General features: G+C 37.8%; 50 protein-coding genes (2 of these 50 cut by a window edge). 41 read left to right on the forward strand and 9 right to left on the reverse strand.

The window, feature by feature from the left end; genetic code table 11:
- The 11 genes from murA to ACSKT4_RS13200 all read left to right on the forward strand — a co-directional run.
- Nucleotides 1-857: the 3' portion of a UDP-N-acetylglucosamine 1-carboxyvinyltransferase gene (gene murA / locus ACSKT4_RS13150; RefSeq protein ID WP_186868338.1), read on the forward strand. It extends 454 nt beyond the left edge of the window; only the last 857 of its 1,311 coding nucleotides appear in the window; the start codon falls outside the window, past its left edge; it ends in the stop codon at nucleotides 855-857.
- 333 nt (nucleotides 858-1,190) lie between these two features.
- Entirely contained in the window at nucleotides 1,191-2,015 is an 825-nt protein-coding gene (locus ACSKT4_RS13155; protein WP_186868339.1) for a M55 family metallopeptidase, read from the forward strand.
- 21 nt (nucleotides 2,016-2,036) lie between these two features.
- The gene (locus ACSKT4_RS13160) at nucleotides 2,037-2,840 is read left to right on the forward strand and encodes a serine hydrolase (protein WP_465823622.1); all 804 of its coding nucleotides are present in this window, start codon (nucleotides 2,037-2,039) and stop codon (nucleotides 2,838-2,840) included.
- A 101-nt stretch (nucleotides 2,841-2,941) separates the two neighbouring features.
- Entirely contained in the window at nucleotides 2,942-3,874 is a 933-nt protein-coding gene (locus ACSKT4_RS13165) for an ABC transporter permease subunit (RefSeq protein ID WP_186868341.1), read from the forward strand.
- 1 nt (nucleotide 3,875) lies between these two features.
- The gene (locus tag ACSKT4_RS13170; RefSeq protein ID WP_186868342.1) at nucleotides 3,876-4,826 is read left to right on the forward strand and encodes an ABC transporter permease; all 951 of its coding nucleotides are present in this window, start codon (nucleotides 3,876-3,878) and stop codon (nucleotides 4,824-4,826) included.
- A gap of 8 nt (nucleotides 4,827-4,834) precedes the next feature.
- Nucleotides 4,835-5,836 (forward strand): ABC transporter ATP-binding protein, encoded by a 1,002-nt coding sequence (locus tag ACSKT4_RS13175; RefSeq protein ID WP_465823553.1) that lies wholly within the window; start codon nucleotides 4,835-4,837, stop codon nucleotides 5,834-5,836.
- 19 nt (nucleotides 5,837-5,855) lie between these two features.
- Nucleotides 5,856-7,511 (forward strand): peptide ABC transporter substrate-binding protein, encoded by a 1,656-nt coding sequence (locus ACSKT4_RS13180; protein WP_465823554.1) that lies wholly within the window; start codon nucleotides 5,856-5,858, stop codon nucleotides 7,509-7,511.
- Nucleotides 7,512-7,754: 243 nt separating this feature from the next.
- On the forward strand, nucleotides 7,755-8,675 hold the full coding sequence (locus ACSKT4_RS13185) for a S66 peptidase family protein (protein ID WP_465823555.1): 921 nt from the start codon (nucleotides 7,755-7,757) through the stop codon (nucleotides 8,673-8,675).
- Nucleotides 8,675-9,772 carry a dipeptide epimerase gene (locus ACSKT4_RS13190; protein WP_465823556.1) on the forward strand — a complete coding sequence of 366 codons (1,098 nt, stop codon included), beginning with the start codon at nucleotides 8,675-8,677 and terminating at the stop codon, nucleotides 9,770-9,772. The genes ACSKT4_RS13185 and ACSKT4_RS13190 overlap by 1 nt, the downstream gene beginning before the upstream one ends.
- A 29-nt stretch (nucleotides 9,773-9,801) precedes the next feature.
- Complete coding sequence (locus tag ACSKT4_RS13195) at nucleotides 9,802-10,749, forward strand: C40 family peptidase (RefSeq protein ID WP_465823557.1); 948 nt, start codon at nucleotides 9,802-9,804, stop codon at nucleotides 10,747-10,749.
- 3 nt (nucleotides 10,750-10,752) lie between these two features.
- Nucleotides 10,753-11,763, forward strand: coding sequence for an ABC transporter ATP-binding protein (locus tag ACSKT4_RS13200; protein WP_222618947.1), 1,011 nt, complete (start codon nucleotides 10,753-10,755; stop codon nucleotides 11,761-11,763).
- A 178-nt stretch (nucleotides 11,764-11,941) separates the two neighbouring features.
- Here ACSKT4_RS13200 and ACSKT4_RS13205 read toward each other — a convergent pair whose 3' ends face one another.
- On the reverse strand, nucleotides 11,942-13,516 hold the full coding sequence (locus ACSKT4_RS13205) for an alpha/beta fold hydrolase (RefSeq protein ID WP_465823558.1): 1,575 nt from the start codon (nucleotides 13,514-13,516) through the stop codon (nucleotides 11,942-11,944).
- Nucleotides 13,517-14,435: 919 nt separating this feature from the next.
- Here ACSKT4_RS13205 and spoIID point away from each other — a divergent pair.
- The 4 genes from spoIID (at nucleotide 14,436) to spoIIID (ending at nucleotide 19,567) form a co-directional block, all read left to right on the forward strand.
- On the forward strand, nucleotides 14,436-15,581 hold the full coding sequence (spoIID, locus tag ACSKT4_RS13210; RefSeq protein ID WP_465823559.1) for a stage II sporulation protein D: 1,146 nt from the start codon (nucleotides 14,436-14,438) through the stop codon (nucleotides 15,579-15,581).
- Between the two features lie 358 nt (nucleotides 15,582-15,939).
- Nucleotides 15,940-16,791: a peptidoglycan DD-metalloendopeptidase family protein gene (locus tag ACSKT4_RS13215; RefSeq protein WP_465823560.1), complete on the forward strand. Its 852-nt coding sequence runs from the start codon at nucleotides 15,940-15,942 to the stop codon at nucleotides 16,789-16,791.
- A gap of 774 nt (nucleotides 16,792-17,565) precedes the next feature.
- Nucleotides 17,566-18,597, forward strand: a complete 1,032-nt coding sequence (locus tag ACSKT4_RS13220; RefSeq protein ID WP_186868351.1) for an AimR family lysis-lysogeny pheromone receptor — start codon at nucleotides 17,566-17,568, stop codon at nucleotides 18,595-18,597.
- A gap of 703 nt (nucleotides 18,598-19,300) precedes the next feature.
- Complete coding sequence (gene spoIIID, locus ACSKT4_RS13225) at nucleotides 19,301-19,567, forward strand: sporulation transcriptional regulator SpoIIID (RefSeq protein ID WP_186868352.1); 267 nt, start codon at nucleotides 19,301-19,303, stop codon at nucleotides 19,565-19,567.
- A gap of 448 nt (nucleotides 19,568-20,015) precedes the next feature.
- Here the strand turns inward: spoIIID and ACSKT4_RS13230 are convergent, their stop codons facing one another.
- Nucleotides 20,016-20,321, reverse strand: coding sequence for a hypothetical protein (locus tag ACSKT4_RS13230; protein ID WP_186868353.1), 306 nt, complete (start codon nucleotides 20,319-20,321; stop codon nucleotides 20,016-20,018).
- Between the two features lie 126 nt (nucleotides 20,322-20,447).
- Between ACSKT4_RS13230 and mreB the strand changes: the two genes are divergently transcribed.
- From mreB to ACSKT4_RS13265, 7 genes are all read left to right on the forward strand, one after another.
- Entirely contained in the window at nucleotides 20,448-21,449 is a 1,002-nt protein-coding gene (mreB, locus tag ACSKT4_RS13235) for a rod shape-determining protein (protein ID WP_186868354.1), read from the forward strand.
- A 145-nt stretch (nucleotides 21,450-21,594) separates the two neighbouring features.
- Entirely contained in the window at nucleotides 21,595-22,398 is an 804-nt protein-coding gene (locus ACSKT4_RS13240) for a flagellar hook-basal body protein (protein ID WP_186868355.1), read from the forward strand.
- 26 nt (nucleotides 22,399-22,424) lie between these two features.
- Nucleotides 22,425-23,249, forward strand: coding sequence for a flagellar hook-basal body protein (locus tag ACSKT4_RS13245; protein ID WP_211741137.1), 825 nt, complete (start codon nucleotides 22,425-22,427; stop codon nucleotides 23,247-23,249).
- A gap of 83 nt (nucleotides 23,250-23,332) precedes the next feature.
- Nucleotides 23,333-23,809 carry a DNA-directed RNA polymerase subunit beta gene (locus ACSKT4_RS13250; protein ID WP_211741138.1) on the forward strand — a complete coding sequence of 159 codons (477 nt, stop codon included), beginning with the start codon at nucleotides 23,333-23,335 and terminating at the stop codon, nucleotides 23,807-23,809.
- Nucleotides 23,810-23,921: 112 nt separating this feature from the next.
- Complete coding sequence (locus tag ACSKT4_RS13255; protein WP_211741139.1) at nucleotides 23,922-24,440, forward strand: P-loop nucleotide/nucleoside kinase family protein; 519 nt, start codon at nucleotides 23,922-23,924, stop codon at nucleotides 24,438-24,440.
- Nucleotides 24,441-24,505: 65 nt separating this feature from the next.
- A complete protein-coding gene (gene fabZ / locus ACSKT4_RS13260; RefSeq protein ID WP_186868359.1) occupies nucleotides 24,506-24,925 on the forward strand; it encodes a 3-hydroxyacyl-ACP dehydratase FabZ in 420 nt (139 codons plus the stop codon).
- Nucleotides 24,926-25,106: 181 nt separating this feature from the next.
- Entirely contained in the window at nucleotides 25,107-25,427 is a 321-nt protein-coding gene (locus tag ACSKT4_RS13265) for a hypothetical protein (protein WP_186868360.1), read from the forward strand.
- Nucleotides 25,428-25,475: 48 nt separating this feature from the next.
- Here ACSKT4_RS13265 and ACSKT4_RS13270 read toward each other — a convergent pair whose 3' ends face one another.
- Nucleotides 25,476-25,664: a YjfB family protein gene (locus ACSKT4_RS13270; protein WP_186868361.1), complete on the reverse strand. Its 189-nt coding sequence runs from the start codon at nucleotides 25,662-25,664 to the stop codon at nucleotides 25,476-25,478.
- A gap of 578 nt (nucleotides 25,665-26,242) precedes the next feature.
- On the opposite strand from ACSKT4_RS13270, the gene ACSKT4_RS13275 reads away from it, so the two are divergent.
- From ACSKT4_RS13275 to ACSKT4_RS13295, 5 genes are read left to right on the forward strand one after another with little or no spacing between them, the layout of a single operon-like run.
- Complete coding sequence (locus ACSKT4_RS13275; protein WP_465823561.1) at nucleotides 26,243-27,898, forward strand: AAA family ATPase; 1,656 nt, start codon at nucleotides 26,243-26,245, stop codon at nucleotides 27,896-27,898.
- 21 nt (nucleotides 27,899-27,919) lie between these two features.
- Nucleotides 27,920-28,381 carry a hypothetical protein gene (locus tag ACSKT4_RS13280; protein ID WP_186868363.1) on the forward strand — a complete coding sequence of 154 codons (462 nt, stop codon included), beginning with the start codon at nucleotides 27,920-27,922 and terminating at the stop codon, nucleotides 28,379-28,381.
- Nucleotides 28,374-28,589, forward strand: a complete 216-nt coding sequence (locus ACSKT4_RS13285; protein WP_186868364.1) for a DUF2997 domain-containing protein — start codon at nucleotides 28,374-28,376, stop codon at nucleotides 28,587-28,589. The genes ACSKT4_RS13280 and ACSKT4_RS13285 overlap by 8 nt, the downstream gene beginning before the upstream one ends.
- A 6-nt stretch (nucleotides 28,590-28,595) precedes the next feature.
- Nucleotides 28,596-29,354 carry a helix-hairpin-helix domain-containing protein gene (locus ACSKT4_RS13290; RefSeq protein WP_186868365.1) on the forward strand — a complete coding sequence of 253 codons (759 nt, stop codon included), beginning with the start codon at nucleotides 28,596-28,598 and terminating at the stop codon, nucleotides 29,352-29,354.
- On the forward strand, nucleotides 29,354-29,956 hold the full coding sequence (locus ACSKT4_RS13295; RefSeq protein WP_465823562.1) for a 4Fe-4S single cluster domain-containing protein: 603 nt from the start codon (nucleotides 29,354-29,356) through the stop codon (nucleotides 29,954-29,956). Before ACSKT4_RS13290 ends, ACSKT4_RS13295 begins: the two co-directional genes overlap by 1 nt.
- Before the next feature lie 436 nt (nucleotides 29,957-30,392).
- On the opposite strand, the gene ACSKT4_RS13300 is transcribed toward ACSKT4_RS13295, so the two are convergent.
- The 3 genes from ACSKT4_RS13300 to ACSKT4_RS13310 form a co-directional block, all read right to left on the reverse strand.
- The gene (locus tag ACSKT4_RS13300; RefSeq protein WP_465823563.1) at nucleotides 30,393-30,866 is read right to left on the reverse strand and encodes a threonine/serine exporter family protein; all 474 of its coding nucleotides are present in this window, start codon (nucleotides 30,864-30,866) and stop codon (nucleotides 30,393-30,395) included.
- Nucleotides 30,867-30,980: 114 nt separating this feature from the next.
- Nucleotides 30,981-31,724, reverse strand: a complete 744-nt coding sequence (locus tag ACSKT4_RS13305; protein WP_246521272.1) for a threonine/serine exporter family protein — start codon at nucleotides 31,722-31,724, stop codon at nucleotides 30,981-30,983.
- Nucleotides 31,725-31,910: 186 nt separating this feature from the next.
- Nucleotides 31,911-32,324: a hypothetical protein gene (locus ACSKT4_RS13310; protein WP_465823564.1), complete on the reverse strand. Its 414-nt coding sequence runs from the start codon at nucleotides 32,322-32,324 to the stop codon at nucleotides 31,911-31,913.
- A gap of 383 nt (nucleotides 32,325-32,707) precedes the next feature.
- On the opposite strand from ACSKT4_RS13310, the gene ACSKT4_RS13315 reads away from it, so the two are divergent.
- The 4 genes from ACSKT4_RS13315 (at nucleotide 32,708) to ACSKT4_RS13330 (ending at nucleotide 39,295) form a co-directional block, all read left to right on the forward strand.
- Nucleotides 32,708-35,788: a S8 family serine peptidase gene (locus ACSKT4_RS13315; protein WP_465823565.1), complete on the forward strand. Its 3,081-nt coding sequence runs from the start codon at nucleotides 32,708-32,710 to the stop codon at nucleotides 35,786-35,788.
- A gap of 333 nt (nucleotides 35,789-36,121) precedes the next feature.
- On the forward strand, nucleotides 36,122-36,820 hold the full coding sequence (locus ACSKT4_RS13320; RefSeq protein ID WP_465823566.1) for a glycerophosphodiester phosphodiesterase: 699 nt from the start codon (nucleotides 36,122-36,124) through the stop codon (nucleotides 36,818-36,820).
- A 284-nt stretch (nucleotides 36,821-37,104) separates the two neighbouring features.
- Nucleotides 37,105-38,187, forward strand: a complete 1,083-nt coding sequence (locus ACSKT4_RS13325) for a glycosyltransferase family 4 protein (RefSeq protein ID WP_186868371.1) — start codon at nucleotides 37,105-37,107, stop codon at nucleotides 38,185-38,187.
- 385 nt (nucleotides 38,188-38,572) lie between these two features.
- Nucleotides 38,573-39,295 (forward strand): GntR family transcriptional regulator, encoded by a 723-nt coding sequence (locus tag ACSKT4_RS13330; RefSeq protein WP_186868372.1) that lies wholly within the window; start codon nucleotides 38,573-38,575, stop codon nucleotides 39,293-39,295.
- A gap of 36 nt (nucleotides 39,296-39,331) precedes the next feature.
- Here the strand turns inward: ACSKT4_RS13330 and ACSKT4_RS13335 are convergent, their stop codons facing one another.
- Together ACSKT4_RS13335 and ACSKT4_RS13340 are read right to left on the reverse strand one after the other, a co-directional pair.
- Complete coding sequence (locus tag ACSKT4_RS13335) at nucleotides 39,332-40,978, reverse strand: amidohydrolase (protein WP_465823567.1); 1,647 nt, start codon at nucleotides 40,976-40,978, stop codon at nucleotides 39,332-39,334.
- 26 nt (nucleotides 40,979-41,004) lie between these two features.
- Nucleotides 41,005-42,453 (reverse strand): sodium:solute symporter family protein, encoded by a 1,449-nt coding sequence (locus ACSKT4_RS13340; protein WP_186868374.1) that lies wholly within the window; start codon nucleotides 42,451-42,453, stop codon nucleotides 41,005-41,007.
- 196 nt (nucleotides 42,454-42,649) lie between these two features.
- Here ACSKT4_RS13340 and ACSKT4_RS13345 point away from each other — a divergent pair, with 196 nt between their 5' ends.
- On the forward strand, nucleotides 42,650-44,080 hold the full coding sequence (locus tag ACSKT4_RS13345) for an APC family permease (RefSeq protein WP_186868375.1): 1,431 nt from the start codon (nucleotides 42,650-42,652) through the stop codon (nucleotides 44,078-44,080).
- A gap of 374 nt (nucleotides 44,081-44,454) precedes the next feature.
- Here the strand turns inward: ACSKT4_RS13345 and ACSKT4_RS13350 are convergent, their stop codons facing one another.
- On the reverse strand, nucleotides 44,455-45,768 hold the full coding sequence (locus tag ACSKT4_RS13350) for a nucleotide sugar dehydrogenase (protein ID WP_186868376.1): 1,314 nt from the start codon (nucleotides 45,766-45,768) through the stop codon (nucleotides 44,455-44,457).
- A gap of 184 nt (nucleotides 45,769-45,952) precedes the next feature.
- On the opposite strand from ACSKT4_RS13350, the gene galU reads away from it, so the two are divergent.
- The 9 genes from galU to ACSKT4_RS13395 form a co-directional block, all read left to right on the forward strand.
- The gene (galU, locus tag ACSKT4_RS13355; RefSeq protein ID WP_465823568.1) at nucleotides 45,953-46,846 is read left to right on the forward strand and encodes a UTP--glucose-1-phosphate uridylyltransferase GalU; all 894 of its coding nucleotides are present in this window, start codon (nucleotides 45,953-45,955) and stop codon (nucleotides 46,844-46,846) included.
- Between the two features lie 225 nt (nucleotides 46,847-47,071).
- The gene (locus ACSKT4_RS13360; protein WP_186868378.1) at nucleotides 47,072-48,214 is read left to right on the forward strand and encodes a glycosyltransferase; all 1,143 of its coding nucleotides are present in this window, start codon (nucleotides 47,072-47,074) and stop codon (nucleotides 48,212-48,214) included.
- A gap of 4 nt (nucleotides 48,215-48,218) precedes the next feature.
- Entirely contained in the window at nucleotides 48,219-49,346 is a 1,128-nt protein-coding gene (locus tag ACSKT4_RS13365) for a glycosyltransferase (RefSeq protein ID WP_465823569.1), read from the forward strand.
- Between the two features lie 4 nt (nucleotides 49,347-49,350).
- Entirely contained in the window at nucleotides 49,351-50,148 is a 798-nt protein-coding gene (locus ACSKT4_RS13370; protein ID WP_465823570.1) for a glycosyltransferase family 2 protein, read from the forward strand.
- A 37-nt stretch (nucleotides 50,149-50,185) separates the two neighbouring features.
- The gene (locus ACSKT4_RS13375; protein WP_186868381.1) at nucleotides 50,186-50,962 is read left to right on the forward strand and encodes an ABC transporter permease; all 777 of its coding nucleotides are present in this window, start codon (nucleotides 50,186-50,188) and stop codon (nucleotides 50,960-50,962) included.
- A 53-nt stretch (nucleotides 50,963-51,015) separates the two neighbouring features.
- Nucleotides 51,016-52,557, forward strand: coding sequence for an ABC transporter ATP-binding protein (locus tag ACSKT4_RS13380; RefSeq protein WP_186868484.1), 1,542 nt, complete (start codon nucleotides 51,016-51,018; stop codon nucleotides 52,555-52,557).
- 25 nt (nucleotides 52,558-52,582) lie between these two features.
- Nucleotides 52,583-54,499: a glycosyltransferase gene (locus ACSKT4_RS13385; RefSeq protein ID WP_343458001.1), complete on the forward strand. Its 1,917-nt coding sequence runs from the start codon at nucleotides 52,583-52,585 to the stop codon at nucleotides 54,497-54,499.
- A 1-nt stretch (nucleotide 54,500) separates the two neighbouring features.
- Nucleotides 54,501-56,657 carry a glycosyltransferase family 2 protein gene (locus tag ACSKT4_RS13390; RefSeq protein WP_465823571.1) on the forward strand — a complete coding sequence of 719 codons (2,157 nt, stop codon included), beginning with the start codon at nucleotides 54,501-54,503 and terminating at the stop codon, nucleotides 56,655-56,657.
- Nucleotides 56,650-57,671, forward strand: partial view of an ATP-grasp fold amidoligase family protein gene (locus tag ACSKT4_RS13395; RefSeq protein WP_465823572.1) — the 5' portion only. Its footprint extends 421 nt past the window's final position; the window shows 1,022 of its 1,443 coding nt (coding positions 1-1,022); its start codon is at nucleotides 56,650-56,652; its stop codon lies off the right edge, out of view. Before ACSKT4_RS13390 ends, ACSKT4_RS13395 begins: the two co-directional genes overlap by 8 nt.

Here is a 57,671-nt window from a genome sequence, read left to right on the forward strand (position 1 = left end):
GGTTACAAGGTGCTAAGATATATCTTGATGTACCTAGTGTAGGTGCTACCGAAAATATTATGATGGCAGCGACATTAGCGGAAGGAAGAACCTTCATTGAAAACGCTGCAAAAGAACCAGAAATTGTTGATTTGGCTAATTTCTTAAATAAGATGGGTGCGCGAGTTGTTGGTGCAGGTACGGAAACCATTCGAATCGATGGCGTAGAGAAATTACATGGCACGGTTCATTCTATTATACCAGACCGTATTGAAGCGGGTACATTCATGATTGCAGCAGCAATTACTGGTGGAAATGTATTAATTGAAAATGCCGTTAGTGAGCATTTAAGACCGTTGATTTCTAAACTAGAGGAAATGGGTGTAACCATCTTTGAAGAAGAGAATGGCATCCGTGTTATCGGTCCAGATGTATTAAAAGCAACAGATATTAAAACGTTACCACATCCTGGTTTCCCAACAGATATGCAATCACAAATGATGGCGTTAATGCTTTGTGCCCATGGTACAAGTGTGATTACAGAAACTGTATTTGAAAATCGTTTCATGCATGTGGAAGAATTCCGCCGCATGAATGCGAAAATGAAAATTGAGGGACGTAATGTTATTATCGACGGACCATCAGAACTTCAAGGTGCAGAAGTAGCTGCAACCGATCTTCGTGCAGCAGCTGCATTAATTCTTGCTGGACTTCGTGCAAATGGTTTAACAAGAGTTACAGAACTGAAGCATTTAGATCGTGGATATGTAAACTTTGCTGGGAAATTAGCAAACCTTGGAGCAGATATTGAACGTGTGGATGAAAACGGAGATATCGTAAAACCATACGAAATTAATTATGTAGCAGAGTTATCTTAATAAAATACAAGAGATTAATAGAGTGGAGCACTTTGACTTTGTGCTTCACTTTTTTATTTCTTTACCCCCCTACTAAAACCAATATATTCCATTAATTGAAATAATGATAAATATTATAAATTATCTTGCAATTTAATGATAAAAAAGGTAAAATATTATCATATTAACCTAACTTACTTAAGGGAAAATGTCGAGTTTTGTCACTACTACATGATGACTTCTCCTCCCAAAGCTCGTTATTTTCCTATTGTTATTTGACACTACTCCATTATCCAATCATCTATATCAAATCCAATCATATAATTTAATAAAAACATCTAAAGGGGACTTAGTATGAAACTTTATCTATCAGTAGATATGGAAGGTATTACAGGTTTACCAGATTACACATTTGTTAGCGCTTCCATGCATAATTATGAACGTGCTCGCAAAATCATGACCGATGAAACGAATTATGTGGTCGATGCTGCATTTCAATCTGGATGCGCCGAAGTGCTAGTTAATGATAGTCATATGAAAATGAATAATATATTAATTGATCAGCTTCATCCAGAAGCAGAGTTGATTACAGGTGGAATTAAGACCTATTCCATGGTGCATGGTTTGGATGATAGTTTTAGTGGGGCAATGTTTATTGGCTACCATACAAGAGCAGGTATGCCAGGGGTAATGTCACACTCGATGATACATATGGTACGGAATTTCTATATTAACGATACGCAGCTTGGAGAAATTGGAATGAATGCGATGGTTGCAGGATACCATGGTGTACCGGTGCTTTTGGTGTCAGGGGATGATGAAACGGCAAAAGAAGCAGAAGAACTAATTCCTAATATAACGACAGCGGTTGTGAAGGAAGCGGTTTCCAGATCTGCTACGAAGAGCCTCACACCGAAAAAAGCAGGGGAACTATTACAAGGAAAGGTTAAACAAGCAATTGAAAATCGTCATCAAGTTAAACCATTACTTCCGCCGGACAATCCAGTCCTAAAAATAGAATTTGTCAATTATGGTGCCGCAGAATTGGCGCATATGATGCCGGGAACGGAAATTATTCCTGGAACCACAATCGTAACATATCAGGCTAAAGATATTTTGGAAGCTTATCGAGCTCTACTCGTCATGATTGAGCTTGCTTACTATACACAATATGCATAATAGGGGCGAACAGTATTGAAAGTGCTTACGGATCGAATACGTGAAATTACAGTACAAGCTGGAGGCAAATGGGGGATATCATTATTCGACTTAGATCGGAATGAGTCATGGGGGATAAATGAGCAGGAACATTTTTATTCTGCGAGTGTGATTAAAGTACCAATCATGATCGCTGCTTTTGCTCGAAGCCAACAAGGCGAGATTAAGCTTGGTGATCAAATGGAGTTAAAACGGGAAGATATTGTTGGTGGTAGTGGTGTATTACAGTACTTGACCCCTGGGACTAAATTTAGCATCTATGATTTAATCACTCTGATGATCATCCAGAGTGATAATACGGCAACGAATATCCTGATTGACTTATTAGGTACGAAGTATATCCAGGAAACGATGGAAGCTATCGGGTTAGAGAAGAGTAAGTTTTATCATAAGATGATGACGATGGAAGTAGATCGTGAAGGTAGAAATACGATAACAGCACAAGAAATGACAGATATGTTGAGAAAGCTAGTAACAGGAAAGATTATTTCCGTTTATGCTTGTGAGCACATGATAGAAATTATGAAGAAACAACAAATTCGAGATTCGTTACCAGTAAAAATACCAAAAGCAGACGATACGGTGATTGGTGCTTTACCAGAATGGGAGCTCGCTAATAAAACAGGCAATGTATTGGGAATTCGTCATGATATAGGCATTTTTTATGTGGAGAAGCGTACATTTATTGCTTCCATATTAACGAGTGGCTTGGATGAGCTAGAGTCACCAGAACTGATTGGCAGAGTTGGTCTGGAAATCTATCACTATCTTAAACAAGAAAATTAGGATTATCTCATAAAGAGAGTCAAGTTATCATAGCTTATTTTTAGAAGCTTATCTACATTATCTGCGCTTATTTGAGCGTATCGATACAGGAGTTGGAGGCAGTGCTGAAATATATTTTAAAGCGATTATTCATCATGGTCATAACACTTTGGATCATTATAACCTTAACATTCATCCTAATGATCTCAGTCCCTGGGTCCCCCTTTAACAGTGAAGGGAATTCCAATGAGATTGTCCAACAAAACTTAGAGAGACATTACAATCTTGATAAGCCATATCATATACAATATCTTCTCTACTTGAAGTCAATTGTAACATTAGACTTTGGTCCATCAATTAAACAACCGAATCAGACGGTAAATGATTTATTAGGAAGAGGGTTTCCGATATCTGCTGAATTAGGGATTGTTACCATTATTGTTGCGGTTATTTCTGGAATTATATTAGGAATTCTTGCTGCACTACGACATAATGGTGTCATTGATTATTTAGCGATGGGGATTGCAGTACTTGGAATATCAGTACCAAACTTTATATTAGCAACGCTACTCATTCAACAATTAGCGGTTAATTTGGAATGGTTTCCTGTTGCGACTTGGAAAAGCCCAATGCATATGGTCCTTCCCGTAATAGCACTTGCGACAGGGCCAATGGCAATCATTGCCAGGTTAACTAGATCAACAATGCTCGAGGTCCTGACACAGGATTATATAAAAATGGCACGTGCAAAAGGATTACCACCATGGAAAATTATCTTCAAGCACGCACTTCGTAATGCGTTGATGCCGGTTATTACGATAATGGGAACCTTAGTCGCAGGTATTATGACTGGATCCTTTGTTATCGAGCAAATTTTTGCAATACCAGGGATGGGTAAATACTTTGTAGAGAGTATCAATCACCGAGATTTTCCTGTCATTATGGGAACGACAGTATTTTATAGTGCCTTTTTAATTATTATGCTATTCCTAGTAGATATCGCTTATGGAATATTAGATCCAAGAATTAAAGTTAGCAAGAAGGAAGGGGAATAATATGAAGGCAAATCAAAATCCCCAATTCTCAAGAGATAATGTACCAGATGAATGGTTTACATGGCGGGAAAAGAACAAGAGTGAACAAGAAATTGTGGCAAGGCCATCACTTTCCTATTGGCAGGATGCATGGCGAAGATTGAAGAAGAACTATTTAGCGATGGCGGGTTTAGTATTTTTAATTCTATTAATCCTGATGGCTATTTTCGGACCGATTCTCTCACCATATGATGCCAATACACAAGTATTATCCAAACAATATCAGCCACCTTCTCTAGAGCATTGGTTTGGAACAGATGGTGCTGGTAGAGATGTATTTACTCGAACATGGCATGGAGCGAGAATTTCCCTTTTTGTCGGGTTTATGGCGGCACTTATTGACGTTACTATCGGTATTATCTGGGGAGGAATATCCGGCTATAAGGGTGGACGTACAGATAATTTCATGATGCGTATTATTGAGATTTTATATGGGATTCCATATTTACTAGTTGTTATTTTGTTACTAGTGGTGTTAGGCCCAAGTTTATCAACCATTATTATCGCCTTGACCGTCACGGGATGGGTCGGCATGGCGAGGATTGTCCGGGGACAGGTCATGCAGATTAAAAACTATGAATACGTCCTTGCTTCCAAATCATTTGGGACGAAAACACCTCGGATTATCCGAAAGAACTTATTACCGAATTCGATGGGCCCAATTATTGTGCAAATGACCTTAACTGTACCATCGGCAATTTTTGCAGAGGCATTCTTAAGCTTTATTGGACTAGGTATTTCGTCACCAAACGCGAGCTGGGGTGTGATGGCCAATGATTCACTTGGTGCCATACTATCTGGTAATTGGTGGACATTATTCTTCCCAGCATTTTTTATATCCTTTACGATGTTTGCCTTTAACGTTCTAGGGGATGGATTACAGGATGCGCTGGATCCGAAATTAAGGAAGTAGGTGTAGTGATGGAAAAAATTCTAGAAGTAAAAAACTTACATGTTACCTTCACAACCTATGGAGGTACCGTTCAAGCGGTAAGAGGTGTGGACTTCCATTTAAATAAAGGCGAAACATTAGCAATCGTTGGAGAGTCTGGTTGTGGGAAAAGCGTTACATCCAATGCGATAATGCGACTTATTCCCAATCCTCCCGGTAAAATTACGGCTGGAGAAATCAAATTCAAAGGGAAAGATTTAACTAAAATTTCGGAGAAACAAATGCGTACTGTTCGCGGTGTAGATATTTCTATGATATTCCAGGACCCAATGACGGCGCTGAATCCTACTTTAACGATAGGGACGCAGCTTACAGAAGGTTTGAAGCAACATCGGAAACTATCCGATAACGAAGCCAAAAAACGCGCTCTGGAGATGATGGAACTAGTTGGTATACCTAATCCAGTGGAGCGAATGAAACAGTATCCACACCAATTTAGTGGTGGAATGAGACAACGCATTGTCATTGCGATAGCGCTAATATGTGAGCCTGAACTATTAATTGCAGATGAACCAACAACCGCTCTGGATGTAACGATTCAGGCCCAGATTTTAGAGTTATTTGAAAAGATTCAAGAGGTTACAGGTGTCTCAATTATCCTGATTACACATGATTTAGGGGTCGTTGCCAAAATTGCTGACCGCATTGCTGTGATGTATGCAGGGAAGATTATCGAAACAGGGACAAAACGGGATATTTTCTATACCCCTGAGCATCCGTACACGAAAGGCTTATTAAACTCCGTGCCTCGCTTGGATATGAAAGGGAAACTAAAGCCAATCGATGGGACACCACCAGATTTATTCTCACCTCCAAAAGGATGTCCGTTTACTGCAAGATGTCCTTTTGCGATGGAGGTGTGTAATAAAGTTTACCCGGAATCTACTACCATTAGTGATTCACACACTGTGGATTGCTGGTTGCAGGATGAACGGGCAAAAAAATTACTGGCCAATATGGTCACAAACTAATGAATAAGGGGGATAAAAGATGAAGAAGTTTCTGTTTCTATTGTTTGCAGTATTAACAGTAGTGGTGTTAGCTGCATGTACTGCCAACGACGATACCGATGGAGAAGATCCTACAGAAAATGTTGATGAGCCAGATGGGGATGATAATGGTGAAACAGCAGATGCAGATGGCAAAGTACTTTACCTGAATAACGGCACAGAGCCAACTTCATTAGATCCATCTATTGGATTTGATGCTGTATCATGGGATCCACTGAATAACTTGATGGAGGGTCTTACAAGACTAGATAACGACCATAGAGCAGGTCCGGGAACCGCAGAAACTTGGGACATCTCAGACGATGGTCTAACGTACACATTCCATTTGCGTGAAGATGCTAAATGGTCGAATGGCGACCCTGTGGTAGCGGAGGATTTTGTATATGCCTGGAAGTATATGCTTGATCCAGAAACAGGTTCTCCTGCAGCATTCTTAGGTTATTTTATCGAAGGGGCTGAAGCCTATAACAGTGGGGAAGGGTCTGCTGATGATGTAAAGGTCACAGCAAAAGATGAGAAGACATTGGAGGTTGTGTTAGCGCAACCAACCGGTTTCTTCCTTGATGTATTAACAAACCCTGCATTCTTCCCGATTAACCATCAAGTAGCACAAGATAATCCTAAATGGCATGCAGAAGCAGATACATTTGTTGGGAATGGACCATTTAAATTGGAGTCTTGGAAGCATGATGAGGAAATGGTGTTCGCCAAGAATGAACATTATTGGGATGCGGATGTCGTGAAGTTAGATAAAGTTCATTTTGCTATGATTAACGATTCCAATACCCAATATCAAATGTTCCAAAGTGGGGACTTAGATACAGCGAGTATTCCACCAGAGCTTTCAGACCAATTAATTGATGGAGATAATGTATTTATCGGTCCATATGGTGGTTTAGAATTCTATCGTTTTAACCTAACAATGGAACCATTCCAAAATAAGAAGATACGCCAAGCGTTTGCCTATGCGGTTAACCGTGAGGACATCGCCCAGTACGTTGTGAAAAACGGAGTAGAACCAGCATTTGGATTCATTAATCCTGGTTATACTAGTCCAACAGGAGAAGATTTCCGTGATGTAAATGGTGATCTTGTGCCGTTTGATCCAGAACGTGCCAAACAGTTACTAGAAGAAGGTATGGCGGAAGAAGGCTATGACGAGCTTCCGGAAATTACGTTAACTTACAGTACTAGTGATACGAACAAAGCGGTAGCGGAAGCATTACAGTCGATGTTCCAGGAACACTTAGATGTGAAAGTGGAATTAACTAATCAGGAATGGAATGTATTCGCTGAAGCCCAACAAGCATTAGAACTACAATTCTCACGTAGTTCATTTATCAATGACTACAATGACCCGGTTAACTTCTTAGAGAGCTTTATCACGGATTCTTACATGAACCGTACTGGTTTCTCTAGTGAAGAATATGACGCCTTAATCGCTAAAGGTAAATCCGCAACCGATGAAGAAGAGCGTTGGGAGGCTTTATACGAAGCGGAAAAAATGCTAGCAGATGAAATGATGGCATTCCCGATTCGTTACTACAATACTGTAGTACTAGAAGCAGATGGTGTCGAAGGAATCCTACGCCACCCTGTTGGATACTTTGATTTGAAGTATGCGGATAAGAAATAAGCAAAAGGAATTATGTCTGTAGTTGATGTAGGCAGAAGTAGGAAGGCTTTAATCGAAGCATTGCATATAGGAGAAGGTTTCTCAAGGGATCTTTCGTGTCTTCTGTTTGCATGATTGGTGCTCTACTATGTATACAATTTGAATCTCTCGGAAGTAAACTTTTTTAACGAAGGATTGGCTCACTGATAGTGGTGAGCTACTCCTTTTTCATTCATTATCTACATACAGAAAGAAGGTATTCAGATGCTACTTCCTAAAAAGTTACGTAAAGGTGATACCATTGGTGTAATTGCCCCTGCAAGCCCTCCAGATATGAAACGCCTCCAACAAGCTATTCCTTTTTTCACGAATTTAGGTCTAAACGTGAAGCTAGGGAAATATATCAATCAAACATATGGTTATTTAGCCGGAACCGATGAACAGCGCCTTGCAGATCTGCATGATATGATTGCCGATAAAGAAGTTAGAGCCATTATCTTTGCGCGCGGTGGTTATGGAACCGGGAGAATAGCTGCCTCGATTGATTACGAGTTAATAAAAGACAATCCCAAAATCATTTGGGGTTATAGTGATATTACCTATTTACATACTGCGATTAGGCAAAAGACCGGACTTGTTACCTTTCACGGACCGATGCCCGCCTCTGATATAGCAGACCCGAGTTTTGATGAAATATCTAGCAACTCCTTTTGCCAATTATTTAATCCAATAACACTTGTTTATGACGAGCGTATAGCGCCACTCGATGTTCTAGTAGAAGGAGTAGGTACAGGGGAATTAGTAGGCGGGAATCTTTCCCTTATTACCAGTACACTTGGAACGGAATTTGAAATAGAAACAGATGGAAAAATCCTTTGTTTAGAAGATATAGGGGAGCTCCCATACCGAATCGATTCTATGCTAAATCAATTGAAGCTAGCGGGGAAACTTGATCAGGTATCGGGAATTGTTGTTGGGGACTTTGCCAATGCCGACCCTAATGATAAGCCTTCCTTATCATTAGAAGAAGTATTCGAGTATTATTTTAGTGACTTACATTGTCCGGTAATGACAGGCTTTAAAATTGGGCATTGCTTCCCGCACTTCGCTGTTCCACTAGGTAGAGAAGCGACTTTGAATACCGTAAATAAAACCTTAACCATATGTCCGGGGGTTCAAGAATAATGAATATACAGCAAATAGAAACGTTTAGCGCTGCCATTCCTTTGAAGAAGGCTTTTAAAACCGCACTCAGAACCGTGACAGTGGCTGAAACCATTGTAGTAAAGGTTATCTGTGACAATGGAATAATTGGCTATGGGGAGGCACCACCAACCCATGTTATTACAGGTGATACATTAGCTAGTATTAATTATACGCTTACTAACGTTATTTCCCCTGCTTTAATCGGGATGTCCTGCATAGAGCGAGAATTACTTTTTGAAAAGTTGAATCATGTAATCGTTGGGAACACAAGTGCAAAAGCAGCAGTGGATATGGCGATTTATGACTGTATTGCACAACAAGCCAATATGAGCCTTGGACAATTTTTAGGAGGCTATCAAACGAATATCGCAACGGATTATACCGTTAGTGTTAACAGTCCGGAAGAAATGGCGCAGGATGCAGAAGCGTATGTGAAGGATGGTTTTTCTGTCCTGAAGGTAAAAGTAGGAAAAGATGTAATCGAGAAAGACATCCAACGTATTCAAGCGATTCGTAAACGTGTAGGGTCGGATATTACGATACGGTTAGATGCTAACCAAGGTTGGAATCCAAAAGAAGCAGTTCGAGCAATTCAAAAGATGGAAGAGCTTGGATTAGGGATTGAATTTATTGAGCAGCCGGTAAAAGCTCATGACCTACAAGGGTTAAAATATGTCACCGATAATACCCAGATTCCAATTATGGCAGATGAAAGTGTCTTTTCTGCAAGAGATGCAAAGGCAGTCCTAGAGCTAGGAGCGGCCGATTTAATCAATATAAAACTAATGAAATCTGGCGGCATACAGGAGGCCATTAAAATAGCGAAACTAGCAGATATCTATGGGGTAAAGTGTATGGTTGGTAGTATGATTGAAACGAAAATTGGCATTACAGCTGCAGCACATTTCGCCGCTAGTCAGCCTAATGTACACTATTATGATTTTGACGCCCCATTAATGCTAGCGGCTGACCTAATCCAAGGTGGTATTACATACAGTAATAGCGCTATCTCATTAGGGGAGGAAAGCGGATTAGGAATCAAAGGATTAAATAAGGAGTACCTAGTAGAACACTAAATCATCATTTGGAAAGGGGATATTGATGTATGTTTAAGCAAGATTTTCCATTACCAGATTCATTCCATGTTGCCACAGTTCAGGTGGCAACTGTTTGGACGAATCCCGAATCTACAAGAGAAATAGACCAACTGGGAATTGATAATCCCACTAATATAGAAAAATGGTTAGCGACTCTAACTAACAAGGAAAAAGTGGCCTTATGTAATGATAATTGCGTACAGACCCAGTTGCTATATGGAGAAATCGCTGTTATTACAGAAATAGAGGGAAAATGGGCAAAGGTTACGATCCCAAGCCAGCCCTCGAAAAAGGATGTGAACGGGTATCCGGGATGGGTGCCGTTGAAGCAGTTGCAGCCAGTATCTAAAGACTCCTGGATTCGACCAGAAACCGCCGCAATTCGGAAAAAGCATGCTTGGTTAGAGAATGAATCGGGAGAAAAGCTACTTAAATTGAGTTATATGACGTGCTTACCAGTGGTACGGGTTATGGGTGACCGGGTTGAGGTTATGACACCAGTTGGTTCGAGATTTTTACCGAAGCAGGTAGTCGAAATCTTCCCTACGGATAAAGGTGGTCCTAAAGGGAATGGAGATAGCGTGATAGAAGCAGCTGAAGCGTATGTAGGCTTACATTACCTCTGGGGTGGTATGAGTTCGTTTGGCTATGATTGCTCTGGGTTTGCCTATAATATGCATAAGGCTAATGGTTATCAGATTAGTAGAGATGCATCCGATCAAGCTGCATTTGGCAAAGAAGTTCCTTTTGACCAACTACTCCCTGGTGACTTATTATTTTTTGCTTATGAAGAAGGAAAAGGAAGTATTCATCATGTCGGATTTTATTATGGGGGTGGAAAGATGATTCACTCGCCAATGACTGGAAGAGGAATCGAGATTATTAGTTTGAAAAATACAAAATACGAGAAAGAGCTCTGTATAGCGAGACGATATTGGGAATCGGCAGGTGTGTAGAAAATGGTGGAAGAAAAGATATTAGAAGTTAAACAGTTAAAAAAGTATTTTGACCTGGGGAAGAACCAGGTTTTAAAGGCGGTTAATGATGTCACCTTTCATGTGAACAAAGGGGAAACCTTTGGACTGGTAGGGGAATCTGGTTGTGGAAAGTCAACGATTGGGCGCACGATTATCGGCCTTTATAACCGGACAGAAGGAGAGGTTCTGTTTAAAGGACAGAATGTGCATGAATTAGATGAGAAGAAGATGTTCCAACTACGTCAAAAAATGCAAATGATTTTCCAGGACCCGTATGCATCATTAAACCCACGCTCTACCGTTCGAGAGGTTATTGCGGAGCCAATGGAGGTTCATAAGCTATATAAAACAAAACAAGAACAAACGGAGAGAGTTTATCAATTGCTAGAAGAGGTAGGATTAAACCGTGACCATGCAAACCGCTATCCACATGAATTCAGTGGTGGACAGCGGCAGCGGATTGGTATTGCCCGTGCGTTAGCACTTAACCCCGATTTCATTATAGCGGATGAACCAATCTCGGCACTGGATGTATCGGTTCAAGCACAAGTAGTCAATCTATTAAAGGAACTACAAGAGGAAAAAGGGCTCACGTTCTTATTTATTGCTCATGACTTATCGATGGTAAAGCAAATTTCAGATCGGATTGGTGTTATGTATTTAGGGAATATGGTAGAGTTAACGGCTAGTGAGCATCTCTATGAAAATCCTCTTCATCCTTATACTCAAGCCCTACTTTCCGCTATCCCAATTCCAGACCCGGATATTGAAGAGTCAAGGGAACGAATTATCCTACAAGGGGAATTGCCAAGTCCAATCAATCCACCAAGTGGCTGTGTATTCCGAACTCGCTGTCCATTAGCGATGGATATTTGCGGAAAGGAAAAACCAGAATGGCAAGAGGTAGAGGAGAATCATTATGTAGCTTGTCATTTATATCATGAAAAAGAGAAAAAAGGCCAGATTCGTGAACCAATCGTGAATGTAAGGTAAGCGGTTTGTCAGGAGGGAGCTTTATATTGTAAGTAGATTTTACTTAGAAAGTTTCAATGTCCTGCCTGGCTGGCAAGAGATAAGGGTACATAAATCATTTTGTACCCTTACTATCTATGCCTTCTTATTCAACTCTTTTAAAGTACCAAGGAATTTCCTATCTTTTTATATCCTTTCCTCAAAGGTGATCGAATTGCTGCATTCTCTGCCGCCATTTCAATGCTTTATCTAAGTTTCCATTTTCCTCGTAGATGTCAATTAAACATTGATAGAGTTCCATGTCCGGAGAAAATTGTAACGCTTTTTTTAACTGGTGAATTGCCGAATCATAGTCCTTTTGCTTTTGGTAATGCTGAGCATTCCAGAGAACAAGTTCGATGATGTCTTCTTCTAGTTGCGTATGCCATGCTAGTAGCCAATCGGTGGCTTGGGTATCCTCTATAAGATTTATGGGGAGGGATTGAACTAGCTGGTCAATAAGCTGTTGCCGAATACTTGGTATGCGTTCTTTCATTGCTTCGCGTATTTGTTCCAATAAAGTAGTTACATCGCAATGGATGTCTCCTTGTAGATATACATGGCTACCGTCAATGACTAAAAAGGAGTACTCACTATCGGGAATGGTTAAAAGTTTTCGCAAATGAGATAAATATACTCGTAGATTAGCTCTTGCTTGTTGAATCGGCATATTCGGCCACAAAGCTTCACAAATATTCTCCCTTGTTGTGGAGCGATTAAGTAACAGATAAAGCAGTAATTGTTTTGCAAATCGTTTATTCCATCCGACTTCACTAGGTTTACCTTGAATCGTAACACGAAAATATCCTAGCATTTTAACTTGCAGCTGCTTGTGAGCATGGAGCTTATGAAGCCATTCGTTTTGAATTTGATTGACATACTCAAGCATAGATTCCCCTAAGTCTCGGATGAAAGAATCTTTTATAGTGGGTGTATCATGCTGCTCTGTGACAAAGTCATCGATAATCTGAGCAATCAATTTTGGTTGCTCCAAAACGATGAAGCTTGCAGCATTTGGAATGATTAAATGATGGCAATGTGGAATATGCACGGTATGTAATTTTAAATAATGAAACGGAAATAGCATCTCCTTTGCACCGGATAATATTAGCACAGGGCAGGAAATTTGTTTGATAGGAGTAATCGGATCAGCACTTACACTTAGATCCATCGCTTTAACATATAATTCAAATTCAATTCCTTTAGCATATTCTCGCAGTCGTTTAAGTTCTGAGTGTCCCTTTGGTAATGTGGTGGCCATAGCTTCAAGGTAATCAAAGGGAATCTCCTTTTGATTAGCTGATAATTCCCTGCGATGAGTACGGATACTTTCAATCATATGTGGAGGATGGCATGGCATTGCCATCAACATAACCGTCTTTACCATAGTAGGGAATTGAGCAGCATAGCCTGCGCTAATCAGTGCACCTAATTGCCAGCCTACAAGGTGGACAGACTTTAGGGCTAAGGCGTCTATTAAATCACGTAGGTCCATAATGAAATGCTGAATTGTCAGCTCGTTTATGGGAATATCATTTTCGCTCTTCCCATACCCTCTTAAATCGTAACGTAAAATGGGATAGCTACAGTCTAAAGTCTTGAGGAGTGAATCATAGGCACGCAAATCGACTGCGTTTGAGTGGACAAAGATGAGCGTGTCGTTGGTGCTAGGGTTCGAGGAGGGATTATGCAGCTGATAATGAACGTTCCTACCGTTTATCCTTTTGAATGGCATCCGAATGCCTCCTTTCCCTTATGTTTAATCGGACGTATATGGTTGTGTTTATGTCTAACATTACCGTTAGATAAAATCCTGTAATAGAAGTATATGAAACTACCTTGCTAATATAGGACAAGTTTTAAATGAGAGCTGCAAATTTTATCCAGTTTACCTTGTGTCATGGGAAACAGGATAGGTTAATCTGAGGTGTGGAAAATAATGGGGAAGTATGCTTATACATGTTTCAGTATATAGGAAAAGAAGTATTTTGAGTATTGAGAAGTAACGTGGAACAAGATAATGCTGTTTGTTGTGGTGTACTTACGGCGGGTGAAGAGCCTGTGTTAGGTAAGAATGGGATCAAATGGGGGGTGGTGAGCTCGTATGAGGTTAGGGTGCGCCCAAACGGTGGGGAGATAGGCCGGTCTCCGGTTAGGATGGACCCGAAATTGGAATGCATGCGCCCAAGTGAGAGGGACATGAGCCCGAACATGGAGCACATGCCCGAGGGGGAGAAGGACGGACCCGAAATTGGAGTACATGCGCCCAAGTAAGAGTGAGATGGACCCGAACGTGAAGCAGATGAGCCCTTCCCAGGTTAAGATGGGTCCAAACGCCCGAGAGATGAGCCCTTCCTAGGATAAGATGCGCCCAAACGGCCGAGAAATGAGCCCACCCCCAGGTCGAGATGCCCCCAGACGGCCGAGAAATGAGCCCACCCTCAGGTCGAGATGCCCCCAGACCCCCAAGAGAAGATCCCATCTGCAAGTCCAGATGCCCCTAATCCCGGGAAACCCCCCCACCCCTGGTTAGTTGTCCTATTAAATCTTTCAACAATAGATTTTTAATTTCTAGTTCTATTATTTTCACGAACTGTATAAGTTTAATAGTAGGATTACTAGATATGAAAAAGTCTAAAGAGGAGGATGCCCTATTGAAAAATCGTAAAAATTCTATGAAACAAATCCAGAAATTAAAAAAGAAAAAAGCTGCATCAAAGTATCACTCTCTTCAAAGACGGTTGTCGACCGTATCAAATATGAAGCCCCTCCCCATGAATAGAGGGAGCTTAAAATGGAAATATCCGGCTGTATTTCTGTTTACTATATCGTTTCTCATTCTGGCTGTTCCGACATTAGTTGTCCTTCCATTTATCTCGAGTACAGAGGTACTGTCACAATCTATTGAACATAAGCAAACACCGGAACAGGAAGAAGTGTTGGTAGATGATTCGGCTGTAGAAGTTGCAGTAATGCGAGCTCAAAGTGAGGTAGTAGAAAATGTACCGCTAGAGACATATGTAATGGGGGTTGTGGCGTCTGAAATGCCAATTGAATTTGAAACAGAAGCCTTAAAGGCTCAGGCCCTAGCAGCAAGAACCTATATTGTCAATAAAATGATGTACCAAACAGAGGAAGCGGCTTCCAATGTCACGGATACGATTCAAGATCAGGTTTATAATGATGATGCTGAGTTACGTGCGAAATGGGGCAAGAACTATCAGAAGAATATGGAGAAAATATCCGAAGCGGTTATGGCTACAAAGGGGAAAATTATTACGTATAAGAATAAGCCTATCGACCCGCAGTTCTTTTCGACAAGTAATGGGTATACCGAGAATTCGGAGGATTACTATGTGAACGAAATTCCATACTTACGGAGTGTACCAAGCCCATGGGATGAAGCATCACCATACTATTTAGACCAAGAAGTATATTCCTTGGAGCAAGTGGAAGAGGCACTCGGAATTGATTTACCAGCGGAAAAAAAGCTAACTATTGATGTAACTAGAACAGAAAGTAATCGCGTTGATGAATTAAACCTTGCAGGTAATGCCTTTTCAGGTCGTGAAGTACGAGAAAAGCTTCAATTACGCTCAAGCGATTTTACAATCGAACAAAAAAATGACTACCTGATTTTTACGACGAAAGGAAATGGCCACGGAGTTGGAATGAGCCAATACGGTGCGAATGGAATGGCTAAAGAAGGAAAGACATATGAAGATATCGTAAAGTATTACTACAAGGATGTAGAATTAAGCAATCTAGATGATACAGTACCAGCATTGGTTATGCAGTGAAACGAATTTAATACAATGAGAATTGCCTCCGGATCATTAGTTCTGGAGGTTTTTTGTGCTAGGGACTTTGTCCTTCAGTGTTAAAACATTAACTAGTCTGGTGGATGGTTCCAATAATAATGGGCGAAAGACTAGATCACTTGAAGTCAACTTTCCCCTAAGCTAGTATTACCGCTCACCTATACCTTCTTATCTAATAAATTCCGCTATTAAACCCTCATAACCCCATCCTTTCTACCGCATAAATGTCTTAATATCCCCAAAAGGAAAAGAAAAATGCATGTAAATATAAAAAAAGTGTTAGAGAATGTATAGTTTTTTCCTTTTCTGTTCAGAATGGTTGTTGAGGTGATGTTAGATGAAAGAGGAAAACAAAGCGCCAAAAAAAGGTTGGCAAAGTATTTTCCGTAAAAAATGGTTTTTCCCTGCAGTATACTTAACGATTGCTGCAATTTTACTAGCAGTAGTAGTTTGGTATCAAAATATGGACAATCAATTACCAGAGGCTGGGGATGACCAAGAGTTAAGTGACAATTATAATCCGAATCCACATGAGGATGCACAGCCTGTAATGGAAAATCAAGAAGTTATTAAGATGCCTGTTGCCGATCAGGAACAAGCAGAAATCGTAACGAAATTCTTTGATTACAATGCATCCCAAGAAGATCAAGAAAGTGCACTGATCCTTCATAACAACCGCTATTACCAAAGCACAGGTGTTGACATCGTTTATCCGGACGGTGAAGCATTTGATGTATTGGCAGCACTTAGTGGATCTGTTATGGAAGTGAAGGAAGATCCATTACTAGGAAATGTTGTCATTCTATCACATGACAATGACGTGACAACTTATTATGCTAGTCTTGGAGAAGTTGGTGTGAAAGCAGGGGATGAAATCAAACAGGGTGATGTAATTGGTACTGCTGGTGAGAACATTTTCGGTCAAAACCATGGTACCCATGTACATTTTGAAATTAGAAAAGATGATCAAGTATTTAACCCTGAAGCATTCTTCAACCAACCTGTAAGTAAGCTGGATGAAGGCAAATCGGAGGATGTTTCCGAGGAGCAAAATACTTCTAGTACGTCATCTGAAGAAGTAGATTCTGAAAATGTGGATGAGGAACAACCAGCAGAAAACGATAACGAAAATGATAACGAAGATTCACCGGAAGATACTCCTGATTCATCTTCTGACTCAGAGGAGTAATGAAGAGAAATCCTAGCAATTTACCAAGCTAGGATTTCTTTTTCTGTTTAGAAGATAAGAAGTATAACAGTCTTTCAGGCTGGATAAGTAAAAGTGAATGTGGGCTGGGACACAATTAAAAGAAGTAAATGTAAAACGGAATGATGCAAAATACTAGGTCCAGAAATAAAGGTAAATATAAATCTGGAGGATAGTGCACATGCCCAGATACCTTGGGCCAACTAATAATGATCCGTAACGAGCTTCTTCGGTGCAAGACCGCACGGAGGATTACCCCTGTAATAGCATGGCATGAGCAGCCGCTAGGAGCAAAGTAGGCACTGCGAGGGTCTTTACTAACAGAAGTCACCCCCGAACTGGAAGTAAGTGCAAGTATATTTCTGGAGCGGGGGCTTAGTTCATCATTTAGTTTTTTCTTTAAAATAATCCTTTGTCTAACCTTCCTAGTTATCCGCTAAAGTTACATTAGTCTAACTAGTGAAATTTTCCTATAAATGCAAATTTAACACGATTGCAAAATAACGATGCAATATTATGTAATATTCCTATATAAAAAGTCCCTATCTATCTCCAAAATATCCGATAAATTACCATTTCTCCTGAAAAATATGTCGAACGATTACGACCCTTTTTCACTTGAATGTATGGTAATATGAAGTAGTGAAAAAATACTAGATTTAATATATTGCATAAACACCAACCTACAAGAAATGTACTAATTCATAGATAAAATGTGATATATCGTACAAGTTTGAAAGGGTGGAATAACCAAAAATGAGCTTCGGAAACCTAAATCTCCTAGCAGATAACATAGCGTCAATGGTAGAAAGTCCAGAATTAACAATTGGACAAGTTATCTTATTACTTTCCCAAGAACATGAAGAACAAAAAGTGTTAGAATTAACTAGAAAATTTTGCTTACAATCGTCCTCCAAAGAGATCCAGAAAAAAGGAATGGAGTTTCTATATATTAATGGATATTTTGAAGATCTAAAAATATTAATCGCCAAAAACTCACTATCCAATGATGCCTCCAACCAAACCTGGGCGCAAGTATATCAAATTATGCTAGAACGTCGAATGAATGAGTCTTCCAGTATGGGAAAAATGAGAGCTAGGTTGAAGGATATCAAAACGACAGATGCTGAATTAAGATGCTTAATAGAAATTACCATTATAGATACATATTTTTACCAAATGGATTTTGGGAAGATTGGTAACTTCTTAGAAAAGCAATATGAACTGTTTGAACCAATTCAAGATAATTTCATGCTTTCCTGCTTAAACTTGAGACTATATCAAAAACTATTTTTCTATTATTGGAAGCGAAATGAATTAATAATTGCAAGGAAATATGCGTTTCGTGCATTAAACCAGACAAATAGTTCCCCAACTAAAGTAGGCCTTCATATGAATTTAGGTTTATCTTACACATTTGATACGTACTACCAAGGTATGTACCATATGAAGGAAGCATTGAAAATAGCTAAGCAAAATAATCTCACGGGCTATGTCCGTCAAATAGAGAATTTTTCCATTCCATTTTTAGCTGCACATTTTCGAAAGCCTAATGGCATTACCACCGACGATATAAGTGAACAAGCACATTTAGAAATTGCTAAAGGAAATAATGAGAAGGCAATTACGTTATTAGAGGATATTTATACGACTAGTCCGTTTAAGATGTACTATATGGGACTAGCGAAACAGGATAAGAACATTTTATCAGAAGCTTGTAGAATGTTTGTGGAAAGAAGTGACTATTTCTTTAGCCGATTACCGATGACAGCCATGCAACATCTTTAATTGGGTTATGATAGGATTCAGCTTATTGAAGGTAATGTCTTATACGAGAGGAGGAATAAAATGGAGAATATTAAAAAGTTTAGCTTTTGCCTATTTCTAAGTTTTATAGTTCTCTTCACGATAATTCAACCGTTTAGTTCAGTAACTGCAGATCCTGAGTATGGTACCGTCGACTAATATAATTTTGATAGCATAATAAGCTGAATCCTTTCATATATAACCAAAAGTGCCTCGTGTACTTTTGGTTATTTTTATGCCTGTTAATGCTAAATAGGGGAATTTTCTAACTAAAATTAAAAAACATCTTGTCCCCCTTGCGATTAAATGGAATTTTAATCATAATCCCCCCCCTCCGTTAATAAAATGTTACAAACCAAGCATTCAGTAAGTCTGAGGTGAGAGCTTATGTGGCTCTTCTATTACACATCGTATTTGCTTGATTACATATAAACCTAACACATAAAATCGCAATGCATTTAAAACGTATACATACATATGAACGTAACGTCTTTTTATTATATTAATTCCATTTTATACCATATATGTAACTAAGTACCTGTTAGTTATCGACGTCACAGCCACGGAACATCCATTCTTTACATTGTAAAGGTGGACAGTCGAAAAATGACCACTATTCATTTTTCGGATCACCTAGTCTCTGGAATGACACCTCAGAAATATTCAACATAGGGAGGCGAAAGGTGTGCACGATTACATCAAAGAAAGAACTATCAGGATCGGAGAGCATATCGTAGAAACGAGAAAGACCGTCCGGGTGATAGCAAAAGAATTTGGTGTTTCCAAAAGCACAGTTCATAAAGATTTAACAGAACGCTTACCAGAGCTAAATCCTGAATTAGCTCTAAAGGTAAAAGAAATCCTAGAATACCACAAATCTATTCGACATTTACGAGGAGGAGAAGCAACCCGAAAAAAATACAAAACCGAAGAAACGGGAGCCTCAGTATAAACAAATACATGCAATGATCATCATCCTCTTAAGGAGGTGAATGGTAGGAGAGTACTTAACGTAAGGAGCAAGGTCTTGGCTAAGAAAAAAGTATTTTCTTATTGCATGGGAGGTATGCAGAAGAGGGAAACGCACCCAGGGAGAGGGGTGCGTTTTTTAGTGGGGGGCGGGGGATGAGCCCGAGTGAGGAGAAGATGAACCCGAAAGAGGTGGCATCAAAGTAAAGGGGGATAGTCCCACAGATTACCCCAAAAAAAGTTGCTGTAAAAAGAGCCTGAAGGTAGAAATAAAAAGGCTCATATTCCTTGGGAAAGAATATGAACCTAAACATGGATTCAATCATTAAATATAGATTGTTTTCCTAATGGTAAGAAAGAATCTTGGGGGAATTTTTCTGATGGGGGGCTATGGTACCTTCTGCCAAAATTTTTACCGGTCAATTCAAGATTCATTGAATAGAGGAGACGTCTTGTTGCTTTAGTGGACTTAAGTTGAAGAATTTCTCGACAACTTTGGTTTGTAATAGTTGGTTCAAAAAGCAAAAAATAACTAATATTTTTTGCTCATGTGCTTTAGCATCCTCTTTGCCGCAATTTAGGCAAACCCATAAACCGAAAGATGAGCCCGCTCCCAGGGAAGAAGCTCCCAACCCTGCCCCCAAGATAGTCCCAATAAACCAAAAGATAAGCCCATCCCAAAAAAAAGATGCTCCCAAACCAACCACATCCAAACCTATACCCCAATCCCAGTTCACCTAAACTAATTTTTACTACTTTTTTCCTAATTTGCAGTTTTATGTAGAATTTTGTGGTATTATATTATATAAGTAGCATTGTGTTTTCTAAACAAGTGCGGAAAGTTTCTTACGAGGAGGATTTTGATGTTTTCAAGGGATATTGGGATCGACCTTGGGACTGCCAATGTGTTGATACATGTTAAGGGAAAAGGAATTGTATTAAATGAACCATCGGTAGTTGCAATGGATCGAAATACAGGCAAAGTACTTGAGGTCGGAGAAGCAGCGAGACGTATGGTTGGACGGACACCAGGAAATATAGAAGCTATTCGCCCACTTAAGGATGGGGTTATTGCTGATTTTGATGTAACAGAAGCAATGTTAAAATATTTTATTAATAAAATCAATGTAAAAGGGTTTCTTTCAAAGCCTAGAATGCTTATATGCTGCCCGACAAATATTACAAAGGTAGAGCAAAAAGCGATTAAAGAGGCAGCTGAGAAATCCGGTGGTAAAAAAGTATACTTAGAAGAAGAGCCAAAGGTTGCGGCTATTGGTGCTGGGATGGAGATTTATCAGCCTAGTGGGAATATGGTCGTGGATATTGGTGGCGGTACGACAGATGTAGCCGTTCTTTCCATGGGTGATATTGTAACCTCAGAGTCGATTAAAATGGCCGGGGACAAATTTGATGTAGAAATACTTCAATACATAAAGCGTAAATATAAGCTTCTAATTGGTGAGCGTACAGCAGAAGATATTAAAATTAATATTGCAACAGTATTTAAAGATGCTCGCCAAGAAGAAATGGATATTCGTGGGCGTGATATGGTTAGTGGACTTCCACGTACGATTACAGTTCATTCTAATGAAATTGAAGAGGCACTTCGCGAGTCAGTGTCGTTGATTGTACAAGGTGCGAAGTCTGTTCTTGAACGTACACCACCTGAATTATCTGCAGATATTATTGATCGAGGTGTTATCTTAACTGGTGGTGGTGCACTAATCCACGGTATAGACCAGTTATTAGCAGAAGAATTGAAGGTACCAGTGTTCCTAGCAGAGGAGCCAATGCATTGTGTGGCAAAAGGAACCGGAATTATGCTTGAAAATATTGATAAAGTAGAACGTAGAAGTATCGTTTAATTTTTTGCAGGTGGAATAGTGTAAAGTTCTTTTCCGCTAGCAAAAAAACTACCATTCGATAAAGGAAGAGCGAATGAGTTTTGCTACTAAGTTTATGCGAGAGCGCATCACAGATTTCGTACGCATAAGGGGAGGCGTAATTGTAATGCTAAGAGGATTTTATACTGCTGCAAGTGGAATGATTTCGATGCAAAGACAACAGGAAGCTTTAGCGAATAATATTTCCAATGCTAATACTCCTGGTTACAAAGCAGATCAAGCGACGCTACGAGCGTTTCCTGAGATGTTAATGTACCAAATGGGGCAAGAGACGCTTCCAACCAAACAACCAAAAAACCTACCAGTTCAAAATCCCATTGGATCTTTGAACACAGGGGTTTATGTGCAGGAATATGTGCCAGATTTTGTTCAAGGTGCTTTAAGGGAGACAGGAGTTTCCACGGATCTTGCATTAATTGATGGTGTATTCCCTGATGAGACTGGAAGCATCTTTTTCACCGTGCAAAATGAAAATGGTGATCCACGTTATACAAGAAACGGTAATTTTACGGTTGATGGACAAGGATTCCTAGTAACAACGGAAGGATATTATGTTCTGAACCAAGCCGGTAACCCGATTCAAACGAACGGGATGGAATTTATCGTGACACCTGATGGGCAGCTTCAATTAGGTGGGCAACAAATCCAGCTTGGAATTGCATATACACCGGATGTCAATCAGTTAGCTAAGGAAGGAAATGGCCTATATAATGGGGAAGCAGGGCCAGTACCTGCAGGGGCTACGTTCTCTGTTCAACAAGGCTTTCTAGAACAGTCTAATGTTGATTCGGCACAAACGATGACGCAAATGATGGAAGCTTATCGTACGTTCGAAATGAATCAACGTGTATTAAAAGCATATGATGAAAGTTTAGGAAAAGCAGTAAGTGAGATTGGGCGAATCGGATAATTACTAGTGGAGAAGGAGGGAACCTCATGTCTAGGTCTATGATTCAAGCAGCAGTAACCATGAATCAGCTCCAACAAAAAATAGACGTTATTGGGAATAACTTGGCAAATAGTCAGACGACCGGATACAAGGCAAGACAAGCTGAATTTTCTTCCTTGTTGTATCAACAAATTAATAATTTGAATGACCCAGCGAACGCTGAAGGTAGATTAACACCGGATGGTGTACGTGTCGGATCGGGTGCAAAGCTTGGTTCCATTAATATTGATTTATCTGTTGGTTCTCTTCAAGAGACTGGTCGTGCCTTAGATATTGCATTATTACAGCCAAATCAGTTATTCCAAGTTTCGGTAACCGAGAATAACGTAACAGAAACACGTTATACAAGAGACGGTTCATTCTATCTAAGTCCAATTGCGAATAACCAAGTCATGTTGACAACAAAAGATGGTGATCCTGTACTAGGAACAACAGGACAAATCATTTTTGAAAACGGATTTGATGATATTCAAATTGCAGATAATGGATTAATTACCGTAAAACGAGGAATGAATACGGAAGTCGTTGGGCAATTAGAAGTAGTCGAAGCAGTTAGACCAAGACTTTTAGAGGCTACTGGCAATAACAATTTCCGATTGCCAACAGATTTAGCGGGACTTGGGTATAATCAGGCAGAAATTATTCAAGAGGTACCAGCACAGTTAAAAAGTGGTACTCTGGAAACATCGAATGTTAATATGGGTAAGGAATTAACAGATCTAATCACGGCTCAACGTTCATATCAATTTAATGCAAGAACAATTTCCATGGGCGATCAAATGATGGGATTAGTAAGTCAACTACGTTCGTAATCCGAATAAGTATTGACGTGCATATCAAGAATAACTTATATTTAGATAAATAATGATTTGTATGGAAATAGGTGAACCAAGTTATGACCACAACGAACCAAGTGGAGAAATCGAATGAAGAAAAATCTACTAGAAGCAGGCGTTTGGAAGTAACCGCAGAAGAAAAAAGTGGTGCAAAGAAAAATGACACAGCGGAAAAAAAACAATCCAAACCACCGGTAAATAAAGAGGAAAGTTCTTCTAGTAAAAAAGCTTCTACTGCTAAAAAGCAACGGAGGAAGAGGTCTGCTAATGCTGAAGCGGAGTTAGACGAAACGTTACAGCAGACTAGGAAACAACAAAAGAAAAAGCGAAAAGAAGAAAAACGTAAGAATAAAAAACCAAGATTACGTATTTTTCCAATTTGGTTACGTCTTATTGTTGTTGCAGGCCTTAGTGTAGTTGCTTTTGCCGCAGGATTAATGATTGGTTATGGCATAATAGGTGATGGGGAACCTGGTGATGCATTAAAATGGGAAACTTGGCAGCATATAATTGATATTGTGAAAAAAGAAAACTAATGAATTGGACCTGTACTACAGATAAGTACAGGTTTTTTATATTTTTTAGAAGGAAAAATTACCCAAAATGTAGAAATAGGATACAAAACCTATTTCGAAATGAGGTGCGTGGATGTTTTTTCTTCAAATGTCAGGCTTTCCTGGTTCGGGAAAATCAACATTAGCAAGAGAGATTGCCCTCCAAACAGGTGCGGTTTTAGTAGATCATCATCTGACGAAAACGGCATTACTAGAAGAAATACCTGATATTGATACAAAACAAGCTGGTAAAGCTTCTTATAAAATGGATTGGGCAATTATTGAGGCGAATCTTTCTATAGGAAATAGTGCCATTTTAGACAGTCCTTGTCTATATCAACCGATGATTGAAAAGGGAGAACGACTTGCGGAGCAATATAAAGCTAAATACAAATATGTGGAATGTTATCTGGATGATTTTCAAGAAATCAATCATCGTCTTAAGCAGCGAGAAAGCTTACCTAGTCAGATAAAGGAAGTCAGCTCAGAGGTTGTTTTTCAAAGCACGCTCCGCAATAGTAAAAAACCAATGAATCATCCAATTTTAGTTATTGATACGAAAAAAAGATTGGATACATATATACAAAAGGTGATGGATTATGTAAAAGCATAAATTACTAATACCTACTACTATTATCTGGTATAATAGAAGAAACATACAAAAAGGAGCGTTTTAACTTGGATATTAATGAAATTAAAAATACGATTCCACATCGCTATCCCTTCTTATTAGTAGATAAGGTTCTTGAAATGGAAGAAGGAAAGCGTGTAGTCGGTTTAAAAAATGTAACAGTAAATGAACCATTTTTCCAAGGACATTTTCCAGATTATCCTGTAATGCCGGGGGTATTAATTGTCGAGGCTTTAGCCCAGGCTGGTGCTATCGCTATTCTAGGGAAAGAAGAAAATCGCGGAAAGCTTGGATTTCTTGCCGGTATTGATAAATGCCGCTTTAAACGACAAGTAAAGCCAGGCGACCAGCTCAAACTAGAGGTAGAAATCGTTCGTGTGAAAGGTCCAATCGGAAAAGGTAAAGGAATCGCAACAGTTGATGGTGAATTAGCTTGTGAAGCGGAAATCACCTTTGCTATTAAATAAAATTAAGAATGCTGCCTTGAAGGTAGCATTTTTTATTTTCTCCAAGGTTTCGGAACTAAAAAGATAATAAAATATTCTTTCTTCCTATAAATACATTAAATTTCCGTAAAAAAATCCGTATCAGATTTGTTATAAAGGGGTAAGCTATTTCCGAAAGTTATTACTACAAGGAGGAAATGTCATGAACAAAAAATGGCTAATTAAACTAGGGGCACCTGTTTTGGCATTATCGCTTATGGCGGCATGTGGAAATAATGATACTGAAGATCCCATTGAAGATGAAGCGCCGCTAAATCAGGAAGACGATAATGGCCTTAACAATGGTTTAGAGAACGATGGTACGAATGATGGTACTGGAACAGATGGTGGTATGGGTGATGGCCAAAACGGTGGTACTGGAACTGATAATGGTACCGGTACTGGCGATGATGGACAAATTAATAATGATGACAATTTATTAGAAGATGAGAATAACAGAAGAGACGACGAAAATAATCAATAATGATGAAATAATCCCCTCTGCACAGTAGGCTAAGGGGATTTTTCATGGTTATAACCGAATATCCACACTTTTACCAAGTGTTGGATGGGGAGCTTGTTGAACAGATTGACTTAGCATCTCCGTCAATTGTGCTCCCTGCTGCTGCATGAGATCTTTAACATTGGCTATCATGGCTAGGCTAGCATCTGAACGAACTTGACTATTTGCCATCACCACTGACATTGCTGCAATATCCATCTTAAAAAACCTCCTCACCCGATACATCAATTGTAACATACTTAACTTTATATGAAACCATCGATTCATCAAGGAGCGTAGAAGAGCGAGGGAAGGGATTATTTGCTGTTGTAGGGTCGTATGAACAAGTGAACAGGTAACATTTGAGATAGAAACGGTCACAAGGTTGTATGAAAGGGGAGCATCTATCGCGGGCCTGGTCGCATGGAAGGGAGAAACGGGTGCATCAAAATAAGAAAAGGTAACAAGGTTTTCAGGAAAGGGAGCATCTAACATGTGCCCGGTCGCATGAAAGATAGAAACGGGCGCAACTAAATCAGAAACGGTCACAATTACCGTGAGAAAGGTAGCATCTCCAAGCACCCGAACACATAAAAAATAGAAACGATCACAACATAATCAGAAAATGCCCCAAAAAAGAGCGCACCTACCCCTTACCCAAGCCTATCCACAATAGTTTAAAACCTCATACAAATAAACAAGCATGCTAATCTATTTATCTACTTTTTTTATATGTACCTATGATAAAATATAAGCATCATGTAATTTCAAATGCTTTATGCGATGAGGTGTGAATTATGAATGAAAGATTTTCTGTTTCTTTAGCAAATTATTTACGAGCACGGTTTGCTTTTTTGTCAATCACGACGTGGGAAGAGGATCGACTTATTCGTGATATTAAAGAGGTATGTTATGAGCCTGAACTAATCAAAACTCCGCGGAAGGTGTATACATGGAGTGTAACCGAAGGGTTAGTGGATGACGATGGAAGAGCGAATCATAATACGAAGCAGCCACTACCAGCTCTTGATCAAATCGAAAAAATAGATGAACCATCTGTTTTTATTCTGAAGGATTTTCATATTTATTTAGGTGGAGAAAATAGAAATCCTGATTTTAACATTGTCCGTCGCATCAGAGATCTTGCATCCGTCTTAGTGAATAGTCCGGTACCTAAAAATGTTATTTTTGTTGCTCCTTCATTTTCTATTCCATTGGAACTGCAAAAGGATATTATTATCGTAGATTACGGATTACCTACATATGATGAAATTAAAAAAGTATTACATCAAATGATTGAAGCGAATAAAAATAATTCTAGAATTCAAATTAATTTAAATAAGGAAGAAGAAGAAAAACTTATTAAGGCTGCATTAGGGTTGACGATACAAGAAGCAGAAAATGCTTTTGCTTTATCGATGGTTTATGATGGAAGATTAGATATTAATACAGTGGAGCACGTACTTTCTGAAAAACAGCAAATCATCAAGAAGAACGGTTTGCTTGAGTATATACCTCAAGATCCAAGTATGGAAGATATTGGTGGGTTAGAAAATATAAAACGGTGGTTAAGAAAACGGGACAATTCATGGTTAGAATCTGCGAGTGAATATGGCCTTCCTGCTCCTAAAGGCTTATTAATAACTGGAGTACCGGGATGTGGAAAAAGTTTAATTGCGAAGGCTGTCAGTTCCTTGTGGAGGCTTCCACTTTTAAAACTGGATATGGGGAAAATATTTAGTGGTATTGTGGGCAGTAGTGAGGAGAATATGCGCAAAGCGATTGAAACCGCGGAAGCAATTTCACCTTCTATTCTTTGGATTGATGAGATTGAAAAAGGATTAGGTGGAACCAATACTAGTGGGGATAGCGGTACTTCCACGCGTATTTTTGGTACGTTATTAACATGGATGCAAGAGAAAAAAGAACCTGTATTCCTAGTCGCCACTGCAAATAATATCCAAGCATTACCTCCTGAGTTACTTAGAAAGGGTCGGTTTGATGAAATCTTTTTCGTCGACCTACCTACACATAAAGAGCGAAAAGAAATCTTTAAAATTCATATTGAGAAACGGTTAACATCTGATAAAGTAAGAGGACATTTTCAACTTAGTGATTTAACCTTTGAAAAATTAGCAGAAGCCTCAGAAGGGTTTATCGGTGCAGAAATTGAGCAAGCAGTTATTTCTGGATTATTTGAGGCATACTCGGAGAAACGGTCACTTCAGGAAGAAGATATTTTAAAGGCAATTGAACGAACGGTTCCTTTGTCGATTACACAATCTGAACAGATCCGTTCTATTCGGGAATGGGCAAACGTCCGAGCGGTTGCGGCAACTCCTCAAGATGATCGAATAGATTATCATCAAGTTATGCACAAGGAAGAGCCAAAAGAAGCGCCGGAAGACGAAGATATTTACCGGTCACGGGGTGGAAGGACTTTAGATTTTTAAGCCTGAAAGGAGTTTATATAAATGAGTTTATCTGTTGTACTTGTTCCGCTTGCTCTTGCAGCAGCAAATTCTGCAGTTTCATTTGCTATAAAGGATAAAGTGGAAGAAGGAGTTCTGTACAGAATTGAGACAAACATGAAGGATGAGAGTATATTAGCAGAAGCGTTAAAAGGCTTCGGCTGCCAAGTGGAATTGAATGAACAAACATTCCATTCGACTATCGGGGAAATTCAAATGGCGTTCCAGCAACAAGAAGATGGGACATTTAGTGGAATCTTTAATGAAAGTGTATCAACCGATGAAGCGACCGAGTTTCTACAAGATGTACAGAAGGAGTATATAAGAATCGTCCAAAAACAAACATATGAAAAATTAATGGCACGAGCAAAAGCAGAGGGATTAGTACTAGAACAAGAAAGTACAAATGAGGATGATTCCATTGTGTTGACTTTTCAGGTAAAGGAGTCGTTAAAGATTGAGTAAAAAAATCAAATTTGAAATAACACCAACAGGTGAGATTCGAGTAAAAACACTCGGAATGAAGGGTGAAGAATGTTTAAGCTATGTTGAATTAATGGAAAGATTAGCTGATGCAACCTCGATAGATTCGGATTTTACAGAAGAGTACTATGAGACTAATATAATTCAAGAGCAACAAATTCGGCAGCATAGTAACTTGAAAGGGGAGTAGAAGGAGATGGATCCAATTACCCCTTTTGGGCGGAAATGGGAATATCGACACTCCTTGTGGCTTAATTGGTTATTTGGCCCATTTTTACTAACAGGATTTATAAGTTTTCTCTATATCGGAATTCGTACGAAGAAAAATAAGTGGATTATTGCAGGTGTTATTTACTTTATTGTAATGGCCCAATACTTTTTTTACTTTGGAAACTATGACAGTGATTCGACTTTTTTTAATTTATCAATTCTGTTGGTATGTGCGGGGTGGGTTGCTGCCTGGGTGCATGCCTTTCAAGCACGGAGAGAATACCTACGGATTATAGCACTCCAAGTCATTAATGATCCTTTACGTCATACACCGCCATATATAGTGAACACAACCTATCCGTTTCCAGGTGCGAAAGAACCATTTGAAAACATAAAACACGTGAAAAAGCAGAAGACCTCTACTTCAGTTACGGAACAAAAAGAACCATTTGTTATTAATATTAATGGTGCTAGTATGCAAGAAATTGCGTCCCATCCTTATATCGGGAATATACTTGCAAGGCAGATAGTACAAGTTCGTGATAAGGTTGGGGAATTCAAATCATTTGCACACTTAGTCGAAGAAACGAATATGAAGCCGCATATTATCGCAAAAGCGAAGCCATATATTCAGTTTAGTGAGGAACTACAAACAACTCCAAGCAATTGGGAAGATAAAGAGAAAAAACCATCAGGCTCAACTGTGAAAAAAGAGCCTACCTCAGGAAGGATTGTCGATTACTAATGGAAGTTAATTTACATCGTTATTTACCATTTACTACTTCCGAAGGCCCTGGAAAAAGGGCGTGTGTATGGGTACAAGGCTGCCCCATCCATTGTAAAGGCTGTGGTGTTCCATGGACCTGGAATCCGAGAAAGGGAACACCTACATCTATAGAATTTCTATGGGAAGAGATTTTGAAAAGTAAGCAGGAGCATGATATTGAAGGAATCACCTTTTTAGGTGGTGAACCGTTTGAACAAGCTGAGGCCTTAGCTATTTTAGCAAAAAGAGCACAGAAGATTGGTCTTACTGTCATGACCTTTAGTGGCTACTATAAAGAGCAGCTAGCTGAATTAAATAAGCCAGGTTGGGAAGCGCTATTGGCTGCAACGGACCTGTTTATAGACGGCCCTTATGAGATGGATAAGCCAGATAAGGAACGACCTTGGATCGGGTCCACCAATCAACGGATGCATTTTTTAACAGATCGCTATCAATCTATTAAAGAAGATATTAATGCAATACCAAACCGATTAGAAGTTTATATAAATAGTGACGGCACAATCGAGGCTAATGGTATGGTCCCATCAGATACTTGGAAACGCATATTAAAAGATTTGTAACGTGGATATATAATCTTCTTATTCCAGGAGAAATCATAAAAAAATACACCTGTAAGCGATATATAAATTCTCTCCATAAGTATACAGATTATCTGTTTATCTTAAGGAGAGCATTTGCCGTGGGATAGGGCACGTGGAGAAAGTATCCGGCGCGCCTGGTCCCATGAAAGAGACAAACGGGCGCATCTAAATCAGAAAAGGTCACAAGGTTCCCGTGAAAGGTAGCATCTACCGCGCACCCGGTCCCATGAAAAAGAAAAACGGGCGCATCAAATCCGGAAAAGGACAAAAGGTTCCCAGGAAAGGTAGCATCTACCGCGTGCCCGATCACATGAAAAAGAAAAACGGACACATCAACCCAAAAAAAGTCCCAAGCCCCCAGCAAAAGGAGCATCTCCCCCAATCCCATGTACATCTAACAACAAACCAAATAAGCTTACAGTTGTGTTCTTCTTCTTTTTCCAGATGTTTTCCACATAATTTGATTCAATACCTCTGAGAACATAAGTCCCATGGCTATGCCACCTGCAAGTAGCATGACCTTTGTTGAATATTGAAATGCATTATAGTAATCGTTCTGGACAAAGCTTCGCATGGCGTTATATGCCATTCCACCCGGAACGAGTGGAATAATGCCAGAAACGTTAAATATAATAATTGGTGTTTTGTACATTTTGGCAAACATTCGGCTAATGACAGCGACTAGCATGGCACCTAGAATTGTTGCTGCTACTGGGTCCATTCCATAGTCAACTAATACATAATAGACGATCCATCCGGCCATTCCATTAAGTCCGCATTGTATTAATACTTTCTTTGGTGCATTAAATAAAATGCCAAATCCTAGCGATGCTACAAAGCTTGTCGCTAGCTGGGCAAGAATTCCCATATCATAACCTCCGATACCCATTGAGACATGAATTCTATTCTAAACCAAACCCCACTGAAACTGCAATCGTCTATCTAAAATAGGTTTAAACACTGACTAGAGAATTGGTCCTCTCATAAGGACACCCCCCAGATGCTAAATAAATGCTAATATAACAGCGATTCCGGCACCAATGGCAAAGGCGGTTAGTAGTGCTTCCACACCTTTTGATAAACCAGCGACCAGATGCCCTGCTAACAGATCACGTACTGCATTGGTAATGTGTAATCCAGGAACGAGCGGCATGACGGCACCAATAATAATTTTATCAAGCTCTACTCCGATTCCAGTTTGAATGAAAAGGGCGGCTAGTAGCCCAATCATAAAGGAAGCAACAAATTCAGAGATAAAGCGAATTTCTACCAGTTTATCAAACCAAAGAAATCCAATAAAACCGATTCCCCCTGCAAGGAATGAAGGGATAAAGTCTGCCCACAGACCTCCGAACATGATGGTAAAGCTGCCACTTGCAAGGGCAGCAATTAGCACCATGATTGGATTGGAATATAAGGACTTTTTCCCCTCTAGCTGTTGTAGTTCTTTTAATGCTGCTTGTAAATTTAATTCACCAGAAGCGATTTTTCTTGAGACACTATTCACTTCCGCAATTTTATTCAAATCCGTTGTTCGCTTTTCTATCCGCATCATATTGGCAGGCTTTGCTATATCGATGGAAAAATTAATTGCAGTTGGCGTTGCATAACTCTGTGAATTATCTAGACCAAATGCCCGTGCAATCCGATTCATCGTATCCTCCACACGATACGTCTCCGCACTACTTTCCAACATAATTTTTCCAGCAAGCATACAAACTTCGGTGATTCTCTCCTGCTTATTCAAAAATAATCATCTCCGTACAAAAATTCTCTCCCTATTATAGTAGGGATTCGGTTGGGATGGAAGGGATATTTCAATAAAATTGTTTGGTAATAGGCGGGATTTGAAAGTATGACGGTCCCTTGGAGAATGGTTACCGTTCTCACCACTAACATCAAAAGAAAAAACCTTCCGAACTAAGGAAGGCTTTCAGGCTTGCGGTAAGATTAAAAACAAACCAACTAACGCTATTAATGGAATGGCATTTGCCAGGGCGATTCCGATTAGGGAGAACGTCATGACAGTTTGCTTCGCATTTTCTGGAACGCCCACGAAGCGTTGAAGGAAAATGAATAATGGTGAAAATACTAGAGCGAAAATAACGATGATTCCAGGAATATATAGTTCTTCTATAGAGGCAGCAGGCGTCAAGTCCATCAAGCCAAAGATGACCAAAATCATGGGGATAACTTCTGCAATAGCGACACCGATGAAGAACTTCGTATGGATGGCTGCAGTATTTTCAGGGTTTTCTTTGAGTTTTTCGATGTTAATTTTAAAGACTAGTAGAATAGAAACACATGCAAGGATTGCTGCAATCGCGAACAGGTAAGCACTACTCATTTTAAATCACCTTCATTTCAGAATCTTTTTTCTTTGTATCATGGGTATCATAGCATAGGTTTTACTAGTGCTCAACCGAAAGTTAAAGCCAATCTGGTATTTAAGAATAAAACTATTGTCGAATTAGAATTCTCTGATGAATATTACTTAGTATCCATCGCACATTTTCTAGATTATTTAGCCTATTTTTGATCGCACTTAATTGTAAAAACATGCAGAATATTGTAGATTCATCTAAATATACAGTTATATTTAACTAAGACTTTAGTAACTTGTCCAAGTTTTTGGAATTCTCTATTATTAGAGGTACTAAGTTTTTAGGCTACTAGATTTAGTAGGGGGGGCTAAAGACTTAAGTCAAAACTTTTTAGAGGAGGAAGAAAATGCTTAAGAGAATTTCGGTATTATCTTTAATATTTCTTTTAGCGTTTAGTACGGTTACCTTTGCAGCACCGGGTGACATTGTCGTTGATCGTAACCTTGAAAAGAGTGATCTTTCCAAGGAATTAGCAGAGACAATCGATCCTAACGAAATCGTTCGTGTCACGGTTGAAATAGACGGTGAGGCACCGATTGAAAAAGCTACAAAACAAGGAAAAAAGTTTGGTGACTTAAGTGTAGCTGAGAAGAAGAAACTTCTAAATGAAGCGAAAGAAAAGAAAAATAAAGCCAAAAAGGCAATGAAGGATAAGAAAATCAATGCAAAGGTCCTTCATGAATTTGATACTGTGGTGAATGGCTTTAGTGCTGAAGTGAAATACAGTGACATGGAGGAATTAGAAAAACTTCCTAATGTAAAAAGTGTTGTCATTTCAACTAAGTATGAGCGACCAATTGATGAACCGAATATGGCCAATAGTAAGGAATTAGTACAAGCACAGCAAGCTTGGCGTGACTATGGTTTTAAAGGAGAGGGTATGGTTATCGGGGTAATTGACTCTGGTGTTGATCATACTCACCAAGATATGGTGCTTTCAGAAGGTGTTTCTGTAGCCTTATCTGAAGAAGATGTAAATCAAAAGATACAATCAGAAGGTTTACCTGGTCAATATTACACAGAAAAGGTTCCTTATGGATACAACTATATGGATCAAAACCATAATTACACAGATAATTATCCTGGTGCATCCTCACATGGTATGCATGTAGCTGGTACTGTTGGTGCAAATGGTGAGGCTAATGGCGGGATTGACGGAATTGCTCCAGATGCACAAATTTTAAACTTTAAAGTATTTGGGAACGACCCAGGTATGCAATATACGTATGGAGATATTTACATAGCGGCCATTGATGATGGGATTAAATTAGGCGCAGATGTACTAAATATGAGCTTAGGATCAGCATCTGGCTTTGTAGATAGTCAAAATCCGGAGCAATTAGCTGTTACACGAGCAGTGGAAAATGGTATTGTCATGTCTATTTCTGCTGGAAACTCTGCATTGTTTGCTGATGGGTTCTTCTATCCATATGCATCTAATCCAGATTATGGAGTTAGTGGTTCTCCAGGCTTAGCATATGATTCGTTGCAGGTTGCGTCGTTTGAAAATAGTTTCATGACAATTGATGCATTACAATTTGCAATTGAAGGTGGAGAAAGTGGCGTTGCGGCATATATGTCTTCAAGCCAAACAGATCCAGTAGTAGGCAATACGTATGAACTGGTAGAAGCAGGTCTTGGTCACCCAGAAGATTATGAAGGGAAAGATCTGGAAGGGAAATATGCGCTCGTTCAGCGTGGAGAGATAGACTTTGTAACGAAAGCATTAAATGCACAAGAAGCAGGAGCATCAGGTGTTATTGTATATAATAATACAGATGGCATGGTAAATATGGCAACTGATCCTACAATAGTGATTCCACAGGTATTCTTATCGAAGGCAGATGGTGACAAACTAAGAGACGCACTATTAAATGGACAAACTGCAAGTGTTACCTTTACTGGGGAACAGACATCTGTACCAAATGCAGAAGCGGGACAAATGAGTGAATTCTCATCTTGGGGATTAACACCGAACCTTGATTTCAAACCAGAAATTACAGCACCAGGTGGACAAATTTACTCTACATTAAATAATGGTGAATATGGTGTGAAATCAGGTACATCTATGGCAGCTCCACATGTCTCTGGTGGTAGTGCTTTAGTATTGGAACGTGTAGATAATGAATTTGGATTTGAGGGTAGAAATAGAGTTGAACTAGCTAAGAACATTTTAATGAATACATCTACTCCTGTAGAGTTTGATGGGGCATTCGTATCGCCGCGTCGTCAAGGTGCCGGCTTAATGCAACTTCACTCAGCACTTTCAACTCCTGTAGTAGTGACAAATGCTGAAACAGGTGAAGCAAAAGTTGCATTGAAAGAAATAGCTGATAACCAAGTTAAATTCGAATTAACAGCAGAAAACTATTCGGATGAAGCGGTAAGCTATGAGGTACGTGCAAATGCACAAACTGATACACCAGTAAGTGCTTCTGGATTTATGGTTACAGCACCGAATTTATTGGGTGCCCTTGATTTAGGTGCAGTTACAACGGTTAATGGGGAAGCAAGTAGTACAGTGGAGGTCCCGGCGAATGGTACAACCACATTTGAAGTAGCGGTTGATGTTAGCGAGTGGGATGAAGATTTGCAATCCATCTTTACTAGTGGTTATTGGTTAGAAGGATTTGTTACGTTAACAGATCCAACTGATACTAATCCAGAACTAACGGTACCTTATGTAGGATTCAAAGGTGCGTGGGATGAAGCACCAATCTTTGATGCTCCATTATGGGATCCAATGTCATATTATGAAATGACTGGAGTAGTAACAACAGTTAATCAAGGATCATATGACTACTTAGGTCAAGACGCTACTAATCTAGCATTTTCACCAAATGGTAATGGTGTACGAGATGATGTAGGTCTAATCCTATCATTCTTAAGAAATGCGAAGGAAGTTAGCTTCAATGTTCTAGATAAGGATGGTAATCTTGTAGAAACAATTTACACCGAATCGAATATACGTAAAGATTACTATGATTCTGGTCGAGCATCCTATTATAAGGTTTCTTCTGATTGGATGTGGGATGGAACGATTGATGGAAACGTAGCACCAGATGGTCAATACTACTTACAAGCAGTTGGAGTTATTGACTATGAAGGAGCTAGAGAACAATCTATTGAAATTCCAGTATTATTAGACACACAGGCACCAACCGTAACATCTGATATCCGACGCGGTAAGCGTGAAGCGCTAATCATGGTAGAAGATGGACAAGGAAGTGGAGTCAGTGAGTTTGAAATCAAGGTAAATGGAGAACCTATTGAAATTCTTGAAGGGGAAACACAACAACTCATTACAGATCTTCATCCAAGCTCAGTAGTAGAAGTAACGGTTACTGATAATGCGGGTAACACTACTTATGAAAGAGTGATGGGACCACAAGGGAAGGCAAAAGGTAAAGTGAAGGTCTTACAATAAACGTACAAAAAAACATACTGAGACTAGTGGGTAAGGTCATCGACGGTTGACTTTGCCCACTATTTTTCTTTTTAGTTTTATGCGCTAACTTTCATGTTCAGTTTATCCTATGTTAGAAATAGTTTTGCCCCAGCCTATTCTTCAAACGGGAACCTTCCGAAATGTAGCGCAAACTATCATTAATTTCATTACTCTTCATTTAATCTGTACCAGTCTGTTTAATTCCAAATTTTACTTCAATTTACACACTCTTCACAAACTCTCCATATACACTTAATAGTCTATTTCTATACTTGTAGTAACAAGGAAATCGTAGACTGAGGGGGAAGTTTAATGACGATTCGAGGTATTGCTCACCGAGGTTATCCTGTGAACTACCCAGAAAATACACTATCGTCTTTTCAAGCCGCGATTGATTTAGGATTTTCTCATATGGAATTAGATGTTCATATGAGTAAGGATGGTATTCCTGTTGTCATGCATGATCATACGATTGACAGGATGACGAACGGAACTGGAGAGATTCGTCAATATACACTAGAGGAATTAAAGCAATTTACAATTCATTCTGAAGAAAAAATCCCGACTTTAGAAGAAGTGTTGGCCATAGCTAAAGATCGGATTATCGTTTCAATCGAATTAAAGAAGCCAAAACTATATCCCGGTATTGAACAGAAAATATATGACATAATCATGAAATTCGAGATGGAAGATCAAGTGTATGTTATCTCCTTTAATCATGATTCCTTATTAAAGCTACGTGCGATATCAGATGAAATACACTTAGGCCCTTTAGTAAATAAAGTTCGTCCATCCCATTTTAGACTCATTAAGAAGATGAATGCTCGGTACTTTGCTGTGAATTGTAAGGCGATTAAAGAAAAGCACATCAAAAAGTGTGAAAGCATGGGAGTTCAATTAGTGGTCTGGACGGTAAATACTATAGAACAAATGAAGAGCTTTAAAGCGTACCCATCAATTTTAATTACTACAGATGAATTGGAAAGGTATAAGGCCTTATCTTTAGGGTAGAAGGGGAAGGTGTTTTAGAAAATGAAACGTAAATCTTATTTGAAAAGGTTAGTTTACTTCATGTTTTTTCCAGTTTTGATTTTGCTAATACTGAAGAGTTTTCGGAGAGAACAGTATGTCAGAATTTGAAAGGAGCCTCCCTAGGATTATTCCATCGGGAGGTTCCTTATGTTGTCTTTATCATAGTGTAAATAGAAAATCTCCAGCGAGAATTAATTTGCCAGAGTATCGTTACTTCGATATAATTCTACATAGTAAATGATGAAATGTAATGGGAGAATACTATGTTCAATTATATAGATTTAGCAATTGCCTTTATCATAGCTTTGCTATCCACCTTCTTATTAACTTTTGTAGTGAATAAGTTTGCGGTAAAAATTGGTGCGGTGGATTTACCGAATGACAGGAAAATCCACAAAAAGATAACTCCGAGACTGGGAGGCTTAGCGATATTTTTGGGGGCCTTTCTTGGAGCTTTATATCTACAGCCACAGGACCAACATTTAATTGAAATATTATGTGGTGCAATTGTAATTGTTATTACAGGTGCATTGGATGATCGGTTTACCCTTCGTCCAATACCTAAGCTAACTGGTCAATTGATTGCTACTTCGTTCTTAGTATCTAGTGGTTTAATAATAGACAAAGTTACTCTTCCGTTTATAGGACAAGTCGAATTAGGTTTTATGAGTGTATTAGTAACTGTTATTTGGGTAGTAGGAATAACGAATGCCATTAACTTAATTGATGGTCTGGATGGATTAGCTACTGGTGTTACGACAATCGCATTAATAAGTTTATTTGTTATGGGAATTATTGATGGACGTCTAATTGTAGTCTACCTGTGTATTGCGTTAATAGGTGCAAACCTTGGATTTCTATATCATAATTTCTATCCGGCTAAGATTTATATGGGTGATACAGGATCTAATTTACTAGGATATATGATTGCAGTTATTTCAATTCTTGGGCTGTTTAAGAACATTGCTTTATTTAGCTTTGTTATACCGATTATTGTATTGGCTGTACCAATATTCGATACACTATTTGCTATTGTAAGGAGAATGTTAAACAAGCAAAGTATTTTGAAGGCTGATAATAAGCATATTCATTACCAATTGCTTGCTGCTGGTTATAGTCATCGTAAAACAGTATTAATCTTATACGGAATCAGTGCTATCTTCGGTACGTTGGCCGTGATTTTTAATGAAGTTTCTATAACAATGAATCTTGTTGTTATAATTATATTGCTATTCTTGCTACATATTTTAGCGGAATTGGCTGGACTTGTTTTTGGTGGGAAGCGTCCTGTACTAGATACAATTGTTAAATTGTTTAAAAGAAAAGTACCAAACCAAGAGCAATAGTGGATTTTAATACATCTAAAGTATTCGATTTAATTAGTATGTATTATACTATTCCTAAAAGGTTGCTTTATCATGGTTGTATAAAGTTGACCCTAAAAGTTAGACAAACAGTCTGACTTTTAGGGTTTTATACTAGAATAAGGAACTTCAAAATGAGAAATATTTCAGGATGGGAACTAAATCGTGTTATATTTACCAATCTTCTTTTATAAAGAGTGAATAAGATTGAAAGAATGGAATGGGGCTAGTTAAATATTTCTTCACTTAACCAGGATGCACCTTAATACTAATGTGTATATACGAGTAATTTTTTTATAATTATAATTTTTCCTTCTGATTTTATATTATTTATATTATACTAGTCTTTAGAGGTGAAGAAGGAGACATGCCACTAAATTACACAAATTCAATACCACTTCATATTCAATTGAAACATGAGATAGAAGAGAAAATTTTTAACGGCGAATATATTGGCAAAATTCCTAGTGAACGGGAACTAATGGACGAATATTATGTTAGTAGAAGTACTGTTAGAGAAGGGATTGCTCAGCTTGTAAGAGAAGGGGTTCTTGAAAAGCGACCTGGTAGAGGTACGTTTGTTAAATTAAGACCTATTAATGATTGGCTTGGAAATTTAAGTAGCACTTCAGAAATCATTGAAAGAATGGGTATGACTCCTGGTGCTAAATTAATTGAGCATAATATTATTGAGCTTAGTGATAGTTTACATGAACTGACGGGTTTAAAGGATGCATATTATTTCAAAAGAATCCGGTATGCTAATAATATTCCTATTGGAATAGAAAAACATTATTATCCAGTTAATATCGGGCAGGAACTTATCAAGTTTGATTTGAATAAAGAAGCGTTTTATGAGTTGTTGGAACATAAAATAGGCATCAAGCCTTATGCGGCGGAACAAATTATTAAGTCTAATAAAGTTTCTATGGAGGATGCTAGGTTACTTGGAGTATCCCCAACACTGAGTATGCTTAATGCAGAGCGTAAAATTACTGACATTGATAATAACTTTGTTGAGTTTGAAAATGCCTTTTATCGCTCAGATATGTATTCGTTTAAAATAAATCTATCTAGGAAAAGCAATTAGCTAGTCCAAGATAGATTTATTTGTATCAGCTGTAAACTAATCTATTTGGCTTTCACCATATACTAAATTACCGTTTAGGAAAGTAGCTTTTACATTAATATCCTTAATATCTTCTTTGTCTATACTTAAAGGATCTGCATCAAGAACAGCAAAGTCTGCTAACTTTCCAACTTCAATACTTCCGGTATTTTCTTCATCAAAATTTAATATAGCGCCATATATGGTCATCGATTTTAATGCAGTTATTATATCAATTTGTTGATTTGGCCCCAAGACTCTATTAGACGAAGTTAACCTATTAACAGCTGCCCATACCGAGAACAATGGAGAAATTGGTGTGATTGGACAGTCTGAATGTAATGTGAATAGTAAATTATTACGGATAGCATCTGCTAAAGGACTTATTCGTCTTGCCCTTTCAGGTCCCAAAAACAACTCCTCATGTCTATCCCCCCAATAATATACATGATTAATAAAGAAAGAACCTGCAACTTCTAAGCTTGACATTTTTTCTAAGTCATCTAAAGTAGCTGTCTGTACGTGTTCAATGCGATGCTGGTGTCTCTTCCTAGGGAATTTGGAGATTGCATTTTCATAAGCTTGTAGGATAGATTCAATGGCACGGTCTCCGTTCCCATGAATAGCTATGCGAAAGCCCTTTTGATGCAATTGTATTATCTCTTCTTGAAAATCCTCTTGTGGATGGATTAGATTACCTAGTAAAGCTTTATTATTATGGTAAGGCTTCCGAAGCGCACCTGTTAGTCCTTGAATTGAACCGTCCTGAAACATTTTGATACTATCCAATTTTACTAATCCATTAGATTTAGCCATAAGCTCATTATTTAATTGTTCGGGTGAATAACCTTCAAAAGGAGCTCCTTCACGCAGTAACGTATGCATAATCATAAGCCTTGTTCGCATTGGATTCTCTCCAGTCTTTGCTGCTAACAGATGTACATTTAAATCGTCTACATTACTTACCATTGCATCTGTATTTGTGGTTATTCCTTGGCTTAAGTATTCTTTAGCTGCATGTTTAAGATGGTCTAATGATTCAGTTACGGACTTTTTAGGTAGGATGGAAGTTATAGGGTCCATTGCACCATTTTCATATAGCACCCCATTCACTAAACCATTTTCATACCTGCCGTAATGTCCACCAGATGGATCTTCCACATCTTCAGCTATACTAGCTAATCTTAGTGCCAAAGAATTGACATAAGCTAGATGTCCAGAAATATGTGTTATTATAACAGGGTTATCTGGTGCAACTCTATCTAACTCGTGTCTAAGGATATGTCGCTTCTCAGAAATCATAGTATCATCAAATCCGTAACCTTGAATCCATTCACCGTTAATAGTATCTGCTGCTGCCTTTTCAATTTTGTTTAGAATGTCATAAATTGAATGGTTTGGTGGTGTACTACAATTAACTTGGGAACGCATTAAAGCATACATTAATATATGATTATGGGTATCAATAAATCCTGGAATTAACGTATCCCCTTTTAAATCTATCACCGTAGTTCTTTCATTTATCTTGATATCTCCTTTTGACGGTTCTGGAGTATCCCAAATACCTACGATTTTCCCTTCTGATATCGCCACTGACCCAGCAACCCGGTTATTGCTATCTAACGTTAGCACATTAGCATTTTTAATAATTAGTGTAGCATCCATTTTTTACATATCTCCTTTTCTTGCAGTTAACTTATTTTTAAGTCTGAGTTTAAGTCCTCTTCTTTTACTTCTTTCATGGAATAGAAGTAGGCTGTTACATGTTCATCCTTGGAATGTTTAGTTAATAGGCTGACTATTACTAGGATTACGATAGAAGATGTAAGGCCTGGTATGATCATATGTAAACCGAATGGATTATTAAATATACTCCAAATTACAGCTACAAGTAAGGAGCCAATTACGCTAGAAATAACACCTGCTTTTGTAGCTCGTTTCCAAAACATTGCTGCCAGAACAGGCATTACCATCGTAATAGCTGATAAGGATAAAGCAAAGGAGTAAATTTCGATTACATCGGTAATTAATAAAGCGACTAATAGCCCAAGTACTGCCATTCCAGCTACAGACAATCTAGAGACTTTAAGTACTTTCTGCGTGTCTGCTTTAGGGTTAATCCATCCTTGATAAATATCTTTAGAAATGTTCAAGGCACCACTTAAAAGGAAGGATGTAGCCCCTGTTAATACAGCAGCAAACAAGGAAACCATAAAGATACCACCAATTTCAGGAGGGAATACCTCTGTGAGAAATGCGGTATAAACTAGGTCAGGGGCAGTATTATCCGGTAGTGATTGGCGAGCAATAACCCCAATTCCTATAGAGAATATCGCAATAAAGAAAGTTATGATGAAACCAATAGAAATAGCTTTCTTTGCAACTTTTTCAGTTTTGGCTGCAGAAATTCGTTGCCAGGTTGTTTGCCAAACTAAATAGAAGGGGCCAAATATTATTAAGTAATTAATTAGCTCCGTTGTGCCCATACTAAATAAATCGAAATATTGTTTTGGTGTGTTTTGTACGACAACATCGATTCCTCCGACATAATGAAGCCCCATTAGAAACATGATAATAAGACCTACGAGAATTAAGATTGACTGGACAGCATCTGTCCATGCAACACTGGGTAGGCCACCCATTAAAGTGAATGCGACAGAAATAACAAAACCTAGGAGCATTGCGTTTGTAAGAGAAATATCAATGATTGAGCTTAGAATAGCACCCATGCCCACAATTTGCATACCAAAAGTTGGTGTCATATATAAAATACTAATAATTAATGATGGGATAATTCCTGACGCTCTACCATACCTTCTTACAAATAAGTCTGGTAAAGTATATAGTTTAAGCTTACGTATAGTTGAACCAAGTACGAACACTAATAGTATCGAAAAAAGAGCAACTGGAAAATTGGTTAAAAACCACCCCATACCGATCTCAAATCCCTTACCAGCGCTTCCAATTACTGCTGCAGAACCTAAGGATGTTGCGATAATACTTCCACAAATCGGGAAAAATCCTAAACTGAAATTAGCCATGGTATAATCATCCGCAGTTTTAATTTTTCGTGAATAATATATTCCAACTGCAGTAATGAGCACAATAAATGTTATAACCCAAAATAAGTACCAATTCATATCGTAACGCACCTTTCTATAAGTAGTTTTCAGTACCCATATTTCAAAATTCTAAAGTAAAAGTATATTTTCGTGAAGGTTATCGGGATGTTCGAACTGGCTGAACTGGTACGGACGTTCGGACAACATTGTCCCAATTCAGATCATAAATTAACATATATATTGAAGTATTATCGATATTTAAAGGAGAATGTTCATGAAAGAAAGAACGACGTTAGATAAATCCCTTAAGCCCCATTGGGTTTGGGCAATAGCATTAGGATCAGCGATAGGATGGGGAGCTTTCGTTCAACCTGTAAACTGGATGTCTACAGCCGGTCCCTTAGGTGTAATATTAGGTTTTGCTATTGGTGGACTATTAATGATTTTAATTGCTGTCAGTTATGGATTTTTAATTAAATCTTTTCCGGTATCTGGAGGGGAATTTGCATATGCATATGTTAGTTTAGGAAGGACTCATGCATTCATTAGTGGATGGTTTTTAACGCTAGGGTATATATGTATTGTTGCATTAAATGCATCTGCTCTTGCTTTAATGTTTAAGTTTGTTTTTCCAAAGTTTATTCAAAATATGCAGTTATATGAAGTTGCTGGATGGGATGTATATTTTACAGAAATAATTGTTGCAACAGTAGCGTTAGCCTTATTTGGTTATTTTAATGTAAAAAACACTTCATTTTCTGGTAGGTTACAATTTATTTTCTGTTGCGTTATGATATTAGCCATTGTAACACTTACTTTCTTAGTCGGTTCCCAGCCTGGAGTGGGATTTGCTAATATCGAACCGTTGTTTCCAACAGGTACAACAGCTTTTGCTGCTATAATCTCTATTGTAGCAATTGCACCTTGGGCATACGTAGGATTTGACAATGTTCCTCAAGCTGCCGAGGAATTTAACTTTTCTACTAAAAAGGCATTCGGCCTAATTGTATTTGCAATTATTGCCGCAGCGATATTGTATAGCTTAATGATCATCGCAACTTCGATGGCTGCACCTTGGACAGATTTAGTAGATGCAGGACATATATGGGGTACAGGAGCTGCAATTCAAGATATATTAGGTACTACAGGATTGTTAATATTAGTAGTTGCACTTTCAATGGGAATATTCACAGGTCTAAATGGGTTTATCCTATCATCTAGTCGTCTATTATTTGCAATGGCCCGTGCGAAGTTTATTCCAGAGGCATTTGCAAAAGTGCATCCTAAATATAAAACGCCGTACTGGGGGATTATATTTACGGTTATAATTGCTTTATTTGCACCTTGGTTTGGTAGAGAGGCATTATTATGGGTAGTTGATATGTCATCGGTAGGCGTAACCATCGCATACTTCTATTCCTGCTATGCTGCATTTACGTTTATTAGAAAAAGTAAAGCAAAGTCAACTTGGAAAGTAACGGTGTCAATCTTAGGAATGGCAGCTAGTATTACATTCTTAGTATTATTATTGTTCCCTGGTTCACCAGCATTTTTGGGAATTGAGTCAAGAATCGCATTGATTGCTTGGATTGTACTAGGTTTAATCTTCTACTTGATAAAGAGGAAAGATATAAATAATATTCCAGAAGAAGAACTTAATTACTTAATTTTGGGAAATAAAGAAATAAAGCCTTTAAAAGAGTAAAAATATTATAAGTCCCCCAAGGGTTAGTGTGAAAAAATCTAACTCTTGGGTTTTTTTATGACAAAATAGGATTTCGTCATTAATTAAAGGTATGAATAGCTACTTGGATCGTACGATTGAATAGGCGATGGCGAATGACTCTCAGAAATGAACAGCACTCTAATACTGGAGTATCAAGCTAACAATAAAGAAAATTTTATAAGTAAAAAATATTTGGGGGTGTTTTTAGTTGAGAGAGGGATTATTATATCTATTATTGTCACAAGGAATGGATAGGAGCAAATATGACTGGAATGATTCAGTTTAATTACTGTTCAAACCAGTCATGATGCTACTTATAATTAATATGGAATGGGAAGGGAAAAATTACTTTTTTATAAGCTCCAATATTGATAGCCTCTTGCTTGCCAATCTTTTCGATCTAACACACTTTTTATATCTACTAATACCTTTTTATCATTTCGGTATAACTTCTCTAGATTATCTAGATTGTAAATTTCTTGATATATTTTATGTGGAACTGCTAATACAACACAATCTAAATTATTGAGCTCATCTTCATTTACCAGTTTAATATTATATTCTTCGTAAACGTCATTAGCCTCTGCGATTGGGTCATGTACAAGCACATTTACACCATATTCTTTTAATTCTTCAATGATATCAATAACCTTAGTATTACGGACATCACCAACATTTTCCTTGAAGGTTAATCCTAATATAGCTACTCTTGCACCATCAATATCTTGTTTTGCTTTTATCATTTGTTTGATAACATTACTAGCAACATATTTCCCCATATCATCGTTGATTTTTCTCCCTGACAGGATTATTTGGGAATGATACCCGAGTTGCTCCGCCTTATAGGTGAAATAATATGGGTCAACTCCGATACAGTGTCCACCAACTAATCCAGGAGTGAATTTAAGGAAGTTCCACTTTGTTCCTGCCGCCTCTAATACAGCTTTAGTATTAATACCCATTTTATTGAAGACCATAGATAACTCATTCATAAAAGCAATGTTAATATCTCGTTGAGAGTTTTCTATTACTTTTGCTGCTTCTGCAACTTTAATTGATTCCGCTTCATGAACACCTGCTTCAATAATGGAGCTGTATACATTAGAAATTTCTTGAAGCGCCTCATCATCAGATCCGGAAACGATCTTAATAATTTTAGTCAATGTATTGACTTTGTCTCCGGGATTAATTCTTTCAGGGGAATACCCAACTTTAAAATCAGTTCCATATTTTAGTCCAGATACTTCCTCTAAAATCGGAATGCAAATCTCTTCAGTCGTACCAGGATATACCGTAGATTCATAAACAACAATAGAACCTTTTGTAAGATTCCTTCCAACCGTTTCACTGGCACCGATAACTGGATCCAAATTTGGTGTTTTATCAATGTTTATCGGAGTTGGAACTGCGACGATATGAAATTTACAATGCTTTAACTCCTCTTCTTCACTTGTGAATTTCATAGTGGTGTTTTGGAGTGCTTCATTTCCCACTTCATCTGTAACATCTATGCCACTTAAGTATTTATCAAGCTTTGCTCGATTAACATCAAATCCAACGACATCATATTTTTTGGCAAATTCAACTGCGAGTGGAAGTCCTACGTAACCTAATCCTATTACAGAGATTTTTTCTTCTTTTGTTATTATTTTTTCATATAAACTCATTATTTAGCCTACCTTTTTTAGTTTATATAGTAATTCAACTTTATCTTGACCTGTCTAGCAATTAATATTATACATTGTTTATTAGCTGAATGCATTTCTTTATACCTTAATAAAATTGGACGTGTAAAAAGCTTATGATAAACTTATACATATCCATTGTAACATTAGTAGAGGAGATATGATGATGAAGGTTAAAAAGGCGATTATTCCTGCAGCAGGTTTAGGCACGCGTTTTCTACCTGCTACAAAAGCACAACCAAAGGAAATGCTCCCCATTGTAGATAAACCAACGATACAATATATAGTCGAAGAGGCAGTAGCTTCTGGTATAGAAGATATTATCATTATCTCTGGTAGAGGAAAAAGAGCAATAGAAGATCATTTTGATATTTCCTATGAATTAGAAGAAAAACTTGCAAGTAAAGGGGATGAAGAGACCTTAAAAATGGTACGTGATATCTCCAACCTAGCAAACATTCATTATATCCGGCAAAAGGAACCGAAAGGATTAGGACATGCAATTGCTTGTGCTCATACTTTTGTAGGAGATGAGCCCTTTGCGGTATTACTCGGAGATGATATTGTTGAATCGAGTGAACCGGCATTAAGGCAATTAATAAACATCTATAACGAATATCAACTTTCTGTAGTAGGAGTACATGATATTCCAATGCAGGAAGTATCGAAGTATGGCGTTATTAAACCATTACAAGATGTAAGCTATAGTTCAAAGGTTACAGCAATTGAGTCCTTGATTGAGAAACCTAGTATAGAAGAAGCGCCATCTAATTTAGCCATTATGGGTCGGTACGTACTTTCCCCGGCAATATTTCCTATATTAGAGAGTCTTAATCCTGGTAAAAATAATGAAATCCAGTTAACAGATGCACTTGTAAAGTTAAATGAAGTAGAGCAAGTCTTAGCTTATAACTTCGATGGTAGGCGGTTTGATGTTGGAGATAAATTAGGCTTTGTTCAAGCAACCATTGAATTTGCGTTAAATCGACCTGAATTACGTGAGGATGTTAAGCAATTTATGAAAAAGAAGCTTCAATCATTAGAAGATAAGAAGTTGTGAGGAATTTGGCTTCCAAATTCCTTTTTTTAGCAGGAAGGCTTAAAAATCTTCCCCAACAGAATAAGAGAAACTACGATATTTTCTAAAAGGCAAGCGAATCCGAGTTTTTCTAAAGGTTATATTTGGCTAGTCCGGAACTATAATTTATAAATTTTTCATGCTATGGTATAATTCCATGAGTATTTGTTATTAAATAAGCCAAATGATGAAGAAAGGCTGTTAACATTGAAGAAGAAGAAGGTTCTTTTTTTCATTTATCAAATGGGAGCCGGTGGTGCAGCGAGAACGATGCTGAATATCGTTAACCATTTGGATCGAAATAGGTTTACTCCTGTTCTAGTTACATTAAATTATGAAGGTAGCTATGAAAAATATTTAAATGAAGATGTAAAGTTCATTAAATTACATACAAGACGACTTCGTTCGGCAATTATTCCATTGTCTAAGATTATACGAAAAGAAAAAGTCGACCTTGTATTCAGTACGATACCGAATTATAATATTGTAGCAATTTTAGCGAGACTATTATCTTTCACAAAAGCAAAGAATATCGTTAGGGAAGCTGCTTTTTTAGGTGGTTCTCGGTCTGCCAATTTGAAGTTAAGATTCGTTGGACTTCTTTATAAGTTTTCTAGTCGTGTAATCTCACTTTCAAATGGCGTAAAAGAGAATATTATAAAACGGTATAGGGTACCGTCAGAAAAAATAACGGTAATTTATAATCCTGTGGATTTAAAGGTTATTCAACAAAATATTGAGGGTGGACAGATAGAGGAAGAACATCGACATATCTTCAATGGGACAGGAAACGTTATCATTACTGCTGGTAGACTTGTCCCTGATAAGGACCATAAAACACTTCTGAAAGCCTTCTCTATGATACAACAGCAACTAGAGGCAAAACTAGTTATACTAGGAGAAGGAGAACTAGAAGCGCAGTTAAAAAAACAAGCTAAAGAATTAAATATTGAGGATAAGGTGTTCTTTTTAGGGTTTATGACGAATCCGTATATTTATTTTACTCATGCTGACCTATTTGTTCTATCATCATTAAGAGAAGGATTTGGACATGTATTAGCAGAAGCGTTGGCCGCGGGTGTACCGATTGTTTCGACAAAATGTAAACCGGGTGCAGTCGAGGTGCTAGAGGAAGGTAAATACGGTAAATTATGTGAAATCGGTAACCCGAAGGATATGTCAGAAAAAATATATCAAGTTTTAACCTTACAGGATCATGAAAAAGATTACTTGGTTCAAAGAGGCTTAAGTAGAGCTCTTCAGTTTGATGCCCAAGAAATTGTCAAACAGTATGAGGATGTTTTTGTGGATTGCCTGGAAGTAAAACAGAGGTTAGCAAGCAGGAGCTGATGAAATGAATACTCCAAAACGAGTAGTACACCTAACAACGGTGCATCATCCCTATGATCCTAGAATTTTTCATAAGGAATGTATGTCATTATCGCATGCGGGATTTGATGTAACGTTAATTGCACAAGAGGCAGAACAGCCCACTACTAACAAGGGAATAAAGCATATTCCACTAAAGAAATATTCCAATCGGTTAAAACGAATGATTTTTGGTACGTGGGATGCTTATAAAAAATCAAAACAACTAAGTGCAGACGTTTATCATTTTCACGATCCTGAGTTGTTATTAGTAGCATGGCTCTTAAAGAAAAAAAATAATATTGTGATTTATGACATTCATGAAGATTATGTTACCAGTATTATGCAAAAAGATTATATGAGTAAGCCTGTCAGAAAAATAATAGCAAAAACGTATAAGCTAATAGAGGCATTCTTTAGTAGGAAATTCGAACTTTGCTTAGCAGAAAAGTATTATAAAGACCTCTATCCAAGGGGAAAATGTATATTAAACTATCCGACCGTTAATGAGAAAATTGTGAAACATGACCGGAATGATGAAAAACCAGTAAATAAGGTGCTTTACACTGGTAATGTTACACATGTAAGAGGTGCCTTAATTCACGCTAAACTACCGTTAATAGATGAAACAATTTCGGTCCAATTTGTTGGGAAGTGTTCAAGTAGTATAGCTGATGAAATGTATCAGATAGCCAAGGATAAAAAGAATAATTTACTTATAGAAGGTTTAGATCAATTTGTGCAGAAAGAAACGATTGAAGCATACTACATGAATGAAAATTGGTTGGCGGGAGTAGCCTTATTTCCACCTACAGAGCACTATATGAAAAAGGAACTGACGAAGTTTTTTGAGTATATGAGTGCTGGAATTCCGATACTATGCTCGAACTTTCCAGTATGGAAGAAATTTGTCGAGACGTATCAGTGCGGCATTGCCGTTGATCCCTATGATGAAAAAGAAATCGAAAATGCACTCCATTATTTAAAGTCAAACCCGGATAAGGTAAGAGAGATGGGGGAGAATGGGAAGAAGGCAGTGCTTCGTAGTTTAAATTGGAAAGTGGAAGAGGAAAAGCTTGTTTCATGGTACAATGATTTATTAGCGAATAAATAGCTTAATGTTTGAGAAAAGAGGGGAGAAATTGTTAGCAAATGACCCTTTGATTTCTGTTATTACACCAGCGTATAATGCAGAAAGATTTATTGGAGAAACGATTGAATCTGTCCTATGCCAGACTTATTCTAACTGGGAAATGATCATTGTGGACGACTGTTCAACAGATAGGACAGTGGCATATATACAAGAATATGCAAAGAAGGATTCAAGGATAAAGTTAATACAACTAAAAACTAATAGTGGTTCAGCAATTGCGAGGAATACAGCAATGGAGAATGCTAGTGGTCGATATATTGCCTTTTTAGATAGTGACGATCTTTGGTATCCAGAGAAGCTTGAAAGACAACTTCGGTTTATGCAAGAAAAGGATATAGCCTTTTCCTTTACGAAGTATATTCGGATGGAAGAAGACGGAACATTAAAAGATGCTATCTCAAGGGCACCAGAATCAGTTGGATATGAGGATTTATTAAAGCATTGTGTTATTGGTTGTTTAACTGTCATGATAGATCGAGAAAAAACCGGGTATCATGAAATGATTAATATTCGTACGAGGCAAGATTATGCCTATTGGTTAACCCTGACAAAGATGGGGTTTAGGGCATATGGACTGCCAGAGGTACTTGCAAAATATAGAAACGTAGGAAATTCTATTTCTAGTAATAAAGTAAAAGCCGCTAAGCGCCAATGGTATGTTTATCGAAAGATAGAAAAACAGCCACTGATAAAGAGTATTTGGTATTTTATGCACTACACCAGTATCGGAATTCGTAACTTAATTAAGTTTAAAATTTCATAAAACATGTGTATTGCAGGTAAAAAAGGAGTAAATTCCAATGAAATCCTATTTACAGGAATTAGCTAAAAGAAAAGATTTATTATTTTATCTAGTAAAATCAGGACTAAAAGCCGAGCATCGAAATAGCTATCTGGGCTATTTTTGGTGGTTATTGGATCCATTATTGAATGTACTAGTGTATTATTTTGTCGTTGTTATTATTTTGGAACGCGGTGGACCAGATTACCCTACATTCCTAGTTATTGGACTAGTTGTTTGGAGATGGATTAGCTCATCTATTAATGCATCAGCTCGTTCCGTATTACGTTACCGGTCCATCATTAACCAAGTATATTTGCCTAAATCTATTTTCCCTGTGGCCTTTTCTTTGACTCAATTATTTAACTTTGCCTTTGGTCTAGTAGTAATTGCGTTATTCTTAGTATTCTTTGGCTATATACCAGGGTGGGAAATTATATATTTACCAGTATTAATCTTAATCACCTTAGCCTTTTTATTAGCAATAGGGCTGTTCTTAGGGTATTTTACAGTGTTTATTCGTGATATTGATAACTTACTCACGTATGTTACACGTATCTTTTTCTATGCTTCGCCTATTATTTGGGTTGGAAGCCGTTTACCAGAAAACTATAGCTGGGCTGTAGACTATAATCCGATTGCGATCATTATCGAATCCTATCGAGATATATTAATGCGGAACACTAGTCCTGACTTTATTGGTTTAGGGATTATATTCTTTGTATCCATTATAGTCATTATTTTTATGCTTTATTACTTCAGTAAGAACGAACATAAGATTATTAAGGCGTTATAAGAAAATTATCAGATAAAGAGGGTTTTAAATTGGAAAACAAAAAAGATCCTTCCATGATACTAAGTGAAAAAAATAACCTTGTGGTAAAAGCCCGTAATATTGGAGTGTCTTTCGAAACAGGAAGGCAACGTGATGATATAAAGTCGATTTTATTCAGCGCAATAAAAGATAAGGGGAAATCAGAAAGTAAAAAGAAGGTATGGTCATTAAAGGACATTAGCTTTGATGGACATCAAGGAGAAATATTGGGAATTATCGGTTCCAATGGAGCGGGTAAAACAACATTAAGTAAAATTATTGCCGGGATTCTAAAAGAAGACAAAGGTGATATAAACGTTAATGGGAAAGTAACGGCCCTATTCTCCTTCGGTATGGGATTTAATCAAGAGTTAACAGGACGAGAGAATGTTTATTTAAACGGTATGATGCTAGGAATTGAAAAGGAAGTTATCAATCATTATATTGATGACATTCATGAATTCTCTGAAATCGGCGAGTTCCTAGATCAACCAATGAAGTATTACTCTAGCGGAATGCGGGCTAGACTTGGGTTTAGTGTAGCTGCCCATTTAGAACCCGAGGTTTTAATCCTGGATGAAGCCTTAAACACTGGAGATGCACGTTTTAGTAGGAAAGCTGCAGAAAAGATGAAGGAAATTGTAAACAAGGCGAAGCTAGTTATTATTGTGACGCATGGTTTACTATATGCGCAACGCAATTGTGACCGGTTAATGTGGATTGATAATGGTAAAGTGCGAGAAATAGGCGATCCGAAAGAAATCGTCCAAAAGTATCGGGCAACTGTACCACCTAGACCACCTAGGAAGAATAAGAATTTACAATTGAAAAAAACGGAAACGAATATTGAAGATAATATCGTTATAAAGGCTGAAAATGTAGGAATATCATATCAATTAAGCTCCAATGAATTTTGGGCTCTAAAAGATGTTAATTTTGAAGTAAGAGAAGGCGAAGTCATTGGAATCATTGGTCATAATGGTGCAGGGAAAAGTACGTTATGTAAAGTGTTAACGAATATTCTAGTACCAGACAAAGGTAATATTGAAATTAATGGCAAAACCTCGGCTTTACTTGGTTATGGTACAGGATTCAACCCACAGTTAACGGGTGTAGATAATATATATCTAAACGCGATGCTGTTAGGGATACCGAAAAAACGAGTGAATAGAGACTTTGATAAGATTGTAGAATTTTCAGGTATTGGTGATGCTATTAATAAGCCAGTAAAAAATTATTCAGCAGGTATGAAATCTCGTTTAGGCTTTAGTATTGCAGCGATACTACAACCGGATGTCTTTATTATTGATGAAGCATTATCCACTGGTGATATAGCATTTCAACAAAAAGCAAGCGAACGAATTCAAGATATGATGGAGCGTGCAAAAGCTGTAATTATTGTTTCCCATAGCATGGGATTTATCGAAAAGGTGTGTACTAGAGCCATTTGGATGGAAAAAGGTCAAATTCGTTACGATGGTACAGCTGAGGAAGCTGTTGCCAAATATCGTGAAGCAAACGGTGTGAAACGAAAAATTCAATTAAAGCAGAATAACGGAATAGACAATAATGGGTAGTGTACTTATATAGGTGGTGGAGAAGTTGGGAATTAAAAAAGTCTTAACTGGACCAATTGATTGGTTTATGTATAATGTCTTAAGCGAGAATCAGCGTAAGCGTTTAGGGGATTTATTTACAGATGAGCAAAAGGAAAAATTGCGTGCGATAATTTTAGGAAAACAACAATTACAACGGCAAGAATTAAAACAAATTCGCTACCATCTATATAATTTAGGATTTCAAGATAGAGGTCTATCAGAATTGAAAAGCTTCTATGAACAAAATAAATATCCTTATATAAAAAGGCTGACAGCTTGGGAGCTTGCATTATGGTATGCCAATGATTATTCAAAGGAAGGTGCTGAAAAAGCACTCCAATATATTGCCGTTGCAAAAGATGGCGAGAAAAATCAAGATCAATTAAGAAGATTTGGAATTGTGGAAGCGGAGTGTTATGACCTGCTACAAAAGAAAGAGATGGGAAAGGTTGTTTTACAAGATTTGATTCATATTCAACCACACCCCGATTTATTTCTAGGCATGGCTAATCTAGAAAATTCAATTGATAAAAAGTTAGATTGGATTAACAAGGTGATGGAACAGTATCATCTAACACCAATCTATTTTGAAAAGGGAAATGATAGTACCTACGATGATTTGAGAACGCAATCTAGTAATGAATCCATTGAAGATGTGCCTAAGATTTCGGTAATATTACCTGCCTTTAAAGCAGAGCAAGGGATTCGCATTGCTATTGAGTCCATTCTTTCACAGACGTGGAAGAATCTTGAACTCATTGTAGTGGATGATTGCAGTCCAGATGGTACGGCCGAAGTAGTGAAGGAGTATGTAGCAAAGGATCCTAGAGTGAAGCTTCTATCTACTCCAGAAAATAGTGGACCATATGTAGCTCGTAATATTGGCTTGCAGCATGTAACGGGTGACTTTATAACAGTTAATGACTCTGATGATTGGTCTCACGCCCAAAAATTAGAAATACAGGCTCGTCATCTTATGCAACATCAAGATATTATCGCGAATACATCTGCACATGCAAGACTTACAGAAGACATTAAATTCTATCGTAGAGGAACACCTGGTAAGTATATTTTTCCTAATATGTCTTCTTTAATGTTCCGAAGAAAACCAGTGCTAGAAAAATTAGGGAATTGGGACAGTGTACGTTTCGCAGCAGATGGTGAATTTAAACGTAGATTAATTAAGGCCTTCGGTAAAAATAAGTTTGTCGATTTAAATTCTGGTCCTTTATCCTTGCCGAGACAGTCTGTTAATTCACTTACTGGTAGTTCAGCGTTCGGTTATAATGGTTTCTTTATGGGAGCTCGTAAGGAATATGTGGAGAGCTTTTCAACATACCATCAGTCTGGAAAGTCATTGTTCTATCCATATCCAGCTGATAAAAGACTATATCCAGTTCCAGAACCAATGTGGCCAAAAAGAGAAGAAAAACAAGAAAATTACCGGTATTTTGAGATGATATTAGTTGCTGATTATAGGGATATTCCTAATGAAGCAGTAGATAAAATTAAAAGTCTATCCAAAACTAGTAGTAGGATAGGGCTTATTCAAATGAACAAGTATGACGTAAAGTTATCTAACAAAAAAATTCGTTCGGAAATAAGAGCTTTAATTGATAATAATCAAGTACACATGCTTGTGTTCGGGGAACAAATTAAAGCGCGTCATTTAGTTGTTTTAGGAACATCAATATTACATGATTTTCAGCGTTACATACCTAGTGTAACAACAGATCAGATTAAAGTAATGGTAGACCATTTCATTGAAACAGATATAACTAAGTATAAGAAAAATCTGGACCGTTATTTTTCCGGACCTATGCATTGGTTGGTAAAAGATAATGATTTATTCGAAAAGTTTAAAGTAGCGTATCCAAACGAAGTTGATTTCCTTCTATTAGATAAGGATTGGAAGATATGAAATGAAATATGATGCTAAAAAACTAAAGGAACGAAATATTGAACTTCAGAACGAATTAGAAAAGTTAGAGAATCAATGGTTAGCGCAAAAAAGGCTGACTGAAGAATCACGACTATTCCGCCAAACTCTAGAGAGAGAGTTTAGAGAGATCACGAATAGTCGTATCTTTCATTTAAAGAAAATACCATCTAAATGGAAATATGCTATAAAAGAATCGGGAGCATATATTCTAGGTAGAAGAGACAAGCGTCAGCTATATAGTAAAACATATAAGCAGAAGAAAGCTTCAAATAAAATTAAAGAATACAGATACTGGCTATATACTTTAGGATTTGAAGAAAAAGTATTGAATGAATTAGAAGCAATCTTTAAGGATACGGATAATCGTTATATGAAGCAAGCTGTATCATGGGAGCTTGCTCTTTGGCATGCAAATAAAAATTCATCTATTGATGCTGTTAAAGCCTTACATTATTTACAAGCATTACATACCGTTAATGATGACGATTTTCAAAGAAGAGTGGCTATATTAAAGGCGGAATGTTATTTGTTATGTGAGGAACCAGAGCAGGCAGAACGTATCCTATCAACTTACATTAGCCACCACAACCATCCTGATTTATTGTTGGCAATGGCTAACCTAGAGAAAGACATGACATCGAAATTGGAATGGATTAATAAAGCACTGAACCATTATCAACTTCTTCCAATTGAAGTAAGGGAGAATAGTGAAGCTTATCCTTATGATCATTTAAATACATTATTAAATAAATCGTTATTACGTAATGGTCCTACTGTAACGGTCATCATCCCTGCCTATAATGCAGAAAATAGTATTTCTATTTCAATTGAGTCCATGCTAAAGCAGACATGGCAAAACATAGAAATAATAGTAGTGGACGACTGTAGTACGGATAGTACAGTAAAGATTGTAGAACATTATATAGAAAGAGATTCTCGTGTGAAACTATTTTCTACGGGGAAAAATAGTGGTCCCTATGTAGCAAGAAACATCGGCCTAAAGCATGCTACAGGTGAATATTTGACAGTGAATGACGCAGACGATTGGTCCCATGCTCAAAAAATAGCGATACAGGTGGAACACTTAATCAACAATCCATCTGTTATAGGCAATACTTCAGAACTAGCACGTATGACAGAATCCCTTCGATTAACTAGAAGAGGAACAGAAGGAGAATACATTTTTTCTAATATGTCCTCTCTAATGTTTCGCAGAAAGCCAGTCTTAGAAAAATTAGGTGCTTGGGATAGTGTACGTTTTGCGGCAGACAGCGAGTTCAAACATAGACTTATGAAAGTCTTTGGATCTCAGAGCGTGGTTGACTTGCATACAGGCCCGTTATCTTTTGCTAGACAATCATTAACCTCCTTAACGAGTAGTAGTTTCTTTGGATATAATGGTTTCTTAATGGGGATACGTAAGGAATATCGTGAGGCTTTTTTGGCTCATCATCAATCGAGAAGGTCATTATACTATGACTTCCCCATGAAGAATCGTCCATTTCCAGTACCCGAGCCTTTATGGGTCCAAAGAGAAGAGAAGCGTTTCGGCTTCAGAGAGTTTGATGTGATCATGGCGGCTGATTTTCGAAACGAAGGATTAGTTGAATCTACTCTTATGAAAATCCAAGAACATTTAAAACGCGGATTAAAAACGGGGCTAATTCAATGGAATGATTATCATTATAAAGATATAAAAATGATAAGCCCTAGAATTAGAGAAATCGTTGATGGCAAGGATGTTCAATTTATCGTGTATGGCGAACAAATAACATGTGACCTTCTCATCCTAATTGATCCTTCTATATTGGAAGAAAAACAAAGATATTTACCATACATAAAGGCAGAGGCAGTTAAGGTATTGATATATCAGCCGCCAAAACGAAACGGCATACCTCACTACCATTTACGAAAATGTGCCAAGCATCTTATTCAGCAAGTTGATCACTTAGGTAAATGGTATCCATGCAACCAGGAAATCAGGGAAAGCTTAGACCGATTAGCAAAAAATGATTTAAAATATATCAAATTATCTAAGGAGAATTTACAACCTTATTCTGTTCATTTAGATGATTGGATTGTACAAGAAAATCCATTTCATTTAGGTCATGTTAAAGGGGAGCAATCAAATGAGTAAAAAAGAGCATCCTATAAGCCCTATCGACAAAAGTAATCTAATGGATGATTTAACTGATTCCTTAGAAGTAGAAGAGGAAATACGTAAACGAGATTTTTTACTGGAAGCTTTATTAGACAACGAAGCAGATATAAAAAAGTTAGCTAGTGAAAATATACAAAATAAAAAAAAGGCAAAACAAATCTCCTCAAGCAATACCTATAAACTCTTTAAGCCAATAACAAAAGCTAAATTTAGTAGGGGAACTTCTAAAGAGGTAATTATATCAGAATTAGAAGAGAAACTAGCTGAAATTCAAAAGGAACTTTATAGTACGAAGGAAAAATATCATGATCTAATAATACGTGATCGCTTGCTTAATATTGGGTCTCTCCATGATGTTCTGAAAGAAAAGAAAGAAAATGGAGAGTTAATTTCCTTCCTAAAACAAACAATTGAAAACAAAAAACAACTCGATTCTAACTATAACCATATGTTGAGGTATATAGCAAGACTATTCATGAAGGAAAAAGAAGAATATCGAGATTATATTTATCAACTAGTGTTGGATGGTTTAACGATGGAAGCTATTCCGGAGTTTATTCTAAGAGAAGGATTGAAGGATAGTCCAATAGAACTTAGGCAGGTATCATCTTTTCGGGCTAGCATGAATATGAGAATCAGAAAAATGCAATTAACAGGTACGTTGCCTGAATGGCAATTAGATGATAAGCGAAATGCCTACAACTTCATGGATAAATTAAATGTTCCAATTCCTTGGGTGGCAGAGGATACGTACAGCATATCAACCATTCCAAAACGAGAAGGAATCGTTATCAAGCCTGCAAATGGTGCAGGTTCACGCGGAGTTTACTTAGTATATTCCACTACAGATATATTTGATATAAAGCGTTCTAGGAATGTAAAAAGCTGGGAAGGATTACTTGAATCATTAGCTAAAGACCTTTCTTCAGGTTGGGTTGAAGAAGACAAGTGGATTATAGAAGAGCTTATCCTGGAAAATAAGGACGATAA

This window comes from Ornithinibacillus liuyingii, assembly GCF_055550225.1.

Excerpts from the sequence above, each read along its gene's own strand:
- ACSKT4_RS13155 (WP_186868339.1), top strand. The coding sequence starts at position 1,191 with ATGAAACTTTATCTATCAGTAGATATGGAAGGTATTACAGGTTTACCA.
- ACSKT4_RS13170 (WP_186868342.1), top strand. The coding sequence starts at position 3,876 with ATGAAGGCAAATCAAAATCCCCAATTCTCAAGAGATAATGTACCAGAT.
- ACSKT4_RS13175 (WP_465823553.1), top strand. The coding sequence starts at position 4,835 with ATGGAAAAAATTCTAGAAGTAAAAAACTTACATGTTACCTTCACAACC.
- ACSKT4_RS13180 (WP_465823554.1), top strand. The coding sequence starts at position 5,856 with ATGAAGAAGTTTCTGTTTCTATTGTTTGCAGTATTAACAGTAGTGGTG.
- ACSKT4_RS13185 (WP_465823555.1), top strand. The coding sequence starts at position 7,755 with ATGCTACTTCCTAAAAAGTTACGTAAAGGTGATACCATTGGTGTAATT.
- ACSKT4_RS13190 (WP_465823556.1), top strand. The coding sequence starts at position 8,675 with ATGAATATACAGCAAATAGAAACGTTTAGCGCTGCCATTCCTTTGAAG.
- ACSKT4_RS13195 (WP_465823557.1), top strand. The coding sequence starts at position 9,802 with ATGTTTAAGCAAGATTTTCCATTACCAGATTCATTCCATGTTGCCACA.
- ACSKT4_RS13200 (WP_222618947.1), top strand. The coding sequence starts at position 10,753 with ATGGTGGAAGAAAAGATATTAGAAGTTAAACAGTTAAAAAAGTATTTT.
- ACSKT4_RS13205 (WP_465823558.1), bottom strand. The coding sequence starts at position 13,516 with ATGCCATTCAAAAGGATAAACGGTAGGAACGTTCATTATCAGCTGCAT.
- ACSKT4_RS13215 (WP_465823560.1), top strand. The coding sequence starts at position 15,940 with ATGAAAGAGGAAAACAAAGCGCCAAAAAAAGGTTGGCAAAGTATTTTC.
- ACSKT4_RS13220 (WP_186868351.1), top strand. The coding sequence starts at position 17,566 with ATGAGCTTCGGAAACCTAAATCTCCTAGCAGATAACATAGCGTCAATG.
- mreB (WP_186868354.1), top strand. The coding sequence starts at position 20,448 with ATGTTTTCAAGGGATATTGGGATCGACCTTGGGACTGCCAATGTGTTG.
- ACSKT4_RS13240 (WP_186868355.1), top strand. The coding sequence starts at position 21,595 with ATGCTAAGAGGATTTTATACTGCTGCAAGTGGAATGATTTCGATGCAA.
- ACSKT4_RS13245 (WP_211741137.1), top strand. The coding sequence starts at position 22,425 with ATGTCTAGGTCTATGATTCAAGCAGCAGTAACCATGAATCAGCTCCAA.
- ACSKT4_RS13250 (WP_211741138.1), top strand. The coding sequence starts at position 23,333 with ATGACCACAACGAACCAAGTGGAGAAATCGAATGAAGAAAAATCTACT.
- ACSKT4_RS13255 (WP_211741139.1), top strand. The coding sequence starts at position 23,922 with ATGTTTTTTCTTCAAATGTCAGGCTTTCCTGGTTCGGGAAAATCAACA.
- ACSKT4_RS13265 (WP_186868360.1), top strand. The coding sequence starts at position 25,107 with ATGAACAAAAAATGGCTAATTAAACTAGGGGCACCTGTTTTGGCATTA.
- ACSKT4_RS13270 (WP_186868361.1), bottom strand. The coding sequence starts at position 25,664 with ATGGATATTGCAGCAATGTCAGTGGTGATGGCAAATAGTCAAGTTCGT.
- ACSKT4_RS13275 (WP_465823561.1), top strand. The coding sequence starts at position 26,243 with ATGAATGAAAGATTTTCTGTTTCTTTAGCAAATTATTTACGAGCACGG.
- ACSKT4_RS13280 (WP_186868363.1), top strand. The coding sequence starts at position 27,920 with ATGAGTTTATCTGTTGTACTTGTTCCGCTTGCTCTTGCAGCAGCAAAT.
- ACSKT4_RS13290 (WP_186868365.1), top strand. The coding sequence starts at position 28,596 with ATGGATCCAATTACCCCTTTTGGGCGGAAATGGGAATATCGACACTCC.
- ACSKT4_RS13295 (WP_465823562.1), top strand. The coding sequence starts at position 29,354 with ATGGAAGTTAATTTACATCGTTATTTACCATTTACTACTTCCGAAGGC.
- ACSKT4_RS13300 (WP_465823563.1), bottom strand. The coding sequence starts at position 30,866 with ATGGGTATCGGAGGTTATGATATGGGAATTCTTGCCCAGCTAGCGACA.
- ACSKT4_RS13310 (WP_465823564.1), bottom strand. The coding sequence starts at position 32,324 with ATGAGTAGTGCTTACCTGTTCGCGATTGCAGCAATCCTTGCATGTGTT.
- ACSKT4_RS13315 (WP_465823565.1), top strand. The coding sequence starts at position 32,708 with ATGCTTAAGAGAATTTCGGTATTATCTTTAATATTTCTTTTAGCGTTT.
- ACSKT4_RS13320 (WP_465823566.1), top strand. The coding sequence starts at position 36,122 with ATGACGATTCGAGGTATTGCTCACCGAGGTTATCCTGTGAACTACCCA.
- ACSKT4_RS13325 (WP_186868371.1), top strand. The coding sequence starts at position 37,105 with ATGTTCAATTATATAGATTTAGCAATTGCCTTTATCATAGCTTTGCTA.
- ACSKT4_RS13330 (WP_186868372.1), top strand. The coding sequence starts at position 38,573 with ATGCCACTAAATTACACAAATTCAATACCACTTCATATTCAATTGAAA.
- ACSKT4_RS13335 (WP_465823567.1), bottom strand. The coding sequence starts at position 40,978 with ATGGATGCTACACTAATTATTAAAAATGCTAATGTGCTAACGTTAGAT.
- ACSKT4_RS13340 (WP_186868374.1), bottom strand. The coding sequence starts at position 42,453 with ATGAATTGGTACTTATTTTGGGTTATAACATTTATTGTGCTCATTACT.
- ACSKT4_RS13345 (WP_186868375.1), top strand. The coding sequence starts at position 42,650 with ATGAAAGAAAGAACGACGTTAGATAAATCCCTTAAGCCCCATTGGGTT.
- ACSKT4_RS13350 (WP_186868376.1), bottom strand. The coding sequence starts at position 45,768 with ATGAGTTTATATGAAAAAATAATAACAAAAGAAGAAAAAATCTCTGTA.
- galU (WP_465823568.1), top strand. The coding sequence starts at position 45,953 with ATGAAGGTTAAAAAGGCGATTATTCCTGCAGCAGGTTTAGGCACGCGT.
- ACSKT4_RS13365 (WP_465823569.1), top strand. The coding sequence starts at position 48,219 with ATGAATACTCCAAAACGAGTAGTACACCTAACAACGGTGCATCATCCC.
- ACSKT4_RS13370 (WP_465823570.1), top strand. The coding sequence starts at position 49,351 with ATGTTTGAGAAAAGAGGGGAGAAATTGTTAGCAAATGACCCTTTGATT.
- ACSKT4_RS13375 (WP_186868381.1), top strand. The coding sequence starts at position 50,186 with ATGAAATCCTATTTACAGGAATTAGCTAAAAGAAAAGATTTATTATTT.
- ACSKT4_RS13380 (WP_186868484.1), top strand. The coding sequence starts at position 51,016 with ATGATACTAAGTGAAAAAAATAACCTTGTGGTAAAAGCCCGTAATATT.
- ACSKT4_RS13390 (WP_465823571.1), top strand. The coding sequence starts at position 54,501 with ATGAAATATGATGCTAAAAAACTAAAGGAACGAAATATTGAACTTCAG.